The organism is Lacticaseibacillus styriensis (assembly GCF_030770295.1).
GTDB lineage: Bacteria > Bacillota > Bacilli > Lactobacillales > Lactobacillaceae > Lacticaseibacillus > Lacticaseibacillus casei.
The window spans coordinates 806,523-861,516 of the sequence record NZ_CP132483.1 but is presented as its reverse complement, the minus strand read 5'-3'; the positions used below and the strand labels follow the sequence as shown (position 1 = coordinate 861,516).

Here is a 54,994-nt window from a genome sequence, read left to right as displayed (position 1 = left end):
CGACCATCGCCATGTTGGCAATCGTCCCCAAAACAGTTGACAGCGCAAAGATTTTACTCTTAAACACCCGCAGCTCGACAAAGGGCTCTTTTAAATGCAGCTGCCGATAGCCAAAAATCACGATGAAAATCAGCCCCACGGCAATTGAACCAAGCACCATCGGATCACCCCAGCCATCGTTCCCGACTTCGGAGAATCCGTATAGCAAGGCACCAAAGCCAATGGACGATTCAATCAGTGACGGCACGTCCAGTTTGGGATTCGACAGCGGCAAAACGTTTTTGAAGAAGAACAACGCCGCGATGATGACCAAACCGGCAATCGGGAGAATCATCCCGAACAAGACCCGCCAGCCGAAATTATCAATGATATATCCGGAAAGGGTCGGTCCAATCGCTGGCGCAACCCCGATCGCGATGCCGGCCATCCCCATGGCGGCGCCACGTCGGTTTGGCGGAAAAATCGACATCATAATATTTTGTAATAATGGCATCGTGATCCCAACACCGACAGCCTGAATCAACCGGCCGGCCAATAAAATCGCAAAACTATTGGCAACAAAAGCGACCAGTGTGCCAACAAAGAAAGTTCCCATGGCACTCATATATAACCATTTGGAAGGCACCTTCGCGCTCAAGTATGCCGAAACCGGGATCATAATCCCATTGACCAACATAAAGCCAGTCGACAACCACTGCACCGTTGCGGTCGAAATGTCGAAGGCTTTCATCAACGTCGGAAACGCAGTGGAAAGGATCGTCTGGTTCAGTACTGTAATAAACGTCCCGACAATGAGCGTGATGACCATCATAGGGACGTTAACCTGCTTCCCGTTGATATCTTTAACGTCCATAACTTCGCCTGATTTCTTTATAATGTTTTGTGTTTTCTATATCACACAATGTAATATTGACAAGATAAAATATTACAATTAAACTGATTAGTTGTCAAGGCAAAGGAGGCAGACCAGACCATGGGACTCTTCAATGAACGTTTACGCTCACTCGATATTTCGCTAGGTATCGGCGAAACCAGCCGGGTTACCGGGGCCACCCCGACCCAAATCCGCTATTGGGAAAAAAAGCATCTGATCCACTCACTGCGACACGAAGCAAATGGCAACAAGCGTTATTCGCTTTCTAATATCGCGTTGATCGTCATGATCAAATCCATGCTGGATGAAGGCTACACCTTAGCCAAGGCCAGTGAAGAAATCGAAAAGTCACACCAAAAAGCCGATAAGCTACACGTCCTCATGAGCACCCGTTTGCAAGGCATTCAGTATGACGACGATCAAACTTTTTTAAATTTCGGCCCGCTGGAAAATGACCCTGGTTTTGATGTCGTTGCCGTGGTTCAGGAAAATACTGCTAAGCTGTATAAAAAAGCCATCCAGCCACCTATGCCACCGCATCAAGGCTCGCTTCCCGAAAATAAAGATGCTACAGGTAGGTCAACTTTATAAGTCCGCGATGGCAAAACTAGCATCAGCAACCATTTTCAGGCAAAAACGATCCTCGAGAGCAACGCAAAATTTGCTTGCTATCGAGGATCGTTTTTTTTACCCAGTCATAAAGCGCATTGCCGACTTTTACCATTTCGCAAACTCAGATTCTTTTACCAAGGATTCAAGCTTCCTCATCAGTTTCCTGAGTCGCTTCTTTTGATAAAACTTTTTTTGCTTCGAAGTGGTTTGCTATCAGTGCCAACGCAACGATGACAATCGAAAAGAAATAGATGTTGTGCAGTCCTTCGTAGAGAATCTGACGAAGTGTCGGCAAAACAGCCGCTGGTAAATTCCGAGCCGTGTGCGGATTGATGAGTTCATTAAGCATGTTGCTATTTAATCGGCCATCAGCCGCAACGCCTTGCGTCAGTCGTAAGTTGAGGACAATGCCATAAATCGACACCATCAATGTCTGCCCCAACGTCCGCGATAACGTGTTAAAGCTCGTTGCAACCCCTACCTGATCAGGCGCAACAATGGCCTGGGCAGTCACGGTCGTAATCGTAATCACCAAACCAAAACCCAAGCCTAAACTACCGGCCACCAGCAAAAAAACAAAATAAGGCGTTGACTGCGGTACAAGCGCCAAGACAAGACTACCGCCAAGTAACCAAATCATGGCGCCGGTCAGAATCGGCTTAGGCTGGAAGCGGCCGAGCAGCTTGCCGGCAACAAAGGAACCGACGACCCACATCAACGAACTCGGGGTAACGGCGAATCCACCGAGCGAGGCATCCATCCCGAGAATTCCCTGAATCCACATCGGCATATAGACTTCAAAACCGATCACGAATCCTGAAATCAGTGCTGCAATCAAATTGTGAACGACAAACGTCCGGTTCTCGAACAACTTAAGATCGATGATCGGATCAATCGCATGCTTTTCCGCTTTCCAGAACCGCCAAAAGCCAAAAGCTGCCACAATGGCCATGCCGGCAATTTGCCAAAGTGCGTTTGGTTCTGCAAGGGCTTGAAATCCGTACATCAACGCCAGCAACGCAATTAGTAACCAGGCGGTCCCGCGAACATCCAGCGGCTGCCGCACCTGCCGCCGATCTTCTTGCAAAAAGAACCAAACAATGCCGAACGTCAGCAAGCCCAGTGGTACATTGATGAAGAAAATCCAGTGCCAACTCAACTGGTCAACAATAAACCCGCCAAGCAACGGGGCAATCACCGAGGCAATTCCCCACATTGACCCGTTAAAGCCCAGCATTTTGGCCCGCTTTTCAAATGGATAAATGTCCGCAATGATCGTGAACGTCACTGGCATAATGGCACCGGCACCAATCCCCTGGATCGCCCGGAAGACGATCAACATGATCATTGACTGTGATAAGCCAGATAATAACGAGCCGATGACAAAAATAGTCAGACCAATTAAGAAGACCGGTTTACGGCCGATCTTGTCACTCAATTTACCATAAATCGGCGTCGCCATGGCGTTGGTCAACAGAAAAATCGAAAAAACCCAGTTCATGAGATGCACACCATGCAAGCTGCCGATAATCGTTGGCATTGCGGTCGAGACGATCGTGCCTTCAATGGCGGTCATAAAAGTGCCAATAAAGATGGCGGTGGTGACAAGTGCAACATTTGTTTTTCTTTGCTTCATAACTACCTCTCTAAAGTGGTGATGCGATGTTGATGTTTGGGTAGCAGCGGTGAAGTGTGGTAGGCGTTTACTGGCGTGGAAGTCTGTAGGTTAAAGAATCAACCCCTTACTTCCGCTCTTCATAACGCGTTCGCAGTCGCAGAAATCTACGTGTAAGGACCTCAAGCCTAAATGGCCAAAGCCCAGCCATTTAGGCTTGAGGCCACTTACACTCCGATTTCTAAGCGCTCCTGCTCACGCTCACACAAAAAAAGACGACCCAACCGGTTTTTCCCGGCTGTGGCCGCCTCTTTTCTCGCTAATCTCGATACTTGAGAAGTGCTTGCACCTTGTCGAGGTGTTCCCAAGGAAGATCAACATCTGTACGTCCAAAATGACCATAAGCCGCCGTTTGTTCGTAAATCGGCCGCTTGAGGTCTAGCATTTTAATAATTCCGGCGGGCCGTAAGTCAAAGTTCTCACGGATTGCCTGTTCAATCAGTTGTTCGGAAATAGCATTGGTGCCAAAGGTATTGACTGACACGGAAACCGGTTTGGCAACGCCGATCGCGTAAGCAAGTTGGACTTCCACGCGCTTGGCTAAACCAGCTGCTACAATGTTCTTAGCAATATAGCGGGCGGCATAACTGGCGGAGCGATCAACCTTAGTCGCATCTTTACCGGAAAAGGCGCCGCCGCCATGTCGGGCAAAGCCGCCATAGGTATCGACAATAATCTTGCGCCCGGTCAAACCGGAATCGGCCTGGGGACCGCCTAAGACAAACCGGCCAGTCGGGTTGACATAGATTTTCGTGTCATCATCCATCATGTCAGCCGGAATGATTTTGCGAATAATTTTGGCCTCCACATCACGCCGAATTTCTTCAAGGGTGACGTCAGGGTCATGTTGAACGGACACGACCACCGAATCAACGCGAATCGGTTGTTCGTTGTCATCATATTCGACCGTGACCTGGGCTTTGGCATCCGGGCGCAAATAACTGATTTCGCCATTATGCCGCAATTTATCGGTCCGCCGCATTAACGCATGGGCTAATGAAATTGGTAAAGGCATGTAAGTATCGGTTTCATCAATCGCAAACCCAAACATCATCCCTTGATCACCGGCACCGATCTTGTCTAAAGGATCGGTATCCGATTCACGGGCTTCAAGGCTTTCATCCACACCTTGAGCAATGTCAGGGCTTTGCTCGTCCAATGCCACTAAAACACCGACACTGTCAGGATCAAAACCGGATTCTTTCGTATACCCGATTTTCTTGATTGTGCCACGGACAACGGATTGAATGTCGACATAGGCATTCGTCGAAATCTCGCCAACAACCAAAACTAAGCCAGTCGTCACGGTTGTTTCACACGCAACCCGCGAATCGGGATCTTTTTCTAGCATCGCATCCAGGATGGCATCGCTAATCTGGTCAGCGATTTTGTCCGGATGTCCTTCTGAAACAGATTCAGAAGTAAATAAGTGGCGTTCTTGCATCGTTTGTTTCCCCCTCATGATTTTCGGTTACAAGGCATGTTCGCTAACGGATAACGAACCCCATCGGGAATGTTTTGCAACTATAGTAGCATAACATAATTTTTGTAAAATTTCCGAAAATCTTTGTCTATGTCACGAGGGTTTTGTAAAATGGAATTGTTACGGAAAGGACATTCAAATTGAAAAAGTTCAATCAAAATGCCTATGCAGCAACTTTTATTGGCCAGGTGCTTGCATACCCATTCTTAATTGCCACGGGTTTGCAAATCAGCTGGAACTTCCAGTTGATCGCACTTTTACTTATGACGCTCTGTCTCGCCGGCACAGGGCTTGTGAAACGCTACGACCTGATGCTGCTGTTAGCTGCCATCATGGGGATTCTCGGTGCTATCAACCAGTGGCTGTTGCTACCGCTAATTGCGGTGCAACTCGTGATCACGTTACTTTTACGAACACAGAAAATGCCTTCCCAATGGATAAACACCGTGATCTTCGGCCAGGCACTTTTAGCGCAGGTCATCATCATATATGCCTGCCTACACTTCTTCAATCGAACGATGTTATTGGATTTAGCGCTTCTTTATTTACCTGCGCTCATTGGATTGTGGGCCGACCACCTGCCAAAATGGACTGACTTAATCCTGCTACTGGTCGTCGGGGCTATCGGTTATTTCCAACAGCGCATGAACCTAATTGCAATTGCTGGTATGTTAGTTGTAGCGCTTGCCATCAGCAGTCGTCGGTCCTTTAAGTTACCGGCTTACAGCTATCAATTCAGTCCTCTTATACTGGCGCTACTGCTTTATTTAACGCGGTTGCATGGGTAGTAGCACTGCGGTTGTCCATCTCTAAATATGTCAACTTATTCAAGCCCGCGACGGTGGTTGTTGCGGGCTTTTGTGTCGAAATTCAGCCTAAATTTACGCTTCCCCAGTTAAAATACTGGGCATCAATTTGTTTTTCTATAGTACGCTCCCAGTCGCAGAAAAAGCGTCAGCTCCTTTTTCGGGAGGCTGACGCTTAACTTAATTGAATGCTGCAGGCATTTTTTAGATTAACAACTGATATTGATTCAGCAAATCCTTGTTGGCATTAGCCCATAGCTTTTGATTAGTTCAGGCCGTATGCCAGCGTCCATGTCAGACTTGCTTCATAAATACCGTTTTGAACAACCGCGGTCTTAGGTAGCACCAGCTTGATATTTTTCTTGTCCCAAGCAAAGACGTTCGCGCCTTCACCTTGTTCAGGTGCAGCATAGGCAACTTGATGACTTGTATCGTTGGTACCCAGATTCAACGTTGTGGTCTTGGCAATGTCAGCCACCGGTGTCAGCGGGCCTACAGGGGTGAAGCCGTCATCCTGCACTTCGTTGGTCAAAGCATAGACGCTGCCGGTTTGGCCATAAGCCGTGTTGGTGAAGGTCAAAGTTGCATCATCAATGGTTTTACCGGTGTCCCCACCGTTATCGTTTTTCAGTGTCAACGGAGAATCAGCTTTGACATTAAGCGTCCAGGAACCGGCCTTGCTGTCAGTTTTACCACTTGCATCCAGCTTATTTTCTGCATCGGTCCGCGTGGTTTGCTTGTCAACAACGGTGGTCCAAACTTTTCCTTTAACGGCAGACAGAGCCTTATCATCGGTGTTTAAAATCGCGGTGAGGTTTGTGTCGCCACTCTTGTAGTTAGGATATCGGTTGTTCGTTGCATTTCCGGCGTTGATCCCGTCGGCAGTGAAGACCGGATATTCAGAAACAAATGACTCGTGATTCCCGAAGTCAAGAATCTTTGGCACCATCTGTAGTCGCAGATAACCCGTGTTCCCAGATGGTGCCGTTTGCCCAAAGGAAATCCCTGCAGTTGTTTTACCTTCCTGCGGTAACGCCTGGCCACCGTTAACATTCGCGTTACCGTCAACCGTTGCTGCTTGAACCGCAGCCGGTGTTGCAATCGCCAGTCCCGAAAGAAGCAGCGCCCCAGTAGCAAGTGCACTGGTCATTTTTGTCACTTTAAACATGAAAACCCTCCTTAGTTATTCAATCCCATCATCGTTGCGAACGCCTCAGTGAATGCGTGATGATGAGATAAAATCATCCAAAACCTGTGTCCCCCAGTTAAATCAGTTAAAATAGATTAACTGTTTTCCACGTATTGAAATCGTTGTAAGTCTTAATCGTTAAACTCAGACAAATCACAAAAACAATCAATAAGACAATCGTCAAGCCGATTAAGAACCATTTGACGCGACGATACGAAAAACGCGTGATCAATGCCTGCACCTGCATCACCTCCTTTGTTGCCCGTTGAAATTAGATTTCAGCCGATTTTTTGGCTTTACGGTGTTGACGCCAGCGGAAAATGACAAAACCGATGATACCCAACACCACAATGCCGATCGCAACCTTCAGCAAATTCCATTTTTGTTGCGCCAGGCGAAATGCGGTGCGCGAACTGACGATTAGTTTGCCATCACCGGTAATGCGCACATACTGGATGATGGTCTTTAAATGGCGTCCCTGTTTAATTTCCGCAACCAGTCGATATTGACCGGATACAGGTTTTTGCCCTTGAATATCGTGCGTCATCACAAACTGAGTCTGAGGCGCGATCCGTGACAACGGCTGCTGCATTTTAAGTGAGAAAAAGCGGCTGGAGGCATTGGTCAGTTGCACGGATGCCGTTGCGTCTTTTAAAAAATGGCGCTCTGGATTCAGAAACTGGTAACGCAACTGAAATCCGGATGATCTTTTGACTAAACTCGTTTGCTTTAGACGCAACGCCTTCAGACTTTGGGAATCACGTCCTTGATGCAAAACCAGCCCGATGGTGTACGCAATGCGCTGACGAACGTTGGCCGTGTCGGTAGGTGTCAGTGCGATTAGATGAATAGCAGACAGGTAAGTGCCTTTTGGCCGAGCCTTACTCGCTTTTAGGACAACCGGTACATCCTTTGTCTCACCCGGCGCAAGTGTGATCTGCGGTGGCGTTTTGACTAGGTCACTGCCGGCAATGGTTAAATACTGCCGATTCACTTGTTTGGGTTTGACATACTGCACAACCCCGTTAGTTCCGGTTTGGGCGTCGAGAATCGATACCCCGACAGTTAAAGCTTTTGCACTGGCGTTATAGGCTTGTACGGTAATCGTTCGATCTTCGGTTTGCGGCAATTGAAGCTCATAGTATCCTGCCGCTTTTTTAACCTGATTATCGTTGGGAATAACAGGCGCCACCATAAGCGTCTGTTGCGGGTTATTGACAGCAGCAACCGCTGTTTTTATCTGATAACCGCTAAATAACAAACACGCAAGTAACATCGCAATGAATGCCAATTGCTGGCAGCGTAATCGCCTTTTCATGATTTTGGCCTCAGTTTAAGCACCCATAACAGCGCCCCTGAACTCGCTAGCAACAGTACGCCGCTGCCGATGGTGGCATAGAGCCAGTGATTAACCGGCTTTTTTATTGCCCGTTCATTAACGGTTTTGGCCTGCGAAGTCGTCACCTTCATGGTTTTCTTAAATGTCCAATTCACTGGAAAACGATTGTAAGTACTCAGGCCCTTTACCGTTGCTTTAATGTGATAAGTCCCCGGCTTCATCTCGTCGTAACTCCAAGAGACAGGGAAAACCATTTTTGAATTTGGCGCAATCATGACGTTGCTGGCCTGGTAAGTGCGAACCTCGCCTTGATCGGCACCGATACTAACGTTGACTTTTGCCTGTGAGATCGCCATCGGTTCAACATTGCGCAGGGTCACCCCTAACGCCGGATGCTTTTGAAACAAGATCGGTTTGGTTTCGTCGTATTTAACATCCGGGAAAACTTCATAGTTCTGTCCGCGCAAGACGACACCGACTGAATAAGCATAGTTCGAGCCGATCGCCGTGCTGCCTGATTTGCCTTTATCCACCCGCTCAATGAAATGCCAATCACCGTAAATCATCCCGTCATAATTGGTCTTAGGCATGGTAATCGTGGCAGTGATAACCTTCATCTGCTTAGGCGCCAGTTTAATCGTGGCACTGCCGCGGTCTAACGTTGCCACCGTTGTAAATGGATGTTTCAAGCTCGGATCCAAATCACTGGTCTTAGGCGTAAATTCAATCCCGCCACCATCTTGCGTATAGGCATTGCGCAAGTCGCTGGCCACCGTAATATTTTTATCTGAAAAATTCTGAACCCGCATTTGAATGGTATGGGTGGAATCTTTTGGATAAACCAAGTCAAAATAATTTAACTGGGTATTGGTTTGGGCATCGGGCAAAACCGGTTGCACTTCAAAATCAGTCTTTTCACTTTCGTTTTCTGCTAACACGCGTTGTGGTACGGTTCCAAAAAACACAAGCCCCAAAATAAGCAGCATGCCGTACCACGACTTTTTCCATTTCAAACCTCATTCCCCCTCGCTTGCCGCCTTAACCAAATGCGGCAGGTTGGCCAACTTGATCCTCACGGCAACATCGACAGATTCCAGGTCAACGTTGTTTTGTAGTGTGCCTGGTAACGCTTGGTGCTTGCTGGTACATGCAGACCGACACTTGTTGGGGCACTGTCAGCATCCCCGAAATTCAATCGCCACGTGCTTGCCCCGCTATTGTCATACTGGGTGCCGGTTGCTTCGGCTTGTTCAGCATCGTCCTTGAGATAATGACCTCGCTTATCAATTGCAGCCAAGACAGTGGATTTTGTAGCTGTTGGATCCAAAGCAAAGTCATCAGGTGCTTTATAAATCAAGTTGTCTTGTTGTGCCCAGGCCGGTCCGGAAACCATCGTGTGTTGCAACCGCGGATTCAGAAAATGCAATGTAGCATTATCTAATGTATGCGACACGTGCAAATCAGGATTTTGGCTGTCAGGTTTTACCTCCGAAGTGAATTGTCCATTTTGCTGAACACTAAGTTGCCATTGGGAAACCCCGTAATAATCTTCAATCGTGACCCCAAACGGCAATTTCTGTTTGGTTTTTGCCTGATTCTCGCCAACGTAATAGGTCCGATCAACACTGTTGGTGTCAAAATCACCAAAATCCAACGACGGGTCAACCGTCAATTTCAGCATCGGTTTCTCATACCGATAAGTGATCACAGTTTCTTCCTTATTGAAAACCGGATCGACAACTGCAGCTTGATCAAACGTTGCCTGGGTAAGGTCGGCGCTGCTGGCCTGATCAATGACGGTCCAGTCCTTAATCGCTTTAGGCCGAATTGCGCTAGCATCAACGTCTGAAACTTTCTGCCCGATTTTGCCCGTGACTGTCACTTCAGGTGCGATCACTTCCGGCTTAGCCATATCGCTAGCCCGATTCACATAGCGGAAAGTAACTTTGCCGGTTGTGGCCGGTAAATGAATCGTGGTCTGGTTCGAGGTGATCTGATCACTCCCGGAACCGCCAACCGACGCTTGATTAAGAATCGTTTCAGCAGTATCTTGGCGGGCAATTTTGGCTGTAAACCGAATCTTAAAACTGTCGCCGTCTTTAATGGTGTAAGGGAACGGAATCGTATGATTGGTTTTAAAATTTTCTTCAGCCGCAGTGTATGGTTTAAACGCGCCACCTGTGTCAGCGTTGGCCATCTGTAAGGAGCCATTTTGGTAAGTGTGGTTGGCGTCAAGTTGGTCTTTAATGCTACCGGTGGTGCCGCCAAGCAAATTGGTGTAAGTCAGCTCATAAGTGACCAGATCACCGTCTTTTGCGTTAGTTGATGTTTTAAAATCCGTTTCCCCAGCCGTATCGTTACGAACCGCCTTTTTCAAGACATAACTCAATGGTGGTCGCCGTGCTTCATACTGATAGGTCACGGTATACGGAACAGTGGCTGAAAACGTTCCGGCATCCTTTTGGTCTGGCGTATTCGCCGTATATTTGCCTGTGTACTGATACCAGTCATCGCCTTTGTGAATCCATTCCGGCCGCCGCTTAGCCGCATCCCATTGGTTCCCCGGATCACCGGGAATCGTGAGTGGATCTTGGATTGCGTTGCCTGCCGTGTCTACAAAGTTAACAGTCACCGGCTGGGCATTTTGCGGCATCTTAAGCAACGCCACTGCTTGGAAAGTCGGATGCGTACCGCTGGAACCGGTATAACCGAAAAGCACCTTGTCTGATTTGAAGTAATCCAATACGTTGTTAATTCTAAAAATGCTTCCTTCTGCCGGATTGCCATCCATATAGTATTGAAGATCGCCACCCAGAATTCGCACCCCATCTTTGTAAGTTACCGATGGGGTCCATTTAACTGTAAACGGGCGAAACTTACCATTCGACAGTTTGGTTGCGTCCGTTAAAGGAATGTATTGAAGATGCCCGATATCTTTAGATACTTTGGTGGTCAACGGGGTTTCGCCCGGCCGAACCACCCCTAGATGACCGGTCATTTTGGTATTGGGATAATTAATGTCATATTGATCGTCAAACTGTTTAGGATCGCCGCTCCAGTAACTATCCATCTCAATAGACAATGCATTTTGAATATAGTGGCTGATCAACTCCTGCTTCGGCGGACCGCTTCTGGACCATGGATACGCGCCTAAGCCCCCGCCCGGCGCACCATAAGCGGCAATACCTTCAGGATCATTTTGCAAAGTAAACGTCATCCCGTCTGCATCATAACCAGGCCGCGAACCAAAGTAATGAGCAGTCTCGTAGGTAAAGGCGCTGTTAAGATCAATCCGCTGTTTACTCCACATACCACCAATTTGCCAATTTTGATAATTCGCTGACCCAGTCACAATCAATGCTTGCGGATAAGTTGTACTAAAAGACGAACGGTTCTGGTTATATTCCGGCTTTGCCGTGCTCTTGAAAAAGTAATCCGGTGCCTTTAATGCAGAATCTGGAATACCCGAATCAGGTGGAATATCATCATCCGCCGCTACGGCCTTTTGAATCGGAAACAATAACATAAAAAGCATCGCAACGAAAATCCCAGCAATTGTCAGTACACGTTTCACCCACATCACCCCCAACTTTTCAGCAATTCTTAAAAGCGTTTTCTTTTATCGAATCTTACCGTACGATAACTATAACAAGGCTGTTAAACATGAGCAACATAATATTATGTATATTTCATGACTTATAAGTTAATATAATACCCGTTTTTATATTTTGGTTTCCTAAATAAACTATTAAGGCCATAAACTTTTATAAGAACATCGTGTTTTTAATTTTTATGTAAATATTACAAGCTCAAGATTGCCTTTTTATTGTTTTTGATTCGTTATGTTCATTTTTTGGGTTTTAGACAAATAGTAACAGTCACCGCACTCGCCTAAATTTTAGTTATTCATAATTACTGGCTGTCAGTTAAGTTTCTTGTGAGTAGTTAATTGCTAAATAAATAAATTTATAAAGATGATCCGTTTGACGCCTTTATCTGGAGGTTAGCGATACATTGTGCGAAATCAATCAAGCAAGCAGATGTCATCATGTTATAATTTATTTAATAGAAATTGACTGGAGGTATTCCCGTGCAAAGTCAAAGTCGTGAAGGCAACCGCGTTTCACGTCGGTTCTTTGTTATCTTGTTTGTTTTTTCGTTGTTGGTTTCGGCTTTGGCATTCACGTCAAGCAAAGCTGCAACCACGAGTGCTGACAAAAGTATTCCGATGATTGGATTGAATAGCAACGATGCGACGATTACCGATATGAATGGCCATGATGTCACCAATGAGCCTAAACTTTCCAAAGACTTCATCTACACCCTTAATTACCATTGGCGCGTGCCTGACCAAACCGTCATTGCGGCTGGTGATATGGCAAAAGTTAACTTACCGGCCACGGTCGTCATTCAAACCGATCTTAGCTTTCCAGTGAAAGATCCCAAAACAGGCGCCGTTATCGGCAAATTTTCCGCTAAAGCAGGCAGCCAAACAGCTCTTTTGACGTTCACCGACTTCTTCAGCCATTCCACTGTGGGGCGAACTGGTACTTTAACCTTTACTGCCCAAGGTACATATGATGACCATGAGCATCATCAAGTCGGCTGGTATATTGCTAAATCAGGATGGGCAGTCCTGCCACCCGCTAATGCTTCAGCAGCTGAAAAAGCTCAGTATGTCGATAGCCTTGGCCGACCTAAGATTCTGCAGTGGGAAATTACCGTCAATCCCCAAATGGTCCAAGTTAACCACCTAGTTCTCAATGACACCCTTGGCAGTGGTCAAACTTTTGACGCCACTCGAAAAATCCAAGTTGAAACTGGTAACTATTCCCAAGGTGCTTTCCACCAAAGCGGCACCATGAACCCGGACTATCAAATTAAAGGAAACCAAATTAAAATTGAACTAGGTAATATCAATCAAACCATTAAGATTGATTTATGGACAAATCCAAGTCCAGCAAGTTTTGCCCAAACGACAACGTGGACAAACCAAGTATCTGCAGAAGCTCAGAATCAAGGCAGTGGCTTGCCGGCAGATGCAAAAGGCAAAATCGTGTGGACAGATAATGGCAGCGGTAACGGTAAGGTTGGTCAAGTCACACTAATCAAACGTGATCAAGATCATCCCAAAAAGGGGTTAACGGGTGCGGTTTTTGCTCTTTACCGCGCCAACCACACCTTGGTTCGCGCAAACCTAACAACCGATGCCCAAGGTCAGCTAACCATTCGTCAATTATTGGCCGGTAGCTATTACTTTGTTGAGACAAAAGCACCTAATGGCTACGAATGCAATCCAACACCGTTACCCTTTACAATTAATACCCAACATCCGCAAGTCACCATTCAAGCAAACGACCGAGCTTCTGCAACCCCGCCACCGGTCAAACCTTCGACATCATCGATGCCTTCTGCGTCTGCAAGCAAGCCGTCTGAATCAGGTTCCAGCCTCCCATCCCCATCATCAAAACCTTCCACATCGGTAAGTACCCCCTCTGACTCAACACCTAAGCGCCCGTCAACACCGTCAAAGCCTTCTACATCAGTAAGTAGTTCCTCTGCTTCAAGACCCAAGGGCCCATCCACTTCGTCAGAACCTTCCACATCTGTAAGTGATTCTTCTAATTCAAGTTCCATGCTGCCATCTACATCGTCAGAGCCCTCCACATCGGTAAGCAGTTCTTCTACCTCAAGACCCAAGCATCCGTCAACATCGTCACAGCCTACTACATCCATAAGTGATTCTTCTAATTCAAGTGCCGAACTGCTATCCAAATCTAACAACCAGCCCGGAGGCATGAATCATTCTCAAAATCAGCGTCATCTGCCGGACACTGGCGAACGCCTGGAAATCGCCGCCGCCATGTTAGGTAGCTTTCTAACATTAATTGGAGTTGTTCTGTTCGTTAAAGTCCGCAAGTAAATTGAACTAAGCAGTAAATTGCCATGATGACATAATGAGGCTGTTATCATGGCTTTTTGTGCGTCTCCCAACCATGGGCATATATGAAGATGGTTTAGATCAGTTGCCAATCAATGCATCACCGCTCAATGAATACCGCCGAATCATGAAACGGTTTTGGTCTCGTTTTTTAAAAGCAGACAAAATCAGAGCAAAAAAGAAACCCGAAATGCTATCGAATCAGCATTTCGGGTTTCTTGTGGAAAGTATGTAGAGACAACAAAACGGAGAGTAAGTGCGAAAACAAACGTATATACAATAGTATTAAACCACATTTTGTGCATATTTTGTGCACAAAAATAAGCCTCCCTGAGCAAGGGAGGCAGAACGACAAGGTATTGCAGGCTGACTAAAATATTTAGTTGCTTACGTATCTTATTTTACAGCATTGTGCCAGTGCTTCAAAGCAACAAAAAAAGCCCTCCACCCGCATTAGCGAGCAGAGGACTTTTTGTTATCGGATATACAGGTTTTCGCCTGGGTAGATCAGGCTGTAGATTGATTTGCCATTGTTAGCTGCCAGTGTGTACATGCTGATGCCATACTTGCTGGCAATGCTCCAGAAGCTGTCACCATATCGGACTGTGTAGTACGTGTGGCTTACCGGCGAGGTATATCCAGACGAACGCGAGCCATAGCTCTCCCCACCATTCACGCCTAAGGCAACATAGTGATACCTGCCTGAGTAGCTGAGATAACGTGCCCAAACATATGTGCCACGGATATACACGTGATCATAAATCACACTTTCACCCGGGGCGTAGCTACCAACGGATGCATAGCCGGTGCCGGCACCAGTGCGGATGTTAACAGTCGCGGACGGCTTGAAAACACCAGTTTGCGCATAGTCAGTATCACTCGCTGCATTTGATTTTGCTGGCTGGCTTGGCACCGGTGTTACAGGCACTGACGGAGTTTCTGGCTGCTTCGAGTATCCATTATCGGTCACACCAAGCAGATCAATGTTACCATCGAGGCCTTGCGACAGCCCAAATGCGCTCGTGTACTGCCAAATAGCTACCCCATCCATACTCGGAAAATAACCGTAGTCTGGTTTGGTAGTTGGTAGATAATCACGGTAAGCAGCAATCCAAAGGCTGTTAGGAAATTCTTTCAGGATACGCTGATAATCGACGTGTGCCAATGTATATGGCTTGTAACTGTAATACATTGGCGTGTAGCCTTCTGAACGAATGCGCCGCATGCCAGCTAAAATTGCATCCGTATTAGCTGCCATATTGCCAGAAGCACCATCTTCGTAATCCAAAGCAACGATGCTTCCCTTTGGTGTCTGCGCTTTGATACGAGGCATATAACGGTCAAGTGCTTCTAACCCCAACTGGCTACTTCCACCAACGCCATACCAGATGTAGCTATGCACATGTTTTCCTGCCGCCTTGGCACTAGCAATTTGGCTATCATACGTCCACTGATCGATGTAAGTACCACCGTAAGTACCGCCAATCTGAGCGATGATGAACTTGTCTTGGTCTGTTCCATATCGTCCACTTGCTCCCTGATACTTTGACCAATCAGGTCCCTGATCTCCCTTGGCCGCATTCACCTGCGATGGCAGGGCAAAAGAAATAGCCGCCAAGAAGGCGACTACCAAGGTGATTAGTTTAGTTTTAAATTTCATGGTGCCCTCCTTATTGCTGTGGAGCAACAGATGTCGGTGCTGACTCCGCCGGTGCTGCAGAAGACGTCTCTGGAACCACTTCACTAGCAGCAGTTACCTGGTCAGCCTCTTTATCCGCTTGCAGTGCCTTAATCTGGTCCTCTAAGGACTTGATCTTATCTGCCTTGGTGGTAATGAGTGCCGGGTAAGCTAACGCCTGTTGGCTGTCGCTGACGCCCTCTGTGGTTGGGTCAACGGCAACCCCCACAATGGTCAACAGTGCAAATACTGCATTGATCACTGCGGTGAGCTCCTTGCCCAAGTTGGCAAAATCCCAGTTGTAACCGAAAACCGCTGCCACTGTTTGTACAACCAACAAAGCTGCCGGCACTAATGCCAGCCAGAATTTGACGCTTAATACTCGTACTTTCCAATTAATCTTCATACTGAACATTCCTTTCAGTTTTTAATCCGAAGTTGCAAAACTTTGTTATATAGCGCTTCGCCCGTTCCGTTACCGCCCAGTGCTTTGTAGCTGCGGAAAAGGTAATTAAGATCGTCCAAGTCGTCCGTGCTGATATACCCCACCTCGATATGATGGTTACACAGCATGTAAACCTCATGATGAAGCAAACCGACAAGGCCTGAATCAATTGCCTTTCCATGCTTTCGATGCATGCGCCATTGGCTTGCAAACCAACCAAACAAAGCTCCACCACCCAACTCCACAAACATATCTATCCAACTCTTGAAATCCACATCTTTATACTTCCTTCCATAAAAATAGCCGCTAGCTTTTGCTGGCGGCATAGTCACTGCCTGTAATTTGTTTGTATTGGTCCTCCGTTATTTGCCGCCCCACGTACTGCTCTATCGGGCACCCCCAAGAATATAGTGTGCCACAAAATTCAAAGTCACTCATTTTTTCCACCATCCTCAAGCTTTGTCACACGGGCATACAGTGCGGCAATCATCTGCTGTTCAGGTGACGGTCCGGGAAGTGGATGATCATTAGCCGGATCGTAACCCTCATCGGCAACGATTTTGCCGTCTACAAGAGATGCGTGACCCTCAAAAAACTGAGACACGTCAGTTGCCTCTATGATTTGTTGACCGTCCTCTGTTGATCCTACTTTGGCATCTTCCGCTTCATAGGCCCAGTTGGTCAGGCGGTTTTGCTCATCTAGCCAAATCTTAATCTTCATCTTAATTCACCACCGCATCATTAATCGGATACGCATCACGAGTAATGAAACTCAAGCTGCCAGCATACCCACCTTGACTACGCCACGGAATGATGTAAATTCCACCCGCTGAAACATACAATTCACAGGCCGCACCCGTATACGACATGCTACCGAGTAACCTTGCTGCATCATCATTATTAAATGGGCTATATCCTGGTCGAATGTTGGCAATTTTGACCCACCCATTACCAGTTTTCATTTCAAAAGCAATCCCAATGGTGACATTCGGACCTTTTCTTGAATATCCAATTTTCAGGCTTTTAACATCATTGGTTTCAAGTCCGCTATCAATGTGCTGATAGAAAACCGAATCAGCCGCCGTAAACGTTGATGCAAGCGTGACATCTTTGCCAGAAGGATTATATAAAGATTTTAGTGTGAGCATGCCTTGGCGTGCATCAACGGAACTAACTTCCTTACCGTCGTACATTGACTTGCTAACCAACCCCAACTGATCAACTTTAGATTGATACGTTTGCTTGCTATTACTATCCAGCGTTACATTCGTGACCATGCTGCCACCACTAATTTTTGTCGTCCCACTGATCGTATTTGGAAAACCATCTGGTTGGATGTGGTTGAAAGATGAGATAAAGGTAGATCCGTTAAAAGTGACCCCATTAAAAGTCATGCCATTAAAGGTTTCGACATTTAATGCTTTGGCTGCAATTGGTTTTGAATCCCAACCACTTGTGGTATCAAATATGGCAAAAGCGGCAAGATTTCCGTCCTCGTCGGTTAACCAGTGCTGGTCCCCAGCCTTTGGTTTAGCAGGGTAACTCGGGCCAACCGTCACAACCGGAACATTGTCACTACCGTCTTTACCATCGCGCCCATCGGCGCCTTTAAATAATGCCCACAAGTAGCGTGTCGGGTCGGTACTGTCAGCTTGCGTTTCGTCAACGTACTGCCCGAAGTAAGATCTACCGCTGGCATCTGTAACTGAAAAATCAGTTTTGCCGTCGATACTATTGGCATATGCAGTATGAAGATAGCTGCTGGTACCGTCGGCACCTTTAGGCCCCGGTTTACCGTTAGCACCATCCGCTCCCTTAATCAGTGCCCATTTACCAGCATAATCGGCCGGATTGTCACTCGGGACTGACGACTTGTTCGACCAAACTGTTGCCATATACTTCTTACCAGCAGGTAACGCTGACATGTTAGTGCCTTTGTCATCATCGGCATAACGAAGCCATGGATAAAACTGAATAGTCTTGGGCATGTTGGCCATCTTATTGGCAAGATCGCTGAGCCGTTGGTCAAAGCTGACTGTTTCATGAGCAAACTCACCCAAAGTCAGTTTGACAGAATGGTTAGCACGGCTGCGCTGAATGCTCAACACTTTGGCAGACAGGAATAGCTGTTGATTCTCATCTGCAATGTGGACGGTTTGATTAAGCGGTACGTATGGCGAATTAACCAAATCAATATCATACGTTTCGTTTGGATGATTGTATTTCTTCAAATCTGCCAAAGCCGCTTGCAAAAGTTCTGCCTGCGATTTTGAATCAAACGTTTTAACCCGATTCCAGTCAGACTGTTTTGGGTTTGGGTTGCTGTTGCTTAACAAACGTGAATATTTCTGCACAGCAATGGTATCGTGCAAGAACCCGTACTGATCAAGCACAAACTGTCCCGTCGGATCAGTCCATTTGTAGCCGATCAAGTTGATTGGATCCTTATTAGTTGATCCATCCGTGCTTTCTGGCACCGCTCCGTAAGCCTTAATCGATGTTTCCATGTCATAGGTATCGAGGTGCGTGACGATGTTGTTGATGTCCTTATTCATTTCAAAAGAGATCAAGCTGTCACCGGCCGTTTCATGCCGAATGTTAATGACACGCTTGACCAAGTTGGTTCCCACAAACTCAAAGCCAAAACTAAGCACTGCATTAAAATCTTTTGCCACGGCAATAATGCGAGCCAACGACGATTCTTCGCCTGTCCACTCAAGCGTTCGGACGTTATCAGGAAATTCGTTGATACCAATCTCCCAGCCAGAATCATTTGTAAACATGAGAATGTATTCAGCAATCGTATATGGTTTGTCGGCCTTGAAGGCGCCAACGGTTTCGTTTATTAAATCATTACCAGCATCGCTGGCAACAATTGAATGGATATGGCCTAGTGAATCATGCTCAACCGATTCAATCACCATTTGGTGAGCATTGCCTTCTTCATCTTGATACATGATGAAGTTGGTTGCTTTAGCCATCTCATTGACTGCTTGTTCCTGATCAGTCGTGAAGTGAATATCAAGAGAAAGCTCGACCGCAGGACGGTTATCAACACTTTGTGTTTCGACATCATTGTCAATTCGCCACTCGCCTTTGCCATCGGTCGAACCAACACCCAAAATGTTTGATTTTCGATCTGCAAAGTAATACTCCATTTATAGCCACGCCTCCCTTATCTCGACTTCACATGCAAATGGCTGTGCCCAGCTCGAGGGCGTGATAGCAATCTTAGTATCACCGGGTGGCAGTTTGAATTGCTCCCATTGATTACCGAGCGTGTGCATGGTTGGGTCAAGAGAACCATTCAAGTACGTCTTAGCATTAGCCACATCAATCTTGAGAACATCACCATTGCTAAAACGATTCTTGATATTCGTATACCAGCTAACGTTCTGCCATTTGACGGTGGACGCAATCAGATACATGGTCGATTCGCCCCACGTCTTGTCACGCATGAACCACGCGGAAAATTGCTTAGTCTCGACACTAGCAGCATCCGCAAAGGTAAACTGGCGGGTAATAGTCGTCTCTCGTCCTTGATTGCCAACCCATGGGGACACTCGGAAAACAACTGAATTACCAAATTTCTGTAATTCCAACTGAATGAACTTGTCATTAGTGAAAATGCTACGATCAAGCTGTTCATTGACGACCAGCTGATCTTTGTAATAGCACATCCACCATATTTGGTCAGACAATGCGCTATTATCCTTCAGTATCATCTGAAAGATTGGCTTACCGTCACCCTCTAACGTTGTTTCGAGCGCGCCTACCTTTGAGACACCAGTTTGAAAACGTGTCATGACGTCCCATGTGAGATTGCTCTTGAAGTTACCGTTATGCGTCTGAGCAAGGTTGTGTTTGATTGAAGGACCGTTCCAATACTTGTGGTCGCCAGTAATGCTGGGCCAATTAGGCTCAACCTTCCAGCCATCATAATCGTCATGAGTCCAAATCGCATTGCCAATCTGTTCATTAGGCATACTAGGATCACCACCCCAATAGGGATTGTTTGTGGCGGCTTGATTATCCATATGTGAGCCTTGCACGGCTGCCAAATCAAGTGCCACTTCGCTTTCTTCGGTGGTGAAACCATCAATTTCTTGCGTACCGAATTGAAGAATACCCGGGCGATCATTGACAATCCCAACCATGCCGTTATCCGCGTGCATAGTTGCCGTAATAACTGGCTCAACAGGATAGGTACCACCGTTGTGTACCGTGACGGTGTTGGTATAGTATTCAGGATCAGCTGGGTTAGGTGACCAAGGAGAAGCAGAAGTGCCTATTTCAACCTTAATCCAGACTTCGATTGTGGCATTCAAGTTGAACATTTCCAAATTAATCTGATTGGTCGTTCCTGTTAACGGATTTTTGACAATTGTTTTAGGCGATGATGTATAAACACCATTTTCAGTAATAGGAATCTGGTTAATTATTCCCGTCCAATTACCGGTGCTTCCGGCATCTTTGATGTCAATGTAGGAATCAATGCCGACCGAACTGTCTATTTTGCCTTGATAATTAGTAACACTAACTTTAACGGTGGTAGTAATTGTTTTCCCTGACAAATCTTCTGATAACTGTACGGTGATGGGATACGCATCAAACTGGTCAGTATTAGAGGCAAAACCGTGTGAAGCTATGGCAAAGTTTACTGGCACGTCCTTGTATGGCATGTTGTCAAACGTCTTCGTGGCTACCGAGTGCGCAATGCCATCGGGGACCAGAAAATTAATAGTACCAGTGCCAAGAAAATAAGCTCGGTCCATGTCGATCTTGCCGTCAACTTTTGCATACCAAAACTCATCAGGACGATCATCAATAATTAGCTTCTGAACATCAGTGCTATAAAGTAGTGGCGCTAACTGCCGTTCAAATTCACGACGAGATAGCGCCACAAAATCATAAGTTACTGGAATGATTCTAGACTTAAGACGACTATTGATAAGCATCTCACCATCGCTAATTCCAACAGAATGGGAAGTGTTTTCAATCTCTGATGTAATTCCCCTAGCAGCACTAAACTGCAGAACGGAACTACCAATCTTATGTCCTCCAAATATCAAGTTCGCCAATTAATAAACACCCCTTCCATGTCTTTCTCTGATTGTGTTTTGCTTATCCAGCTCATTAATTGTTGGGTACAACCATTTGCCAATTTCGCGGTTATTTTCAAGCACTACTTTGCCTTCAGTACGTTGTGTATGATTAATCTGATAAATTGTTAATTCGATCAGTCTTGCAAGCAAATCCTCAACACGACTATTGCTACCACTAGAAATGCTGGTAACAAAGGTTTGCGGATTCAATTGGTTTATTCTATTAGCAGCGCCTCCGAAGTCTGTGGTGCCACCAGCAAAACGTGGAATGTTCATTCGACGAGCCTTATCAGCAGGAATAACCATTGAGTGACGAGCAAGCGGAAAAACCACATTTCTTTCTTTGAACATAAACATGCTGCCATTAGGAGTGATAATAGGCTCTTGATAGTTAGATCCGGGGGCATCGTTCACCATCGCCAGTGAACTCGTTCGGAGATCATTAGTTCCGTGCTGCAAGTGAAGAAGCCTCCGAATACTGTCCGAAATATTAGCCACAAAATTGAAAGTCTTCGTGATGACTTCATTCCCACCAAATGCGCTAACTGCACGTTTGGCGGCACTTGCGGGTCCTGTCGTATTATCATGGCCTTTGAAATATTTATCTCCCGGATTTGTTCCATTAAAACTTCCGATACTGTTTTTACCAGATCCGGCAGCCCCCACAACGCTTGAAGCATTACCCATGAAGTAACGCATTGATGGGTTAGTTCCATTGAAACTGTTGACTTCGCCCTTACCTTTTTCAGCATGTGCCGTCACGTTTGAGGAATCCCCAGTAAAGTAACGTGCCAACGGATTAGTCATGTTAAAGGTATTGACCTCACTCTTACCGTGTTCAGCATGTTGAGTGACATTTGAAGAGTCGCCAGTGAATTGCTTCATCCCCGGCTTGTAAGAATCATAGGAGATTAGATCTCCTTTAGCTTGCGAAGTCTTCGTCAGTAAATCATTGACGTTAGCCGTCAACTCTTTCGGGCTCGGGTGTTTGGCCTCGTATGCATCTACATCAATGCCTGCCTCAACTAGTTTGGCGCGGGCATCAGCATTATTTACCAATAATTCTTTGGTCTTTGACGGTAATTGATTCCACAAACCAAACTTGGCCACAGCGTCAGCAAGCTGTTCCTTGCCTTTGGCCTGAATCAGTGCCGTCTTAGCCTCGACTGACAACCCGTTCCAAGACTGTGCTTCAATCATGCCTTGAATCAAGGTGGCTGTTGCTTTATCTTGCACAATCATCTGCATCTGCTTAGGTGTCAGTTGGTTCCAACCGTTAACTTTATCAATTGCCGAGACTATAGATGAATAATCACCTTTAACTACCGCCTGCATTTGCTTCGGAGTAATCCTGTTCCACAGGTCCAACTGGTCAATCATGTCAGCGAGTTTACCCTCGCCCACGGCTTTTAGCGTTGTGTACTGATCTTTGGGATCGATTGACTGCCACACGCCTAGGTTGAATAAGGCATCCTTGAGTTCGTCTTTACCCTTGGCATTAATCAACGCAGTTTGTTGTTTAAGTGTCAAACCCTGCCACTTGCCAGACTGCGTCAAGATATCAATGAGTGGCAAAGTAGCCTTGTCATGAACGATCGCTTGCTGTTCTTTGAGACTCAATTCATTCCAGTAACCCATTTTAACCAGTGCGTTGACAAGCGGTGTGTAATCTCCACTGACGATGGCTTGTTGTTCTTTTGGTGTGAACTTATTCCATGAAACAAACTCGGTTATGATGTTAGCTAATTCTTTTTTACCGGACGCCCTTACTAGAGCTGTCTTTTCTTGAACAGTCAGCGAATTCCACTTGTCGGTAGAGGCCATCGCCTCGACAATCATTTGCTTAGCATTTGAGCTAATCTTGGCATTCTTTAGGTCAAATTTAAGGCGTTTCCAACCACCTTCCGTGCTTGCTGTATCCTTTAGAACTTGTGGCAGATTGGTAACAACTTTACCAGTTTTAGGATCTAGCACAAGTCTATTCCAATCGTTACCAGCCTTCTGAACACTCTTGCTCATACTTGAATTAACAGCGGCAGCAAATTGCTTACTATCTTTGACACCCTTACTCATTGCCTCTGAATAAGCGTTCATTGCTTTTTTAGCTTGAGACGCCGTAGCACCAAACTCTGTTTGAAGTTGTTCTTGAATCGTCTTGTTGGATAGTCCTTGCGCTTTCATTGCTTGGATTGCACCAGCATAAATCACGCTCATGTTGCTTTGATGATCTTTTTCCAGCTTTTCAAGAGCGTTATTCTTTTGAGCCGTACTCAACTCAGCAGAGTTTTTGATGGCAGCATAATGTTTGCCATAAGTATCAGTCTCGTCAGCAAATGCCTGTTGCATCTGGCTGTACTGTTCCTTAGCCGCTGCTTGACTCATCCGAATCTTTTCGCCATTAATAGCTTTTAAGACATTTGCTTGTTGGGTACCGGAAATTCTAAGTGTCTTAACGGCCTCGGCTGCACTGCTCTTGCGCAAATTATCCAGAATCTGAATTTGATCTCGAGTAAATGCAACATGCTCTTTGCTGGCAGATTCAGTAATTGACCTAGCCTGTTTGGCATTAGCCTCAATTTGCTTGATGCGTGCATCGTCGGCCTTCTTCATTTCTGATGCATCTTTACGAATCTGATCAGCAGTCGATCCACCGACTTGCTTCGCCAACTTGTCGAGTGCAGTTTGGGTATTTTTGGACGATTCTTTAGCGGCCTTCGTAATATCATCAAAACCGTTGGCGATCGTTTTGGCATTTTCTTTGACAGTGTGGTTAGTGTCAGTGAAAGCGCCACTGATCTTTCCAGAAGCGTCTCGCATCTTAGTTGCGGACCTATCTGCTACTTCGCCAATGTCCGTGCCCCATCGTGAAGTTCTGTCGGCAGACTCAAGAGCCTTTTTGCCCCACAATTCCCAGATGGCTACACCGGCACCAACGGCTGCTGTAACACCTAAAGCAACTGGAGCGATTGGCCCCAATGCCGCTAGCAAACCTGTTCCGCTCGCTGCGGCTCCGCCCATGGCCGCTCCCATTCCAGAAGCACCATCTGCTGCCGCAGCCGCTGCAGGTGCAACCTTCAGTGCTTCAAAAGCTGTCTTGCTAAACACAGACTTGAGGACATCCATTGCAGTCCCGCCAATTTTTGCGGCTGCAGATGCTCGCCCCATGACTCCAGCAATTCCAGATATTCCTTTGCTCAAAGCAACAACTGGCTTAAGCGCTCCACCAATAATAGAACTCGCTGGTCCTATAACTGCCGCAAACGCTGCAAATTTGATAATGGTTTGTTGCGTACCACTGTCCATTTTTGCAAAAGCATTGACAACATCGGTTGCTGTTTTGATAAGAGGAGTCAGCGTCGGTAGAAGTTTTTGACCTACTTCAATTCCTAAAACATGAATCGACTCTTGAAATCTCTTCAATTTGGCGGCATCCGTATTGTTTAACTGGTTAGCAATTTTGGCAGTTGTTCCGCTAGCATGCTCAGCTTCACTGGTATATTTGCGTAGCTCACCGCCACCTGCACTAATTAAGGCATTCATGCCGGCTTGCGCTTCAGTGCCAAAAGCCAACGCTACTGCAGAAGCACGTTGCTGGTCCGTCCACCCCTTAGTGTTATTCTTGATTTTGTCAAGAATCTCTGGAAGAGTTAAAGTTCCTTTTTTGAAATCAGCAACAGATATGCCTAATTCATTAAAGCCCTGAATATTTTGCTTAGAAGGCTTCAACAGTCTTGTTAAAGCACCACGTAACGCTGTGCCAGCAACTGATCCTTCAATCCCTTTGTTGCTCATAATACCAATAGCAGCCGCTGTTTCCTCTAGTGAAATACCAGCAGCATGAGCAGAAGGCCCGACATATGTCATTGCCTCGCCCATATCTTGGAACCCTGCTGCAGTAGCGTTAGCAATATAGGTAAGAGTATCTGTAACGCGAGACGTATTTTTAAGCATGCCCGTTGTTGATTCTGTCTTTAGACCAAATTGTTCCAGAACGGATGTAGAAACATGCATAACATCGTTGAAGTCATCGCCAGACGCTTTTGCCGCATTGAGAACTGCAGGCATTGCGCCTAATGTTTGCGCAGCGGTATAGCCACGTTTGATCATTTCTGACATGCCTTCGTTAATTGCAGCCGTGGAGACGCCATATTCAACCGACCACTTTTTAGATGCTGATGCTAGTTGATCAAGTTGCGCACGATACTTGGCAGTAATCGCACCCCCATTTGTTAGCAAAGGTCCCATTGCTTGAATCTGGCTGTTGAAATCAATAGCAGATTTAGCTGCTGCCACAAATCCGATGGCAATTGGAGCAGTTACTGCCTTTGTCATCGTTGATCCGAAACTGGTTAGCTTAGAGCTTGCCTTTTCGGTAACAGATGCAAATTTAGAGGCGCCGTTTGATACTTTAGTCCAGCTATCGCTTTGTAGCGCAATCTCTTTGCGTAAGGCCGCCATTCGATTTTCATTTTGAGCAGCAGCGGCAGCAGTCCGATTATACTGTGATGCAGCATTAGCTTGCAGCTTTGTCGCACGATTAATTTCTTCCTGCGATGCAGTCTCACTTTTATTAAGTTTTTCAACCGCTTCTGATGTTTTTTCATACTGTTCTCGCTCTTTCTGAAGCTGAGCTTGGTAGTTCTTTGACTGGCGGCTCAATGTTTCATAGGTTGAACGCATGTTGTTGATAGACTTTTCAGAGCCCTTAAACGCAGCATCTTGAGCCCGCAACTCAGCGGCAGTTGCTTTAATTGAAGAATTCAAAACTCGCTGGCTTACTTGAAACGGATCAATGTTCAAACTAACAGTAGCCGCAATTTGTCCGAGATTTCCTAACATGTTTTACCTCCCTTCATAGAATTAGAAAAGGAACGGAAAGGCCTTGTCGATCGTGGTCTCCCGTTCCTCGTAAATCTGGTTAAGTTTTTCAATATCGCGGAGCGTCATAGCATCAACGTCAGCTAATCGGTAGCCTTCAGAGAGCCTTGCTTTGTAGAAGTCGTCAAGGTTGCTAATGGCTTCTTTGACGTCCGCTTCGGTGATTTTTTTGCTGTGTCCTTCTTATCCTCTTCACCGTCGCTTAGAGAATCGCCAATGGCATCATTGATTGAATCCAGCGATTTCAAAGAAATAGACGAGCCATCAATAACATCATCGGTAGTAAACTGGTTTTTCCAGAAATCAACCGCAAATTTGGCTAAGTTTTTCTCGTTTTCGTCGTAATCATCGTTTGAAGGGCCATCTTTACGGTTTAGCATGCGCAATTGTTGTTGCTGCACTTTCAAGGCGTTCGTGGTATCACGTAATGTTGGCTCTCCATTTCGTGTGAAAACGCACGTTTCGCCTTTGATATTTAGTTTAATTTGATATGCCATGCTTAATCTCCTTAGGTATAAGCCGCCCGCTGTTCGCGTATTGTGCATTTACAAGGCGACGAGTTTATTGCTAAGCCACAGTTACAGTTGCGGTGGCAGTTTTACCACCATCGTCAGTTGTGACTGTTATGGTTGCAGACCCTGCCTTTACACCAGTCACAGTTCCATCACTGGAAACGGTGGCAATGGTAGGATCTGACGTTTTGAAAGTAACTTGTTTATTTACGGCATCAGCCGGATCAACTTGCACTTTTAGCACTGTAGATGCGCCAACCGCAAGGTTAATCGAACTGTTCTCAAAGCTGACGCCGACTACGCTTTTGGGGCAATAGTCGCGTCTTGAGCAGTCTTAGGGAATACATAGCTGTGGAAGGTATCAAAATTGAATCCATCGTTGTCTTCACGACCAATCAACACAACATTGCCAGTGTCTTGGTCACCACGAGGAATGAATGATCCTTCGATGCTGTCAGCGCTCGGATCTGGCGTGCCGTCAACAGTCTTGGTATCAACGCCCGGAAGTGAGAACATTCCCTTGAGCATACCAACCCAAACGTATTTACCATTTGATAGCTTTGTACGGAACAAAGTTGCGGCGTAATTAGGGCTAAGGTTCTTTGGATATACTTCAACCCCATTAACAACCTTAATGCCAAATAAATCAGCCTTCATCTGTGAATCCACATCGTACATTTCGATTGTTTCGGTTGCTTCTGTGATACCACCAGAAAGAATCAAGTACGGGCCATCATCAGCGGACAGCGTCTTTTGCTCTGTTTTAATATCCAATTTCACACTAGATAAGCCTTGAATCTTGCGTGTGCTTTGTACAAAGTCGTCATCACCGACAACCCCGTATTCAAAGGCCGAAGCCCCAAATTTTGCTAACTTCTTATTAGTTGTAACAGCAGTATCTGCCATATTTAAAATCCTCCTTTAGGAAAATGAAAAGGGCTAGCCAATCGGCAGTCCTTGAAACTGAAAGTATCCTGTTGTCATGCGGAGGGTTGGGGTATCACCATCAACGTAGGAGTTGCGATAATACCTTTCCCAGCCAGCCGCATGTAGTGCTTGATATATCTGTGTTTCAATTTTTTCTTGTTGATCCCAGTCCGTTTTGTCCACCCAAAAATCTACTTGTACTTTCGGATACTCTAGGATCCTAGAATCGTCAGCATAATCAGCAGCATCACCGGGCAAAGAAGTGATCCTCACCCATGGAGCTAGACTTTCAGGAGTTACGCTAGTCCGGTTATTGAAGTCTGGGGTACCTATATATACCTTGTCAGCAATATCCAAATTGGATGACAGGATGTCATAAACACGTTTTTCGGGTGCCATTACATCCCGCCTTCCTTCAAGTGACTTAGGAAAGTAGCAATAACAACTGGCCGCATGACTTCTTGGGTTTCCTCAATGAAATGTTGCGGATCCTGCATTGAAGTGCCCGAGTTTGGAAAGTGAGCACGCCAGCCGGTATCTTTACCATATCCAACGTCTACTTCTGTTAATCCGCTCGTTTCACGGACACTTGAAATCTTGATGTCATCTCTCAGATGTCCGCTCATATCGGTCTCGCCTTCCCACTCAGGCGTATTACTTTTTAGCTTGTCGGCAAACTTTTGTGCGCCATCTCGGACAGCCGCTCGAGCTTCTTTTGCAACCCCAAATTGGAGTTTGTTAAGATTAGCGAGCAGTTCAGCATCACCTGTGACTTTTACGCCCATCAGCTCACCGCCTTTGCCGTAATCGTTGTCAGATCGCGCCTCTCGTAATCAGGATCAAGACCCGTGATTTGATATTCCTTCCCACGCCACTGAATTCGCCAAGTTGGTTGGATTTCCTCTGCGGTCAAAAATCGCACTAAAAAAGTCGGGCTGTCTTTGCGAGTGCCCAACTTCGTCTGTGGATCATTTGCTTCTCTGATTGGTACCTTAGGAACTTCCGCCCAAACCGTCATATGATTAACGAGCACACCATCAACCGGAACTCCGTTAACCTTTTTTGACTCATAGCTGACGAACGCAATTCTCTCAGTCATTCGATTAGTTCGCATCAGAATCACCATCCTCTTCCGGCAATTCTGAGCGAAGCTGATTGATGATATTTGTTGTTGATGTTTGTAAAGGAAAGCGCATGACTTCAGCACCCATACCTCGGTAGTCATAGTCTTCCTTCACTTGCTTCATCAGCGCTGTGAAGAAACGATCCCGAGTTTCTGGATTGCTTAGAAATTGTTCCGGATTTGATCCAAAACTAATAGCCGAACTGATTTCACCACAAGCGTCATGCACCAGTTGCATAATCATTGGGTCTTCGATTGTCTGATCAACTTTCAAGTACATTTTCAGAACCTGAAACTGTTCATCAGTCAGTGGGCTTTTGTCAAGCGTAGTATCTGCCAAGAGTAATCACCTACCCGGCGTTAACAGTAACAGCAAGCGTTGAGCTGATGCCATTAGTGCTAAATGTGATTGTCGCTGTGCCCGCTGCCAGATTGGTAATAGTGTAAACACCATCGGACTTCTTAACAACCGTAGCGACGCTTTCATCGCTCGACACAGCTTCGACTGCTTGAGGAGCGCCATCAGGAGTGACTGTCACCGTGATATCTTTTGTGGCACCGACACCACCTGTGAACGTTTTCTGGCTCAAAGTCACTCCGTCAGGCGTTACGCTTTTGGGGTGTATGTGAGGAAGTAGCCAGCCTTTTCGTCAGCAACAGATACACCAAAGCGCATTCCTGCTTGCAAGAATTGACCGTAAATCTGATCATCAACCCAGCGAACCATGAAGTCTGCGCGGTTAGCAAACAGAATTGCCCGCTTGATGTCACCCAAAAAGGCGTGTGCTTCGCCTGCTGCACCCAAAGTATCATCAGATACAACAACAATCGGCATACCAAGAACGCTCTTGCCAGACGGGGTCAAGATACTGTCTTGCAACAAGTAACGGCCATTACCGTCCTTCACCGTATCCAAGAAGTTGTAAAAGCTCTGGGACGCGATGATGACACGTGAATATGCCGGATCTAAGTCCACATTGTTGATGTGCTTCAAATCATCAACGGAGGTAATGCTCTTTGGAGTGAATCCCTTCAGCAGAGTTGCAACGGCACTGTTAGTCGTGTTGACCTTGATTTGTTGCGCGTTTTGAGCAATCAAGCCGACCAAATCAATCGCAGAATCATCAATTGATTCCTGCGAAATTGGCAACGCTTGCCGGTAGGTGTCTACTGACCAGTTGACAGGCTTGAAATTAGGCTTAGCCATTGCCGGGTTCTTTTCCAGTTCAGCAACGGTTGCCATCTTGGTAGTGGCATTTGCAACCGTTGGATAAGTTCCCTTTTGAGTGGAGGCTTGGAAGACATTAGTGAATGGTTTCAGGTCGACCACTGTCTGCAATTCACGCTGTGGTGTATTGACAATAGTTTCTGGAATGGTCGATGCAGCATCTGCAGACTTAACCCCAGCGTTAACTGCATCACTGGCATCAGTAGGATCAGCACGCAAAACCGCAAAGGTACCAACGTCTGTTTTTTCAAAATCAATGCCTTCTGTGTTACGGCCACGGCTGTGAAGATAGGCATTCATAGCGGTGCGATAATTCTGCTGTTCAGGTTGCCGTTTCTTCTTGTCGCTTGGCTGTTCATTGCCTTTCAACGCAGCCTCGTATAAGTCACGTTTTTCTTCAAGATCTTTGATCTCTTTGCCAGCTTTATCATACTTGGCACGAACGCCTTCTGCCTTCTTCAGGTTTTCCTCGGAATCTTCACCTTCAAGTAAAGAACGAAGTTCTGTCTTCATAGCTGGTAACGCTGAACGCTTTTCATCAAGTTGCTTTTTAACAGCAGCTAATTTTTCATCTAAAGTCATCTAGTGACCCTCCTTATTTTTTGTACAAAAATAGGCACCGATTATTCGATGCCCTTGAGCAATTCCTCTTTATTCAGTTGATAAAGCATCTTGCGCCGCTTAAGTTCCCATTCTGGCGGCTGATTTAGCGCTTTTATCTGTTCCAACGATCGTGCTCCGACCTTTACCTCAGTGTCTGGATAAGCAGGTGTTGTCACCGGCGAAACATCAAACAGATGATCAATGTTGTTGATTGTGCGCTCGTATTTAACCCCTCGTTCGCTTGACTTTTGCCACTTTTGCGCGTCTTTGTCTGGCGCAATCGTAAATGCAAAGCTTGACTGACTGATAATCCCTTGCCGGACGTTTTCTAGTAAGTCACGACCGAGTTGTGTATCTGGTGGCGTCAGAGTGTACTTAAGTCCAGTGTCGTCAATGGTCAGTTCCAAATTAACGCCAGTGCGGCCTAATACTTGGTTTTGATCATGGTTAAATAGCGCCACGACATTGCTCATATCAGCATTGTCGAGCGCATGGCGGTCAATGTGCTCACGAAAACTAAATTCACCGCCGCCCATGATTTCAGATTTCCGGTCAAATTTAAGCGCATAACCTTCGATGACAGTTGGATGTTTCTCATCCCCATCACGAATTTGCATGGGTGTCGCTGTCATTCGCAGCTCCTTTGTCATTAGCATCACCTCCCTTCAATTGCGATGCGTGTTCAGCTTGATATGCTTCCTTTTGATCAAGGAACACTGTGTTAAGTGTCGACTGAATACGATCCATGTTCGGGTCTTTTAACGGTTTCTTTCCAAGCTCCGCACGTCCCTCGTTTCCAGTCCACAGTCCGCCATTAACTGCTGTATTGACGTCAGCAATCGGCAATCCGTTTACTGATTTTGTGTCAAAGCCAATGCGATACTGATGGCGCTGGTTGTCATCAAGCAACTTTAGTTCAAACTCGCTTGTAATCGGTTCAAAGTAAAATGGAAGATCATTGCGAATATAGTCATCAGCAAGCTGCTTAACTGACTGATTGGGACTATTTTGGGCTAATCGATACGCTGGCACCCGTAAAGCCTTCGCAATCTGCGCTGTTGAATAGTTATTGCTGTTAATCAGATTAAGAACGTTGGTATCAACTTCCAACGGCTGATAATCCATCGTCGCGTCAACTATAATTGGCGATCCAGCATCAGCACCTGCCTGTGCCCTTTCAAAATCTTCACGAATCTTCTGGCGTGCTTCGGCAGATAGGCGGCTCTCTTTTGCTTTGATAATTGAGCCTTTCAATCCGCTCTTGAAGAACTTTTGAAGCGTGGAAACACCGGATTCTTGAAGTCCAATCTCATCACCTAAGGAAAGTAGCGGCGAGCGGCCCATGATGGTGTCATATGAAAAGAACTTCCAATGAATAACATCCTCAAAACTGCAAACTTTTTGAACACTTGCGTTGTATGGTGTGAATCGATAGACAAGATTCTCGGGATCGCTTGTGTCCACCTGCGTCTGTGATGGGGCATAGAACTCAAACATAGCTGGTTCGTTGGTTATCGGATCGCGCACAATCCGCGAATAAGCATTGCCAGTCAAAATTGCATTGACCATCATGGAAAATTTCCACTGATATGCTGATAAACGTTTGTTAACCTTTGTGTTCATCAGATAATCAATGTCAGACAAGTCTATCACTTCATCGGTTGAGCTGTCAGTAATCACTAACGGGAACCGGCTGACGTCACCAGCGACAATTGATACTGCTGTTAGCACATCAGAGTTGCGTAACGCTGAAATCCCAAGATAAGCCCCACGAAATGACGGAATCACCCCTGAATCAAGCAAATTATCAGCCCAATGGGGATCTGCTTCTGTTGCAAGTCCTCGAAATAGCTTCATTCAATCACCTCCCTTCGTTATCAGGAAGCAACAGAATAAAGGCGAGAACAAACAACAATCCGCCGCAAACCATGAATCCAGTAGGCCTATTGATCAAAAAAGCCCCATATCCAGCTAAAATGAAGCCTAAAACAGTGGCAATTCCAGCCATATTTGCGCCAAGAATTCTAAAAAAGTTAGCTAGTTTTCCATTCACGTTCTCACCTCCTAGAAGCCAAAATCATCGCTGAAGACACGCTCATCGTCCAAGTAGTTGTCCAAGTCTTCCTTGAACGCGATGGCATAAGCATCAAGCGTGGCATCAATCATGTCTATTTTGTTAGCATACTTATTCTTATTAATACGGACGCCGTTGTTGTCAGACATTAGAACCGCGTTCATTGCGGCGGCCTGCATAATGCGATTATCTGAATGCTTTATGCGACCGCCTATAACATCATCGCGGAACTGCTTAGTTGGCATTGACAGTGTCAGCGTTCCTTGTCGCACCTGTACCATCGGCCACTCAGGATGATTCTTCTCAATTGCCGTTAGCATTGGTCCAAATTGATAAGGGTCGTACATGATACCTTGAACATCTAAGTCATTACGTTCAATGAAGTCTTCGAGCCATTCATATACCCGATCGTTGTCGATGATACCTGACTCTAAGCTGCTGATCTCTCCTTCGCCGTGTTGTTCAGCAGCCAAGTAGTCAATCCGATCCGTCTTGATTTTGTTATCAATTCCGCCTTTAGAAGCGACAAATGCATAACCATCGAGCCACCACCAGCCTTCTTGCGGGATTAACCAAGTAATGGCAAAAAGGTCGCTTGTACGACCAACATCAATACCAATCCAAGCTCTTTTGCCGCGAATATCAGGCTTTTCACTCAATTCAGCATCCTTCCAAGCATCGAAGTCTAAATAACTATCTTCAGTCGCTTGCCGCCAAATGTTGAAATTCTTGACCAGTTTTGCATTTAAACTGCCATCAGCACGTGCTTGAGATAGCTTTGTGGTCAAATAGTCGGTGATCTGATCATGCACAATATCAACGTCAAGTAGCGGATTCGATTTAATCCAAGAATTGGGGTCATCAACCTCTTGTACGTTGTCTTGTTCAGCAATGAATGCAAAATAGCGTTCTGCCGTTTCTTCACCGGACAACACCTTTTTTGCATATGGATAATTTTGTTGAAACATCGGCACGTTCATGTCGAATCCAGCCGTTGAAATGATGAACGTCAGATAACTAGGCAGTAACACCTGCCCTGAGGCAAGGGTTTCAATCATATCTGTTGTTTTAGCGTTGGCATATTCGTCAACCACCGCAACATGGGGTTCATAGCCATCGACAAGTCCTGTATCACGAGAGAACGAACGAATTGTTGATCCGTCGTCTAAATTGACAAGTTCATCTCGCGTAATCTTAACCATCCGTTTGATGCCTGGGTCTTTCCGCATGAGCGCACGTAATCGGTCTTTTACCATTCCGAATACAATGCCGGCCTGCTTGCGATCATTAGCAGCGGTATATAATTGCCGTTTGTTGGCTGGATTCTTTCCGAACAGAAACTCATACAGAATGACGCCAGAAATCAAAAGTGACTTACCGTTTTTTCGTGCCATCGAAATGAACACATCGGTAAATCGCCTTATATTTGGATCATCTTTGTCAACCCAGCCATATATACTGCCAATAATGAATTTTTGAAACGGTGCTAATGGTTGTGGTTTCCCACTTTTTGGTTCTGGCAGAATCTCCATAAATTTAACAGCTTTTCCCGCTAGATTTGGATCATATCGCCATCGCCAATCTGTTCGTTTCAAGTCTTCTTGATGCCGTTTCACCGCGAGATTAACTGCCTTAGAAGTAATAAGACGACCGTCTAGCACACGTTTTATGAAATTAGGCATTGGATCCTTAAATTTTGACAATCAGCATCACCTCCATCACAGTCAGCCAAAAGTATCAATGATTGAATCGTTCTTCTGTGCTTCAGTCTTAGGCATATTCATTTGCATCCGACTGTTAACATTCAACCCTAGATCACTCGCGAGGCTCTTAATGCTTGCGGTGGCCTTATTCAAGGTGCTAATGTACGCATAATATTCATCTTGATCTCCATTCTTTAAAGCCAATTTCATGTTGACCGATGTGTTTTTGTAAACCGAATACCATGTACAATAGTTTTCCAACTCGGCGCGATCGAGATTTCTAAGTGGTAAGGTCCCCAAAGATTCGATAATTCGCTTGTATTCTTGTTTTGCGACTGGGTCAAGATGATTAGGCGGTGTTACCTGAAGTTTTGGAATGCCATCTTTGGCCATTAATTCCGCATGTAGCTTGGCTTCTTGCCGTTCTTTGGTCAAATCACCCTTAGACATTTGCAACACTTTGTATTTTCCAGCCATTTCCCACTTCACCTCCTAATATCTATATAAAATGGGCTGAGTTTACCCCTGCCGCCTTAAAAATCGTTACAATTTGGGGTGCAAAAAAGAGGCCGACCGTTCTTCCGCTTCGAGAAATGTAACCCCCGATAAAAATGGAGGGGGGTCTGGAGGATTTCAGCCCGTTTGTTCGCCCGATAAATTTCTTTCAAAAATTCAATTTTTGTAATTTTTATTTTTTATTTTCTTGAATTTTGCAAATTTGTTTTCTGATTTCATTTCGTCAAGTTTGTTCATCACTTTGATGAGTTGACTCACATCTCGACCTTGCTTAGACAGTCTCTGGATGCATGTGTCTCGGTCAGTGTCGATGAGTATGTGTTCGACATCTCGACTAGCAAGCAATGTGTCTAGCTTCTCATCTGGATATGTCATGACTAACCACACATGGTCGAAGGTCTGCTCTGCTTTAAGCTTCCGCAGTATCAGCTCATAGATTAGCTGCACATAATCATTGGCGTCTATATTGCCCTGATGTAATGGCAGGCCTGTTAACGCCGCCATAAGATGGTCGTAATCATAGACGAGGTCATGCTGTCCTTGATGTCGCTTGACGTACGTTGACTTACCACTTGCTGGATAGCCAACGATTACTGTAATCTTCATGGCTCGATGCTGTCCCTTCTTACGCTTGGTTGTCTCACGTCTCGTCTTCCAATAGTGGCAGTCCCTGCATAAAGCCTGCAGATTATCCGCTTTCGTGCGGTCTTCCCAGTCATCTTCGCTTGGAACAATATGATCAACCAATGAGGCTTGCAGGCCACAGCGTTGGCATAAACTGTTGTCTCTAATCAATATCTGCTCACGCAGCTGCTTCCATTCATTACTGTGATAGAACCTAAGGTAGTCCGACTGCTGCTCATTCCGCACACGGTTGTACTGCCTATCCGCCTCCGATCTAACACGAGCATTTGCATCAACCAATTGTGGTCTGCCATTTATAAAGGCAAGCTTCTTACTTGGCATGAATATCTCCCGTATACGATGTGTTAGCCATGCCCATCACTCCACGTATAATCTAATGACAATTGCCAATCCAATAAACAACACCGGCACAGAAATAATCACTATTAGCGGCATGAATACTAGCAGCCAACTCCATGCAATCAAGCCGAATAGCTTGGCCAGCACGAATATTAGTGTGAGCAGTAATAAGAAATTGCACATGCTAAATCGCCTCTCGATTAAGACAATATGATTGTCGAATAGGAACCGTTACCGTCAGTATTTAGACTAGTAACATCCCATCCTGATTTATTTAGCAAACTGATTACTTCATTAACGACTGCTGGATTGTACTTGGAAACGCTAATTGAGATTGGGGATGTAGTATTAATTCCTTGATTAATGGCATCGTTAACTTCGGCAATCAGACTGTCTTTGTATTTCTTAGTTGCATTGGCACGAGTTGGCAGTGATCCTTCCATTTTTGGTAGCACTGGTGCTGGTGGAGGCAACTGACGGTGAGACAATTGCCTACTTTGGCCTTTAGCATTATCGAATAGCATGTCATTCCTCCGTGTATTGTTTGATCTTGTCAACTCGCAAGTCGCACCATTCATCTATGATGTCGTAGTGGTCAAAGATAAATACGACTGGCATAGAGCGTATGCCCATCCGTTTAAAGTATTCAATCGCTGTCTCGTCTGCTGGATAATGATTTACCGTCATTGAGTTGGACAGTTGTCTAATTGTTTGCCGACACTTACTGCAATAAGGCTTCGTAAATACAATTGCATAGTGTCCATTAGCTTCATCAAGTTTTCCAGTAAATGGTGGTACCTCAAGCTTTTCTTTATGGTGCATATGTTTTTCTTCTCTCGATAATTTCTCAATGATTGATTGCTCTGTTCGGCTTACATATCCGTAACCGACTCGCTTCATCGCATTAGTTGAGTTCATAAGTACACCTCAATCGCGTGTCGTCATAAACGAACGCATACAGCAGATGTTTGCCCGTGGTGAAGCCATTCTTAATCTCATAGGGATCATTTGGCTTTGCTGTTCCAAGCTGGCGCCACATAATGCCACGATCATCTTTAAACCGCTCGCTATGATAGTGGCCTGAGTGAAGCTCATATGTTTTTGCCATATTGAATATCTTTTTGTACTCAAATGGAAAAAGTCCTGTCAGCTTGTCCTTGGCTACATCTCCGTGTGCGAGCATAATGCCAACATGCCCTAGCAAGTATGCACAGCGCCAGTCGGTTGCCGGATTACTGTCATTGAGATCAACCTGTACTTGTGGATAGCGATCTATCAGCGCATAAAGAAAAGCGTATTCGAGATCTCCTGAATGGTTGCCGAACACGCTCTTGATTGATACGCGATTGCTATATTCAATTGCCAGCGGAATAATCTGATCAAACAACTTCACTGCATCATGGAATGCCTGACGCATGTTTGCGTGATCTAATTGTGTTCCTCTAACCGTTTGTGTTGCATGAATCTGATCACTATGGAACAGATCTCCCAATTGCTCGATCACAATCTCGTTGTAGCCGTCCATGATGATCTCTCTAAGTTGGCTCACCATGTCTTTTAGATCGGCGAATGTTGTCCAGCCAAAATGCAGGTCAGGCAATGGGATGACTAGGTTACGATCGCCCGATTTCTTCATCCCGTAATTGACCGGAATGATTTTGTCGTTGAACGCTTCAGCCATTTCACTTATCGATAAGCCTTGTTTCGGCTTTACGCGAATATGAATGCTGTACTGCGGAACTGTGCCGTCTTCGGTACTATGCTGCTCATACACTTTGTAGTCGCCTAAGACCATCTCGAACTTATCAGGATCGTATCCACACAACTCCATCAAAGTTCGTGGGTCTTTATTTGGCTCATGCTTGAGTCTCATTAAGGCAGTGACTGTTTGGCTACCATCAGCATTAAGAGCTACTTTTCTATCAACGGGTTGGCTCTTTCTATCTGTTTTCGCTGAATCGTATTCATTCTTGACTGGTTTTTGGAACTCGATACCAAGCCGTTTTGCTTTTCCCTGCAACGCATCGTAGCTAATTCCGAGTTTATCGGCTGTCTCGCGTCTGGTAAATCCTTCAGAGGCGAGCTTCCTAATGTCACTGATTTGTTCATCTGTCCACTGCATCTACTCGCCTCCGAAAATATAATGTCCGTGAGCAGTTTGATGACGCTGCTCACATTCTCATGAAGAACTTCCCGAGTTCTTAAGCCCTCGGATTAGGCCCCGAAAGCTTTTTTGTTGCTTAAAAAATTTCGATGAGTTAGAATTAAATTGTTCCCAACAGATACTCATTTTCACTCCTTTGTAATACCCTTTCTTTAGGCTCTCGGCCCCCAACCGAGGGCTATTTTAGTATCTTCTATAAGGAATGTGCTAATATATATATATGTGAGCAGTGGCCTTTCTCCTCCAAGTCAACCGCTGCTGCTCACACAAGTATTCCGTTTTTTCATTCTTTTGGCCCTTGGACTGGTCTCTGAGGGCTTTTTTAATCCGATTTATTGCTACATGTGTTATACTCTTTTTCGGTACCGTCGTTTCACCTCAGTAAACACCGGTAGCTAGGCCCTCAGTTAATCGCTCAGAGGGCCTTTTTGTTGCACAAAAATAGCACCTCACCGTTTGGCGGAGTGCTTGGGTAAATAAAAAGATGCCAAAGCGTCAATGCCAAATAATATCAACTTTCCCACCCGAAATCTGTGGGCATTGATCCCCGGCCGAGTCTAAAAACTCGGGTAGTTCAATTACCAGAGGACCATTCTTTAAATCTTCCGTTGATTCCGTCTATCCTCGCCCCCATCTTATGTGTATTAACTGATTTTCCCGAATCGATTCCTGCCACATAATCTTGCAATTTGCTTTGAGCTATAACTATGTCACTATATGTGCTAATCTCGATTTTGTTGGTAATCGATATGAACTCCTTAGTGACGGCATCTGGATTCACACCTGGAGGAGTCATAGTAAAGAACTTTGGCTCATTTTCCTCAGGCAAGTACTCACGTTGAATATAACCTGCGTCAGTTTGTCCAAATGCCAAAGCCATGATTTTGTTACCATTCACTCCGCAAATAACAACAATTTGATTTACACAATTTCCATCTATGTCTTTTGCTCCCTTTAACGTTTCCTTAACAAACTGTTGGATCACATTTACGTAAAGTTGCCAGTTTAACTGAGCTCCGTTGCTTTGAACATGTAATCGCTTTATGAAGTCCTTTATTATGTCAGCAACTTGAGCGTTTCCTGTAGTTGCGATCAAAATGTTTGATTCGGCTAACATAAATTTTTTATAGTTTTCCCCAACCGTTTTTGTTCCTTGAGACATTCTTCCATCTGCCACAATTGAGCAAAAGTCTTTAGTCAAAAATCCAGAAATAAAGCTCATTCCTAATCACCTCAAAAAAATAGTACTCCAGCGTGAACTGGAATACTACATTGAGGTGATATCTAATGTTTTTGGAGTGACAGGCTCCAAAGCGAGCGGACGGAGTTGCACCTTCCTGTTTCAGCATTGAGTAACCGGTATCAATGCCTTCCCTTGTCTGCTGATCGCATAATTGATGGCCGAGACCTAAAATAGCGCCATCATGAGCACGTCTGCTGCTTTCCCCATATCCCGTATCCATATGGAGCATTTCTGCAGCGGAGGTTTTCGCCGCAGTTGAGTCAACTTTGTATGCAACCGGCGGGATTTGAACCCGCGACACCGACGCACGCGCGAACTTTAGTCGGTGAGCCTATCTCAATCGGTTGCTGCTCGCTCTCCCAGTGTCAGATGGGGTCGTCGCAAGCTTTGTCCGGTCGCTAAACTGGACAATGTGGCATGCGGGAATCGAACCCGCCTGACTATCTCAGCCAGTCCATTTGCCACGCCTTGCCACAGCTTTATCATCACCATGGCTCGGAGGAAAAATGCGGTGTCTCAGGATCGCTCCTTTGGCACAATACCATCATAAGGCGGAAAAGCGTGTTTTTTGTTGCATCATTGTTGCACGGATGTTGCAACTAGTTTCACTAGCGGACATATTTCAGCAAAAGCATAGAGAGCTTCTCGTGTTTGTCGCCAAAGGGTCGTTCGGTCAACATGCAAGTGGTCGGCTAACTGAAGGCTGGATTTACGTGTCGTCTTTGGAGTCAGATAGCTCTCAACTAAAATGATCCGGTAGTTTTCATTCTCTAGAGATTCAATGGCACCTTCACAGCACGCTATATAGTACAGCTCGTCAGCGTGCGATACGAGCTTGTCCTCGGCTTTGTTGCCATAGCTTGGTGACTTGGGCATGCCGTCCATCACGGGGCTTCTTAGCGCTATTTTGGTGCGTTGAGCGAGCCGCTTGTGATGCCAGTAGTTCCCCAAGACCTCTTTGGCGTTTTCAATTGTTTTGTCATGATCAATTGGGCTAAAATATCTCGTTGCTCGCACCACTGCGTCCACTCCTTATGGTATAATTAATTTTGTAAAAGTTTGGGGGATAAGCGTGCCTTCGTGGTGCGCTTTTTTATTTGCTTTCAGAAGGCCGAATGAGCTCCCATGGATCAATCCCAGCTCCATATGCGATTTTGTCTAAGGTGTTAAGTGAAACACTGCCATTCCCAGAGATTACATATTCAAGCGTGGTGATGGGTATTCCGATCTCTTTTGCATATTTGGCTTGTGTCATGCCCAGATCGTATATATTCTTCCTAAGGTTTTTGGCCAATGCTTGTTTGCTGTCCAAATTATTCGCCTCCGTCCTCATTTTCGGTGTACCAGTCGTCATTGCTTAATAGCCAATAGCTTATCTCCCTGGCTTGCTTGTAAATTGGGTCGACACGTGCAGTCATCGCGTCAGTCGTCCATTTAGACCAAGCAATGTCGTGTAGTAGCTTAGTTGCAAGTTCTGCCTTTGCGCATAGCTCGCCTTGAAGATATGCGTCAACGTCCTTGCTTTTACTCATGTTCTTCCTCCCTGATTACATCCGCGATGTCCCAAAGCGCAAATAGAATTGCTGATAATGTCAGAAAAACAAACGTTTTGTAATATCCAAATGCCAAATATTTCTCAGGCATAAATGAAGCCACAATACATGAAATGAAACCAAGCCATGACATGAAACGGTAAGGCCTTATTTTCATTGCTTTTCCTCCAGTAGCTGTTTGTCTTCAAATATGTTGCCGATGACCTCTAGAGTTTTTCCAGATCCAATCGTTCCAAAATAATAATCACCAACACCAAAAGCAGCAGATCTCGGATCGTATTGAATATCCATCGCTTTCCCATATTCATTTTTTACAATGTCGCCTTCGTAGATTTCTCGACCGTTCTTGTCGTGTAGGCCGGTGTACTGCATCAAATGGGCTTCGTCATCAATCAGCTCTATGCCATTTTTGCCGTCATCAGCAGTTACCCACATACGTCCATCTGCGTCCCATTCTATATCGCTGACTGGATACATTTTGTTGTGCAGGTAATCCCACGCTCTGAACTTAATCTCTCGTTTCATCTCGCACCTCCCGAAGCACGACAACCTTACCGCCCCAATCATGTGCGGTTTTGTATGGGTCGGTCTCTCCCTTTTCTCCGTACCACTTGATGGCCTTCGAAAGCTTCGGCGTCTGATCCACTCCATCCCATGCGGCATTGCAAATGTATTTGCCGCTCGGCATACGGATAACCTTTATTTCTATTAGTTTCATTTTTCCGCCTCCTATAAGATGTCTCCGTCTACCAGAAGCATTGTAGGTGCCTTAGCGTCCAAGTCTTCTTTAACCTCCTCGTAGGTGAGATTATCTCCGTCTTCCGTTTTTGCAGAAGCAATACGATACAGTGCTTCTTCACGGCTTAACTCAGTAAACTTTTCTGGATCATCATTATCCCCATACATTTCACGGTATAAATTAAGAGCTTCCTTATTATTATTAGCAGCAATTAAGCTATAAAAGGGTTCCTTTGTCTCAAAGTATTTCATTTTTCGTCCTCCATTATTCCCGGCAACAACTTTCCCTCCATAAGCAAGTATGAAGGCTGATCTTGCGACATATAATCTTGAATATCCTGTTCCGCTATGCTATTACCATCGTAATATGTTGCATTTTTAATTTCATTGATTGCCTCTTCACGGCTGACCTCTGAAACACGGACTAGATTTCCGCCACTATAAACTTTACGGAAAATTTTCTCAACTTCCTTACGACTATAGGCAACAATTAGATAACGCCCATAAAAAGGATCATCAATTTTATAGTATTTCATTTCTCCGCCTCCAATTTCACGATTTCGCCGGTTTCGCCGGCTTTTGCAAACACGTAGCCGTGCGTGGTTTTAAGTCGACCTTTTAGAACACTGTTGATGCTCTGGTTGACTATCCCGAGAGCTCTCCCTGCTTCTCTTTGAGATTTAAACTTATAAATTTTCAACGTATCTAAATTTACTGCATAGACTGGACAACCTGATACTTCTGCGGATGACTTCCCGTATTTTTCACGATATTCGATATTGTATTCAGGAGTACACCATTCTAGATTTGATACGCTATTGTTTTGTGGATTACAGTCCTTATGATTTACTTGTGGTAAATTATCAGGATTAGGTATAAATGTCTGCGCGACAAGGCGGTGAACCGGTTTGTTGATGAGTTTGCTGTCTTTTCTGAACGCCACGCGCAGATAACCTCTTTTATTGGGCCATTGCTTCAAAATCATACCTTTCTCCACACGTGTACCTTTACCGTTCGATACCACTCTATCCAACGTTCTTACTCTACCAAGTGTACTAACTTCGATAAAATCAAATTCTTGGTATAATCTCCAAATTTCATTCGTTTCACTATATTTCATTTTTATTCCTCCACTAGCACCAACACAGTATCGAAAACGTCCCGCTTTGTTTCATAGTTTAACTACCTCCCCGGTTTCCGCTACTTTCCAGACACCTAGCACCCATGCACGGGCAAAAGTGTTGCTTGAGCTGATAATCCAGCTTTCCACATCATCCGTTAGTTTTTTTAACCCTTGACTGTGAATGAATTTGAAGCTGTACATCATGTAGAGCTGAATATCGTATGACTTGCCCCACTGAATATATTCGCCCACCGCTTGCGGAATCACCGGCAGGTCATCTGGCAACGCGGCGTCATAACGCTTCTTGTATTCGTCTATTGCCTCTCTAGGCCAACCATTGAAGAACACCTGATAGCCAGCAAGACGATTCCAAACCGCCTCGAACACGTCCCGCTTCGTCTCATTGCTCATCGTCAGTCACCTCTTCGCCAGTTTCTAAATCAATAACGAATCCTCCCCAGTCGTTGAGTTCGTTGTCTCTTAGTGCTTCCTCAGCCGTATCACACCGCTCAATTTCGAGGTCACCCGAATTGTTGTATACCGCATAACGTCCGTTCATTCTTTTGCCTCCACACACTCACAATTTTGCAAACCATAATGCTCGATCTCTGATTCGGCGAACTGAGCAAATGACCTGTTGATGACTTCATTAGTAAGAATCCATCTTACGGTTCCGGGATAAACCGAAGATCGGTACGCTTGAGCAAACTGCTCATGCTTTTGCTTACCGCCAAGCTCCTTATATACCAGATATTTCTTATCGCTTTTCACGGTGTAGCCGTTGACGAACGCCTCCATCAGTAGCTTTTCTAAGCCATCATAATCATCAGTATTCATAGAAATATAGGATGCTGGAAATTTATACTTATTTGCATCTTCAACGATTTGGGCCCGTTCCTCGCTTAGCACTACCTTTTTAGGCTCCTCAACAAGCGCGACAACGTGGCCGCCATGATGTTTTGCATCTTCTTCACGCTTGGCTTTGTATGGTGTTGCCCATGCACCGGTACCAAAAGTGTAGTGTGAATCTGCCCACTCGCCATAATCGTTCTTTATCGCGTACAGTTTTTCTTCGCTCATTTTTCGTCCTCTCTCCCGTAAATATTCTTAACAAGTGCCACAGCTTTCAGATTGGCATATTCGTTTACGTTACCGTCCACATAATCGCCCATAGAAAGCAGCTTTTCTGCACGTTTTAGTGCTTCTTCGTAATTCATCTTTTTTTGCTTTGGTTCTACGGGCACTAGCTTGTAGTCCACATCTTCATACATGACGCCTACAACCTTGCCAGTCTCTTTGCTGATGTAGATGTCATCGAACGTGTCGTCTCCTGTTTTCATCGGTCGGCCTCCTCACAGCCAAATAGCAGCCCCTATGACTCATTTCGCACTGACTGACTTCACAGCCTGATCTGAATAGTCCTTGATGCTCTGTGCGTCTTTGATTGCCTGTGATAAGTCATTGTTTGCCTGTTTGGCGGCTTCTAACTGTGATGTAAGGTCATTGATGGTCTGCTGTTTAGCATTGACCTCGGCCTGTTTCTGGGCGACTGCTTGCTGGCCTTCAACGATCTTTTGCTGAATCTGGGCATCTTTGCTTGCCATGTCGTTGTCGTATTGCTGTTTTAGGGCCGCATACTGTGCCTGTGCGTCAGACAACTGATGTTGCAAATCGGACAAGCTAGACTGTGAAGCGTTGATCTTAGCTGTCAACTTGTCGATGTTGTTTTTGGTTTCCACGATGTTCTGGTGACCTTGCCAAACGTTGTCGGCAATGGCGGTTGCACCAGCGCCAAACGTAAGTCCTGCTAAAACAGTTACTGTAAATGTCAATTTTTTATTCATGATTTTTCTCCTTAGTTTGTTATAACCATGGCGTATCAAAGTTGTATGTCACAATTGCGCTTGGGAATGGTGCTGAATCTCCGGCGCTCCCATTGTGTTCGAATTTCAATCTCCCACGTAAAAAATCAATATGCGCTTTGTAGAAAATGTATTCATGCCAATAGCTAGTGTCTGTTCTCGCCGGTATGAGCAAGACTATGGGGTCTTTGCATTTGATTGAGGATATATAAGCTTTCTTCACCCACAGTCCTAGCTGTCGTCCATAAGGCGGGTTTAGCCATTTTGGGCCATTCACTTTCGACCAGTCTTTGCTCAAAGCATCGTCTTCGTCTGTGTAATAGTTTTTGCACTTTGCATTTTTTGAGGTCGCTGCTAAATCAATGACGAAGTGGTATCTGTCATTAAGCTTCTCAAATAGCTTCTGTGGTGTTTCCCAGTCATCCTTGTCACTTGAGAAAAGCCCTTTATTAAGCATGTTTTTTCTCCTTTTTCTTCAAAGTTGCTCTTCCGTGAATAGCCCTGTGTGATAGTCATATCTAGCAATCGTGATCGGTATTTTGTACCTGATCATGAACAGCAACATTCGCAGTCTGGCATCGGTGGTCAAAGTCGCGTTTCCGCCTTTGACGTCAACAACCTTTGCAAGCTTTTCACCGTCATAGAAGCAGAAATCAGGTTTGTATTTTCTTGCCGAGTATCGTTTGCCATTGATCTTGAAGGCAGACAGAATCTCAAACGATTCTTGAATCGTTACCTTCTGGGGCTTGTTGCGTATCAGCATGTAATAGGCGCCCTCTGCTTTGCTTGCGAATCTAATGCCATCAATCACAACTGGCTGCGCATTGTACTTGCCTCTGCGTCTCTTGCGGATAACCATGGCTAACGACTCGCAATCTCTTCATGCCCGTTGTTGCGGCGGGGCAACTTGATTTCAAACTCGCTTGCCACTCGCTTCACGAACGTTGTTGACTTACCAATCCGTTTTGCAACGTCAATCAGTGTGTCGCATTGTGAGGCCGCTTCTGCAATCCCACGTGCGTATTTGGCACGGGCTTCTTTTCGCTTTTTTGAAATCTTTTTAAGACCATTGTTGACTGAAGTCTTCAAAATGTCGCTGTCATCAACACCGGAAACTGACCGTTTTTCTGCAATGGCGTGTTTGGATACAACAATCCGGTTGTTTAACTCTTGCTTCTCGATTTTTGAGAATACTTCGCTTTTTGAGATGTCTAGCATTGCTGAATTTTCGTAGCGCTTAAGCAATTCAGCCTTGAAGTCGCACCACACTTTGTCTCCCTGTTTGTATAAACGTACTGTTACTTGTGTCATGCTTTTTCCTCCTGACGCGACTCGATGTATTCTTGCTCGCTAATTGGCTGTTTTAGTTTTTCCAGCGATATCCCCATGGCTTTGGCTATTTTTGTAAGTGTGATCCTCATTACCTCTTTGCCACTAAGAAAACTAGCAACTGTGATCCGACTTACGCCAGCAATCAAAGCAAAACGGTATATTGGCAAGCTGGGATGATCATCAAGAAAGCTGCGAAGTCGTTCACGTGCCCAATCTTGGCCTGCATTGTTAGTTTCGCTCGTATGCTCAATCATGCTTTTGCCTCCTGCTTAATTAATGGCGTTTCTGAAAAGTCCAGTGTTGCGAAGTGATTGGCAAGCTCAAGCAGTTTAAGCAAGCTACCCGAAACTTCGCCATCAGCATATATGCTATCTGACGCTTCATGAATCATGCGTGTATTTGCCTGAGCAATGTTCTCAACAAGCACGGCGATGTCTTGCCACTGTGCTTCGGTAACGTCTAGGTAGCCTTGATCATAATCGCTTTCAATGTCAGCTATCGTTTGATTCAAGGCCGTTTCGTATGCCATCAGCCGCTTGTCCAAGTGTTGCAAATATCTATTCGTCATTTCTTCGGCTGTCACGATCTTTTCCCCCTTACGTCTGTTAGCTTTTCAAAATTTAAGGTGCAATCTTTTGATTTTGGAATAATTCGGCTGATGAGTTTGCTATTGTACATGCGTTCAAGCTCATCCATCTCGTTGTTGGTTGTGATGATCGTTGATAGACGAGGCGTGTTGCTTTCAAAATCAAGACGAGCATTCGCAATGCGGTACATCAGCTCTTGCATGTCACGTCTAACCGGCTTGATGTCGAGCTTCATTCCGCCCTCTGTCCCTAAGTCGTCCAGCAGCAGCACGTCAGCTTCTTTCATTGCCCGCTCAATGCCCGCTAAACGCTTACGAACGTCTGGTGCATCATATTGCAAGCCCATTAGGTTGCTCAGCTCTGCTGTTGAGATAAACAGCCCTGACTGGCCTTCATCGCGCAAGCTGGTTAGCATTGCTAAAGCAAGTGATGTCTTGCCTGTTCCACGAGGGCCAAATAAAATCACGTTTTCAGGCGCTTTTTGCATTCGTTTTGCCAACTTGTATGCCCTATTTCCCAGATCTCTTGATTTCTGAAAATCCGTCTGCATTTCAGGCTGCCATTTTTCGAACGTAAACTTAGCCGGAACGTTTCCGGGAAAGACTGAGTAGCGATAAATGGCACGTGCCTTTTTACGGTTCAATGCGGCCATAGAGCGTTCGTAGAAGCGCCGTTCAATCTCGGCCTGAGTTGGCAGCTTGCTAACGTCCATTCCTCGCTTTTCGATAATTTTTTGCACGTCCGCATGTGTGAATAGGCCTTTAGTCGACTCCATATCCCCAGTTCTCCTTTGTTTCCGTGTGTTCTACCCGTCTTCCAGATGAAAACTTGCGATTTGCCTGTGCTGCCATGGTGTCGTACTTCGATCTCAGCTTTGACGCACTTAGAATGTTGGTTTGCCAAAACGCGTCAAGCTGACACCAGTCAATCATCTTGTGGATCTTCTCAAATGGTCGATGATCTAACTCGTGCATCTTACGAACGTCATCAGCCCAAGACTGTAAGTTTGGCTTTCTGTGCTCAGGGTTGTTGCCTTTGATCTTTTCCCAAAGATAAACCGCCTCAATCATTTCAGGAGAGTCGTCAGCATATTCACGCTTGCGTGATTGCTGACTATCTTCTTTCTTTGCATTCTTTGCATTCTTTGCATTCTTGATTGTGGACAAGTGATGGACACTTGATGGACGGTCGATGGACACTTGATGGTCACCGTCTTGATAAGTTGACCACTCAATCACTGTAATGACGCTGTATTGTGGGGTTGATTTGATGGACAACATTTGCTCTTTTTCAAATTGCTTTATCCATCTCCATAACGTTCTTGCAACAATCCGATGGTCACGCTTAACACCTTCGTTGAACTCAAATGCCAGTGCGTCGCGCCCCGTGACGAATTGTCCGCTGGACACGTCAACCTGCTGACCATTGAACAAAAACCGGTTACCCTCATGAGATGCTTTCATCAAAATAAGCAACCAAAGCTTTAGCTGATTCGCGTCAGTCCATACGAAGGACTGGCGTATTTTTCGGTATACTTTTATCCAGCCTCCGTCTGCCATGTGATCACCTCAAATCAGAATGGAATCGTAAATAGCTCATAGCCGTCTACCTCAGTGTCACCATGTTCAAGCGCGTCACCGATATATTCGGGGCATCTGCCAAGGAAACGACACGCTTCCGATCGGCTGTAAAAATATCGAATCTGACCAGTCGGCGGATCTCGCAATACGACAGGAACTGCTGCCTTGTTAAGCTTATGCTCATATGCATGCATCAAGTTCCCACGTGGAGTGATCCATTCCAGATTATCGGCATTATTATTTGACGGGTTTCCATCGATGTGGTTGACATCTGGCAAATTATCAGGGTTGGGATGAAAAGCCAAGCAGACAAGCCGATGAACTAAAAACTGCTTACAAGCACGAGATTTCCATAATGTTACGCGCTTATATCCACCTTTATCCGTTTTCTGTTTAAGCGTTCTGCCTTGCCATTTGCGTTCGTAAGTGGTGCCATTTCGAACTGTCACAGTTGTTTTACCAGGGACGGTTCGAATCTGTCCACGATCAGAAACTTGATAAAGATGCTCATATGAAGGAATGTCTTTCCAATTTTCCATTTTTAATTACCTCTTTTAAGTCAGAATGGAAGATCGTCACTTACGTCTATTGGCTGACCGCTGTTGGCAAATGGATCGGCTGTAGTGGTTTGGCTTGCTTGCGCCGGTGTGCCGAAAGACGGATTAGAATTTGAAGAAGATTCATCTTTGCTGTCTTTCCAACGATGCTGAATCTGCGGGAAAGCCGTTGGCTCCCACTTTTTGATATGCGGATAGGTCTTACCGTTGTATTCTTCGTTTTTGACGGTAACTTTAACGGCATGACCCGTGAAATCTGCAAGCATCGCCGCAAGATCAGCCCACGCCTTATGGTCTGGAATGCCAGCATTTTTGCCAATCATGAACAGGTATCCCATTGCATACTCTCCGGTGTCTTTCTTTGGATATTGGTTGTCGAAGATATGCTTGTTTTGATATTTCTGTGGAACGTCATTGCGTACGATTAGGTCGAACTTGATAAACTCGCGATCTTTGTAGTTGTCAAATCCAAATCGGTTAATAACGCATTCATATACACCATCTTGAATGTCGCAATTTCCTTCTGCTGCTTGTGAGTAGTCCATCGTAATAGCCATGTTTTAGTCCTCCTGTTTGACTGATTTTTCCTGATTTCCAAACTTGAATAGCTCGTTAATTGGTACTAACTTTCGATTGTCTAATCTGTTTTTAGCAAAGATTGCATCGGTTCCCTCGAGAATGACGCCACGGCCATCAGTCTTGGGATTAACTACCACGCGTCCTACAACGTCTGTCAGGCCTAATAACCCGTCACGTACGCTGTCGCGAATTGCTGGTGCATACTGGCTGAACGATTGTCCAGTTTCGCTTGTAACGTCTCGTGTGTTCTCCCAAGCAGTTACTAGCACGTTAACTGGTGCGTCCATGAATATCATGGTCATGATACGGGCAAAGTAATTTGTCCATCTTGAGTAATCCTGAAGCTCGTTGCCAATACCGTTTTTACTGTGCCTGCCCATCTCGACAAACCAGTCTTTTTCGAACGCTGATACGTTGTCGATCACCAGATTGTCATACCCAGAAACACGCTCAGCCAGATTTTTCAGGAACTCTTTCCATTCCTCGCTTGGCTTGCTTCGGTCAAATGGTTGCACATCGATGTTCGGTGCACCGGATAGCACTTTTGAACTGTCATCCAGATCTAGCACGAGTGTTTTGCCATTAAGATTGCGGATGGCTGACGTCTTACCGACACCAGGCTTCCCATAAATCAAAACTCGCCAGTTCTTTGTTCGATCAATTGCAGATGCATGTTTGATTGGCTGCATCTACCGCACCCCCAGTCCAATGTTCTCAACCAGTCGCGCATTTGGTACCTCACGTCCAGCTTGTAACGCTTTTTTCAAGTCGGCTTTGTTGACCATCAACGTGGTCTTAATGAACTCTGGTGGCAACTTATTCGGGTCTTCTGGTGCTTCCACACTCACTGTTCTGCGTGTGTAAATGCTGAACAGTGGTGTATGAATGTGTTCACGACCAGTTTCAACCATCGCTTGCACCAATCGTGATTTAATCGTCGCAGCGTTTTTCTTGGCACTTGTCTTGCGTTCTTGCAAACGCCTGATTTCAGCGTCGATTTCTTTGATGTCTGCTTCGACTGATTTATAGACTTTGACATAGCCAACAGCCTTATCGTCAAAGTCACCCTCAATCATTTCCATCGTGTCAGCAATCGCTTCTGGATCAGCGTTGCCACTTTCTGCCAGTCGTTGCAAACTGGTCAATTTGTCTGTTAAGTCGTATAATACTGACATATAATATTTTCCTTTCTATCAGTCGTTGGCCTGCATACCAGCGGCTTTTTTCATGGCTTGTTTGATAATGAATAGGATTGCTTGTGCGCCATCTTCTTGACCCATCGCATACGTTTGATGAGGGTCTGTGTTGTTCGGGCCATAGTCAGTGGCAACCTTGTGATATGCCGCGATCTGGCGGTTCGCCTCGGCTATAATTCGTTCGTATTCCTCATTAGTCATCACGTCATCCCCTTAGTTTCGCTAGTCGTGCACGTAGCTTCTCGTTCTCGGCAAGCAGCATCTTTGCAATTGGTGTGTGGTTGCCACGCATAATGTCTAACGTCAATTCGTTATGCTCTTTCAGCAAATCACCAATGGTACGTTCTGCTTCATTCAATCCACTGTCTCCAATTTCCGCTGTGGCCTAAGCAGTGACCAACGATCACGCCGAAGCCACCAGCAATTAGTAAATAACCAATCATTATTTGTCCTTCTCTCTAAGTGACCTTGAAATCTCTGGGAACCATTTGTCTAAGAAGTCGAGCCATGGTTTCGGATGAAACAGATACCCCTTTTTGCCAGGCGGTGGATATGAAACCACGGTATCTTGTAAGAACTTGTGGAAGCGTGGAACGTTCAAGATATTGTTAACTACCCACGTGTTGTTATGCCCTTCGACATATCTTGTTGCGGTGGTGAGCGTCCACATGCCTCGTGCTGCTAGCTTGCGTTTTAACTCTTGGTTCTCCTCAATCATCTTTGCCAGTTCTTCTTCATCGACCGCTAAATACTTTTTGCTTGAAATCTGATCATCTTCAACAACCTGCAACAACGGCATGGCATTTCCTCCTTTCCTGTGATCGCCTCCTGACGGATAATGAAACCGGAAAGGAGGTGATTGATATGGATCTAACTGTTCATTTCCGCGATGGCAACACGGAAGAAATCCCAGACTTTGAATCAGTGGTTTGCCTAGGAATGGATAAAAATGTTGTTAAAGCTGAAGACTTTTCCAATATTTACTTGGAAAATCAAATTACCTATTCATTTGTTGGCCATGCTGATTCGCTCCAAGCTAATGGCGCCGATATACTGTATTTAGTTCTTGCTAAGTGATTCGATGAGCTCCGCGATGGCTGCCACCATCTCGGGGCTTTTTTCTTTGTTCTTCAGTTGAGCAACAACAAATTCTGTAACGGCATTTTCTAGTTTTTCCTGTGTGCGTCCGTTCATTTAGACAGCCTCCTTTTGTAGAAACTTGTTGATAAAATACTGCTGGCCTTTGCCGGTCACCTTTGGGGTCTTCTGAACTGTTACGTGGCCGTCCGAGTGACTGATCGCCGTTTCCTTTACCTCGAACAAGCCTAGCTCCATCGCGCGTTGTGTCGGCGAGTTATAGTCGGCACCAATCCGTTTGATCAGATAACCTTGATCACGCAGCCATGCGAACAACCGCTTGGCACCAATGTCAACGCCGTTCTGCTTGAGCACTTTTGCAAGATCACCAACCAAGATGGTTGTGTGACTTGTGGCTACCGCGTCTGCAAACAATGCTTTAGGCTTCATTGTTTCGTTATCAGCCGTAAGTGCCGCTGTTTTGGCTTGTTCGTCCTTTAGCTGCGTTGCCAGATTGATAATGAAGTCTGGATCATAGATGACCTTCTCAATCGTTTCAGGCGTCATGTAGGCACCATGCTTGCGGATTGATGGGAGAACTTCATGCGTTACCCAACGGTTAAAACGTTTGGCCGCTGGTTTTCGACTAGCACCAATCAGTTTGTATAGCCCCGGTTCGCTGATGAAATTGGTCTCGCCTGATAAGCCCCCTAAGTTAAACTTAGTCACCTCATCGCCGTCTAATGATTTCAACGCTACCGTTGTGTTTGTTAGTTTCAGCGCATTCGTAACATCCGGTGCTGAAAACCAGATAATGCCGTTGGAGCTGACAGTCCGAATTTGGTTATCTTCGAACTGAAATAGTTGTAGTTCGTTCATATCTATACCGCCTCCTTTACTGGGTACTTCGGTTTTTCCGAAGTTGGTGACAAAAAAATATCCCCAACCGAAATCCCTAAAGCCTTTGCAATAGCCTCTAAGTTCTTATAACTGGCTCCGCGAAGACGATCAATATCACGCTCATAGTTATTAATCGTTTTCACTGTTAAGCCAGACTCAGTCGCCAGCTCATTGACTCGCATGTCTCGAATTCCGCGCCATTGACGAAGCGTGAATTTCTCAGATTTTTCGTTCATTACTGTTTCCTCCTTCCGTTCTTTATGTCTATATAATACGGTTCGGTTTTTCCGAAGTCAACAATAAAATTCTGTTTTTCCGAAATTAAATTCGGAAATATATTTCCGTTTTTCCGAAGTGGTGGTATACTGTTCCTATAGAAATGAGGAGGAACTTGACATGTTTGCAAAAAATCTAAAGTATCTGCGCGCAAAACGCGGCTATGATCAGCAGACATTCGCTGAAATGATCCACCGAAGCGTTTCTACCGTCAGTGAATGGGAGTCTGGCAAGTATACTCCAAAAGCGGGAATCCTTGCTGATATTGCCAATATGTTCGGTGTAAAGTTAGACGACATGATGAATAAAGACTTGTCGAAGAGTGCTGACAACACCGTGATTGAGAAAACTACAAATACAATGCGGAAACTCCGCCCCGAACGTCAGCAGAAAGTTTACACGTACGCGGAAAAACAACTTAATGAACAGCAAAACCCAGACAACGTAGTCAGCCTAGATGAAGCGCGTGTAGAACGTAATCTCGATGAACCAGCGTTTAATGTTGATGTTGATGGTATTGTGGCCGCTGGATATGGTGCCTTTAATGATGATCGTAATGAACCAATGGACACAGTTAAGATTCCAGATAGTGCCATTCCGTCTCACTACGATTACTGCTTTAAAGTTGTCGGTGACAGTATGTCTCCCTACTACGAGGATGGCGAATTTGTCTTTGTTCAGAAAACACAAGATGTTACTAACGGCATGATCGCGGTAGTTGACGTTGATGACAAGACATTTATCAAGAAACTGATTTTTGAAGAGAACCGTCTCTGCCTTCGCTCATTGAACGATGATGTGAACGAAAAAACGGGCGAACGTATCTACCCAGACTTCTACGCCGATGAAACCGACAATATTGATGTGATCGGCAAAGTTGTTGGGTCATATGCATTCAAATAATCTTACGTCCAAATCCTGATTGACGTTAAAAGCTGGATTTTTTGGAGGGGAATAATGGAACTACTTATCTTAATTGCCTTTTTGGGATCGCTCCTATTGGCTGCAATATTTGGCACATTGTCTATAATTCAAAGAAAGGATCCGAGAAAACTAAAGCGGAACCTTATTATTACCGCATTGTCGGCGGTAGCATTTATTGCAATCTTTTTTTGGATTGGCACCTACTCGGGAGAAAGCAACAGGTCAGCTGCGTCTAGTTCGTCTTCAAAAGCTGAATCGTCAAAGGCAAAATCGTCGCAAGAAGATGATGACAGTTACGAAGACACTGATAGCGATGACTCTGATGATGAAGAATCATCAAGCACAGAAACATTCAATGCTGCTGATTACAATACTGGCGTTACATATGACCAGCTTGCGCGAACCCCGGACGATTACAAATACAAAAAGGTTTCCTTCACTGGAAAAGTAATTCAAGTTATTGACGGCGATGATGAAACCGATCTACGTGTTGCGGTTGATGGCAATTATGACAACGTCATCTTTATTGGTTACGATCCAGATATCATGAATGGTTCTCGCGTACTAGAAGATGACAAAATAACTTTCTATGGAGAGAGCAAGGGAACTACCTCGTACAAATCTACAGGCAGTGGCAATATCACCATACCTGCGGTAGCCGTAGTCAAAATAGAAGATGCAGGCAAAGCACCCGACGACTATGGTGATTAGTCCCTTCCCCCACGCGAGCGGCGTCCCCGTGCAAGCCGGAGAGTGGGGCTTGTGCCACATACCAAGCAAAGGATGTGAGTCATTATGCTAAAAAAGATAGTTGCCATCTTACTCATTGTTTTGTTGGCTGGTGCAACAACCGCTTGCGCTAGTGACCAAGACGATGATCAAAATGTCGAGCAGTTTAACTGAGATTCGTCAAACAAAAAGCACACTATGTTGTGCCTTTAAAAATTGCTATACATCATGTAGCAAATAAGTGAAATTACATTGACACTTACAAGCTTAGATTATAAAATATAATCATAGATCAAGTTCAGAGGGCCCTAGGAGTAGGTGCTGGACTAACGAACCGCGGTGTCTATGTTGAAAAACATAGCATCGTGGTTTTTGTTTTCAGGAGGAAAATGAATTGAATTCAAAACCATTTAAAACTCTCAATCAACAGCTGACAATTCTCAGAAATCGTGGGTTGGATGTACCAACCAAGTCGAAAAGATCCTTGGAGCAAATTGGGTATTACGCTCTTATAAACGGATACAAATGGTCTTTTTTACAGCGAGATTCGAGTGGACACGTCATTCATTCTGAGCATTACATATCAGGGGCTACCTTCGCTGAGATTCGATCATTATATGACTTTGATGCAGAACTACGAGCGATCTTATATCGTTCGCTTCTGAAATATGAAGCTTCTCTTGGTGCGGAACTCTCATATAAATTTTCGGAGGCTCATCCAGAAGAACATTCCTATTTAGCTATTGACAACTTTCAACGAAACCCGGACTGGACAGGATCTGTTGTCGGTACTATTAGTGCTCTCTCCCGTGAAATTCAAAACAAATTGAAGGGTGATGATGATAACGCTGTCAAGCATTATGTAAACAAACATGGTCA

Annotated in this window: 73 protein-coding genes, 1 tRNA gene and 1 riboswitch (2 of these 75 only partly in view); of the genes, 7 read left to right on the top strand and 67 right to left on the bottom strand. The window is 45.3% G+C overall.

Annotated elements, in window-relative coordinates:
* A protein-coding gene (locus LACSTY_RS04195) for an MDR family MFS transporter (protein WP_087911809.1) crosses the window boundary here: on the bottom strand, nt 1-853 show its 5' portion. The gene continues 626 nt to the left of window position 1, outside the view; the window shows 853 of its 1,479 coding nt (coding positions 1-853); the start codon lies at nt 851-853; its stop codon lies beyond the left edge, outside the window.
* A 120-nt stretch (nt 854-973) separates the two neighbouring features.
* Between LACSTY_RS04195 and LACSTY_RS04190 the strand changes: the two genes are divergently transcribed.
* Nucleotides 974-1,465: a MerR family transcriptional regulator gene (locus LACSTY_RS04190; RefSeq protein ID WP_049169105.1), complete on the top strand. Its 492-nt coding sequence runs from the start codon at nt 974-976 to the stop codon at nt 1,463-1,465.
* 163 nt (nt 1,466-1,628) lie between these two features.
* Here the strand turns inward: LACSTY_RS04190 and LACSTY_RS04185 are convergent, their stop codons facing one another.
* Both LACSTY_RS04185 and metK read right to left on the bottom strand, forming a co-directional pair.
* Entirely contained in the window at nt 1,629-3,122 is a 1,494-nt protein-coding gene (locus LACSTY_RS04185; protein WP_087911808.1) for an MDR family MFS transporter, read from the bottom strand.
* 298 nt (nt 3,123-3,420) lie between these two features.
* On the bottom strand, nt 3,421-4,605 hold the full coding sequence (gene metK, locus LACSTY_RS04180; protein ID WP_010489553.1) for a methionine adenosyltransferase: 1,185 nt from the start codon (nt 4,603-4,605) through the stop codon (nt 3,421-3,423).
* Nucleotides 4,603-4,690, bottom strand: a riboswitch (SMK box riboswitch). (Overlaps the previous gene by 3 nt.)
* A gap of 94 nt (nt 4,691-4,784) precedes the next feature.
* Here metK and LACSTY_RS04175 point away from each other — a divergent pair.
* Nucleotides 4,785-5,432 (top strand): hypothetical protein, encoded by a 648-nt coding sequence (locus LACSTY_RS04175; protein WP_087911807.1) that lies wholly within the window; start codon nt 4,785-4,787, stop codon nt 5,430-5,432.
* A gap of 283 nt (nt 5,433-5,715) precedes the next feature.
* Here LACSTY_RS04175 and LACSTY_RS04170 read toward each other — a convergent pair whose 3' ends face one another.
* The 5 genes from LACSTY_RS04170 to LACSTY_RS04150 form a co-directional block, all read right to left on the bottom strand.
* Entirely contained in the window at nt 5,716-6,618 is a 903-nt protein-coding gene (locus LACSTY_RS04170; protein WP_025012484.1) for a WxL domain-containing protein, read from the bottom strand.
* Nucleotides 6,619-6,724: 106 nt separating this feature from the next.
* Nucleotides 6,725-6,880: a hypothetical protein gene (locus LACSTY_RS04165; protein ID WP_087911806.1), complete on the bottom strand. Its 156-nt coding sequence runs from the start codon at nt 6,878-6,880 to the stop codon at nt 6,725-6,727.
* A 30-nt stretch (nt 6,881-6,910) separates the two neighbouring features.
* The gene (locus LACSTY_RS04160; RefSeq protein ID WP_087911805.1) at nt 6,911-7,957 is read right to left on the bottom strand and encodes a DUF916 domain-containing protein; all 1,047 of its coding nucleotides are present in this window, start codon (nt 7,955-7,957) and stop codon (nt 6,911-6,913) included.
* A complete protein-coding gene (locus LACSTY_RS04155) occupies nt 7,954-8,964 on the bottom strand; it encodes a WxLIP family cell surface protein (RefSeq protein ID WP_225362720.1) in 1,011 nt (336 codons plus the stop codon). Before LACSTY_RS04155 ends, LACSTY_RS04160 begins: the two co-directional genes overlap by 4 nt.
* 86 nt (nt 8,965-9,050) lie before the next feature.
* Nucleotides 9,051-11,513, bottom strand: a complete 2,463-nt coding sequence (locus tag LACSTY_RS04150; RefSeq protein WP_306391018.1) for a lectin-like domain-containing protein — start codon at nt 11,511-11,513, stop codon at nt 9,051-9,053.
* A gap of 555 nt (nt 11,514-12,068) precedes the next feature.
* Here LACSTY_RS04150 and LACSTY_RS04145 point away from each other — a divergent pair.
* Nucleotides 12,069-13,901, top strand: a complete 1,833-nt coding sequence (locus LACSTY_RS04145; protein WP_087911802.1) for an LPXTG cell wall anchor domain-containing protein — start codon at nt 12,069-12,071, stop codon at nt 13,899-13,901.
* A 493-nt stretch (nt 13,902-14,394) separates the two neighbouring features.
* Here the strand turns inward: LACSTY_RS04145 and LACSTY_RS04140 are convergent, their stop codons facing one another.
* The 56 genes from LACSTY_RS04140 to LACSTY_RS03860 form a co-directional block, all read right to left on the bottom strand.
* A complete protein-coding gene (locus LACSTY_RS04140; protein ID WP_087911800.1) occupies nt 14,395-15,579 on the bottom strand; it encodes a GH25 family lysozyme in 1,185 nt (394 codons plus the stop codon).
* A gap of 10 nt (nt 15,580-15,589) precedes the next feature.
* Nucleotides 15,590-16,003 (bottom strand): phage holin, encoded by a 414-nt coding sequence (locus LACSTY_RS04135; protein WP_087911799.1) that lies wholly within the window; start codon nt 16,001-16,003, stop codon nt 15,590-15,592.
* 14 nt (nt 16,004-16,017) lie between these two features.
* Nucleotides 16,018-16,368: a hypothetical protein gene (locus LACSTY_RS04130; protein WP_016386759.1), complete on the bottom strand. Its 351-nt coding sequence runs from the start codon at nt 16,366-16,368 to the stop codon at nt 16,018-16,020.
* Nucleotides 16,369-16,472: 104 nt separating this feature from the next.
* Entirely contained in the window at nt 16,473-16,763 is a 291-nt protein-coding gene (locus tag LACSTY_RS04120) for a hypothetical protein (protein WP_003582527.1), read from the bottom strand.
* A gap of 1 nt (nt 16,764) precedes the next feature.
* Nucleotides 16,765-19,200, bottom strand: a complete 2,436-nt coding sequence (locus LACSTY_RS04115) for a phage tail family protein (protein WP_087911798.1) — start codon at nt 19,198-19,200, stop codon at nt 16,765-16,767.
* Entirely contained in the window at nt 19,201-21,123 is a 1,923-nt protein-coding gene (locus tag LACSTY_RS04110) for a distal tail protein Dit (protein WP_087911797.1), read from the bottom strand.
* Entirely contained in the window at nt 21,124-25,986 is a 4,863-nt protein-coding gene (locus tag LACSTY_RS04105; protein WP_087911796.1) for a phage tail tape measure protein, read from the bottom strand.
* A 122-nt stretch (nt 25,987-26,108) separates the two neighbouring features.
* The gene (gpG, locus tag LACSTY_RS04100; RefSeq protein WP_003661382.1) at nt 26,109-26,522 is read right to left on the bottom strand and encodes a phage tail assembly chaperone G; all 414 of its coding nucleotides are present in this window, start codon (nt 26,520-26,522) and stop codon (nt 26,109-26,111) included.
* A 70-nt stretch (nt 26,523-26,592) separates the two neighbouring features.
* Entirely contained in the window at nt 26,593-26,781 is a 189-nt protein-coding gene (locus tag LACSTY_RS04095; RefSeq protein WP_236944229.1) for an Ig-like domain-containing protein, read from the bottom strand.
* Nucleotides 26,782-26,834: 53 nt separating this feature from the next.
* Nucleotides 26,835-27,443 (bottom strand): major tail protein, encoded by a 609-nt coding sequence (locus LACSTY_RS04090; protein WP_087911794.1) that lies wholly within the window; start codon nt 27,441-27,443, stop codon nt 26,835-26,837.
* A gap of 33 nt (nt 27,444-27,476) precedes the next feature.
* Entirely contained in the window at nt 27,477-27,863 is a 387-nt protein-coding gene (locus LACSTY_RS04085) for a phage tail protein (protein ID WP_087911793.1), read from the bottom strand.
* Nucleotides 27,863-28,249 (bottom strand): HK97-gp10 family putative phage morphogenesis protein, encoded by a 387-nt coding sequence (locus LACSTY_RS04080; RefSeq protein WP_087911792.1) that lies wholly within the window; start codon nt 28,247-28,249, stop codon nt 27,863-27,865. The genes LACSTY_RS04085 and LACSTY_RS04080 overlap by 1 nt, the downstream gene beginning before the upstream one ends.
* Nucleotides 28,249-28,578, bottom strand: a complete 330-nt coding sequence (locus tag LACSTY_RS04075; RefSeq protein ID WP_087911791.1) for a head-tail adaptor protein — start codon at nt 28,576-28,578, stop codon at nt 28,249-28,251. Before LACSTY_RS04075 ends, LACSTY_RS04080 begins: the two co-directional genes overlap by 1 nt.
* On the bottom strand, nt 28,568-28,927 hold the full coding sequence (locus LACSTY_RS04070; RefSeq protein ID WP_003564855.1) for a head-tail connector protein: 360 nt from the start codon (nt 28,925-28,927) through the stop codon (nt 28,568-28,570). The genes LACSTY_RS04075 and LACSTY_RS04070 overlap by 11 nt, the downstream gene beginning before the upstream one ends.
* A gap of 10 nt (nt 28,928-28,937) precedes the next feature.
* On the bottom strand, nt 28,938-29,177 hold the full coding sequence (locus LACSTY_RS04065) for an Ig-like domain-containing protein (RefSeq protein ID WP_005712764.1): 240 nt from the start codon (nt 29,175-29,177) through the stop codon (nt 28,938-28,940).
* A 17-nt stretch (nt 29,178-29,194) separates the two neighbouring features.
* Complete coding sequence (locus LACSTY_RS04060; protein WP_087911790.1) at nt 29,195-30,397, bottom strand: phage major capsid protein; 1,203 nt, start codon at nt 30,395-30,397, stop codon at nt 29,195-29,197.
* 41 nt (nt 30,398-30,438) lie between these two features.
* Nucleotides 30,439-31,068 (bottom strand): HK97 family phage prohead protease, encoded by a 630-nt coding sequence (locus LACSTY_RS04055; RefSeq protein ID WP_087911789.1) that lies wholly within the window; start codon nt 31,066-31,068, stop codon nt 30,439-30,441.
* A complete protein-coding gene (locus LACSTY_RS04050; protein WP_020752179.1) occupies nt 31,022-32,275 on the bottom strand; it encodes a phage portal protein in 1,254 nt (417 codons plus the stop codon). Before LACSTY_RS04050 ends, LACSTY_RS04055 begins: the two co-directional genes overlap by 47 nt.
* 4 nt (nt 32,276-32,279) lie before the next feature.
* The gene (locus LACSTY_RS04045; protein WP_003661399.1) at nt 32,280-32,471 is read right to left on the bottom strand and encodes a hypothetical protein; all 192 of its coding nucleotides are present in this window, start codon (nt 32,469-32,471) and stop codon (nt 32,280-32,282) included.
* An 11-nt stretch (nt 32,472-32,482) separates the two neighbouring features.
* The gene (locus LACSTY_RS04040; protein ID WP_033573339.1) at nt 32,483-34,195 is read right to left on the bottom strand and encodes a terminase large subunit; all 1,713 of its coding nucleotides are present in this window, start codon (nt 34,193-34,195) and stop codon (nt 32,483-32,485) included.
* Nucleotides 34,196-34,216: 21 nt separating this feature from the next.
* Entirely contained in the window at nt 34,217-34,672 is a 456-nt protein-coding gene (locus tag LACSTY_RS04035; RefSeq protein WP_005686963.1) for a P27 family phage terminase small subunit, read from the bottom strand.
* 195 nt (nt 34,673-34,867) lie between these two features.
* On the bottom strand, nt 34,868-35,677 hold the full coding sequence (locus LACSTY_RS04030) for an HNH endonuclease (protein ID WP_005688561.1): 810 nt from the start codon (nt 35,675-35,677) through the stop codon (nt 34,868-34,870).
* A gap of 218 nt (nt 35,678-35,895) precedes the next feature.
* Entirely contained in the window at nt 35,896-36,219 is a 324-nt protein-coding gene (locus LACSTY_RS04025) for a hypothetical protein (RefSeq protein WP_042745761.1), read from the bottom strand.
* A 1-nt stretch (nt 36,220) separates the two neighbouring features.
* The gene (locus tag LACSTY_RS04020; protein WP_087911788.1) at nt 36,221-36,613 is read right to left on the bottom strand and encodes a thioredoxin domain-containing protein; all 393 of its coding nucleotides are present in this window, start codon (nt 36,611-36,613) and stop codon (nt 36,221-36,223) included.
* Nucleotides 36,600-37,817 (bottom strand): GcrA family cell cycle regulator, encoded by a 1,218-nt coding sequence (locus tag LACSTY_RS04015; protein ID WP_087911787.1) that lies wholly within the window; start codon nt 37,815-37,817, stop codon nt 36,600-36,602. The genes LACSTY_RS04020 and LACSTY_RS04015 overlap by 14 nt, the downstream gene beginning before the upstream one ends.
* Before the next feature lie 616 nt (nt 37,818-38,433).
* Nucleotides 38,434-39,081 (bottom strand): Ntn hydrolase family protein, encoded by a 648-nt coding sequence (locus tag LACSTY_RS04010; RefSeq protein WP_021354321.1) that lies wholly within the window; start codon nt 39,079-39,081, stop codon nt 38,434-38,436.
* Nucleotides 39,053-39,322 (bottom strand): hypothetical protein, encoded by a 270-nt coding sequence (locus LACSTY_RS04005; RefSeq protein WP_087911786.1) that lies wholly within the window; start codon nt 39,320-39,322, stop codon nt 39,053-39,055. Before LACSTY_RS04005 ends, LACSTY_RS04010 begins: the two co-directional genes overlap by 29 nt.
* A gap of 51 nt (nt 39,323-39,373) precedes the next feature.
* Nucleotides 39,374-39,450: transfer RNA gene (locus LACSTY_RS04000), tRNA-OTHER, on the bottom strand.
* Between the two features lie 228 nt (nt 39,451-39,678).
* The gene (locus tag LACSTY_RS03995) at nt 39,679-40,122 is read right to left on the bottom strand and encodes an ArpU family phage packaging/lysis transcriptional regulator (protein WP_087911784.1); all 444 of its coding nucleotides are present in this window, start codon (nt 40,120-40,122) and stop codon (nt 39,679-39,681) included.
* A 73-nt stretch (nt 40,123-40,195) separates the two neighbouring features.
* Complete coding sequence (locus LACSTY_RS03990) at nt 40,196-40,414, bottom strand: helix-turn-helix domain-containing protein (protein ID WP_003575624.1); 219 nt, start codon at nt 40,412-40,414, stop codon at nt 40,196-40,198.
* A 1-nt stretch (nt 40,415) separates the two neighbouring features.
* Nucleotides 40,416-40,634, bottom strand: a complete 219-nt coding sequence (locus LACSTY_RS03985) for a hypothetical protein (protein WP_087911783.1) — start codon at nt 40,632-40,634, stop codon at nt 40,416-40,418.
* Complete coding sequence (locus LACSTY_RS03980) at nt 40,627-40,812, bottom strand: hypothetical protein (protein WP_087911782.1); 186 nt, start codon at nt 40,810-40,812, stop codon at nt 40,627-40,629. Before LACSTY_RS03980 ends, LACSTY_RS03985 begins: the two co-directional genes overlap by 8 nt.
* Complete coding sequence (locus LACSTY_RS03975) at nt 40,809-41,180, bottom strand: YopX family protein (RefSeq protein ID WP_087911781.1); 372 nt, start codon at nt 41,178-41,180, stop codon at nt 40,809-40,811. Before LACSTY_RS03975 ends, LACSTY_RS03980 begins: the two co-directional genes overlap by 4 nt.
* The gene (locus LACSTY_RS03970; protein WP_087911780.1) at nt 41,164-41,373 is read right to left on the bottom strand and encodes a hypothetical protein; all 210 of its coding nucleotides are present in this window, start codon (nt 41,371-41,373) and stop codon (nt 41,164-41,166) included. The genes LACSTY_RS03975 and LACSTY_RS03970 overlap by 17 nt, the downstream gene beginning before the upstream one ends.
* Nucleotides 41,374-41,384: 11 nt before the next feature.
* Nucleotides 41,385-41,645 carry a YosH family protein gene (locus LACSTY_RS03965; protein ID WP_087911779.1) on the bottom strand — a complete coding sequence of 87 codons (261 nt, stop codon included), beginning with the start codon at nt 41,643-41,645 and terminating at the stop codon, nt 41,385-41,387.
* Entirely contained in the window at nt 41,642-41,929 is a 288-nt protein-coding gene (locus LACSTY_RS03960; protein WP_087911778.1) for a YosH family protein, read from the bottom strand. The genes LACSTY_RS03965 and LACSTY_RS03960 overlap by 4 nt, the downstream gene beginning before the upstream one ends.
* On the bottom strand, nt 41,926-42,513 hold the full coding sequence (locus LACSTY_RS03955) for an NUMOD4 domain-containing protein (protein WP_087911777.1): 588 nt from the start codon (nt 42,511-42,513) through the stop codon (nt 41,926-41,928). Before LACSTY_RS03955 ends, LACSTY_RS03960 begins: the two co-directional genes overlap by 4 nt.
* 51 nt (nt 42,514-42,564) lie before the next feature.
* Complete coding sequence (locus LACSTY_RS03950; RefSeq protein WP_087911776.1) at nt 42,565-42,927, bottom strand: hypothetical protein; 363 nt, start codon at nt 42,925-42,927, stop codon at nt 42,565-42,567.
* Entirely contained in the window at nt 42,917-43,075 is a 159-nt protein-coding gene (locus LACSTY_RS03945) for a hypothetical protein (RefSeq protein WP_160162859.1), read from the bottom strand. Before LACSTY_RS03945 ends, LACSTY_RS03950 begins: the two co-directional genes overlap by 11 nt.
* Nucleotides 43,072-43,596, bottom strand: a complete 525-nt coding sequence (locus LACSTY_RS03940) for a DUF1642 domain-containing protein (protein ID WP_016386783.1) — start codon at nt 43,594-43,596, stop codon at nt 43,072-43,074. The genes LACSTY_RS03945 and LACSTY_RS03940 overlap by 4 nt, the downstream gene beginning before the upstream one ends.
* Nucleotides 43,593-43,856, bottom strand: a complete 264-nt coding sequence (locus LACSTY_RS03935) for a hypothetical protein (protein ID WP_016386784.1) — start codon at nt 43,854-43,856, stop codon at nt 43,593-43,595. The genes LACSTY_RS03940 and LACSTY_RS03935 overlap by 4 nt, the downstream gene beginning before the upstream one ends.
* Nucleotides 43,857-43,895: 39 nt before the next feature.
* Nucleotides 43,896-44,360 carry an endonuclease gene (locus LACSTY_RS03930; protein WP_087911775.1) on the bottom strand — a complete coding sequence of 155 codons (465 nt, stop codon included), beginning with the start codon at nt 44,358-44,360 and terminating at the stop codon, nt 43,896-43,898.
* 19 nt (nt 44,361-44,379) lie between these two features.
* On the bottom strand, nt 44,380-44,835 hold the full coding sequence (locus tag LACSTY_RS03925; RefSeq protein ID WP_087911774.1) for a phage N-6-adenine-methyltransferase: 456 nt from the start codon (nt 44,833-44,835) through the stop codon (nt 44,380-44,382).
* A gap of 18 nt (nt 44,836-44,853) precedes the next feature.
* Nucleotides 44,854-45,237 carry a DUF1064 domain-containing protein gene (locus LACSTY_RS03920; protein WP_087911773.1) on the bottom strand — a complete coding sequence of 128 codons (384 nt, stop codon included), beginning with the start codon at nt 45,235-45,237 and terminating at the stop codon, nt 44,854-44,856.
* A gap of 2 nt (nt 45,238-45,239) precedes the next feature.
* Entirely contained in the window at nt 45,240-45,689 is a 450-nt protein-coding gene (locus LACSTY_RS03915) for a hypothetical protein (RefSeq protein WP_306390968.1), read from the bottom strand.
* Complete coding sequence (locus LACSTY_RS03910) at nt 45,686-45,964, bottom strand: XRE family transcriptional regulator (protein ID WP_306390967.1); 279 nt, start codon at nt 45,962-45,964, stop codon at nt 45,686-45,688. The genes LACSTY_RS03915 and LACSTY_RS03910 overlap by 4 nt, the downstream gene beginning before the upstream one ends.
* Entirely contained in the window at nt 45,961-46,293 is a 333-nt protein-coding gene (locus LACSTY_RS03905; protein ID WP_306390966.1) for a hypothetical protein, read from the bottom strand. The genes LACSTY_RS03910 and LACSTY_RS03905 overlap by 4 nt, the downstream gene beginning before the upstream one ends.
* On the bottom strand, nt 46,290-47,072 hold the full coding sequence (locus tag LACSTY_RS03900) for an ATP-binding protein (RefSeq protein WP_306390965.1): 783 nt from the start codon (nt 47,070-47,072) through the stop codon (nt 46,290-46,292). The genes LACSTY_RS03905 and LACSTY_RS03900 overlap by 4 nt, the downstream gene beginning before the upstream one ends.
* A complete protein-coding gene (locus LACSTY_RS03895; protein WP_306390964.1) occupies nt 47,059-47,856 on the bottom strand; it encodes a phage replication protein O in 798 nt (265 codons plus the stop codon). Before LACSTY_RS03895 ends, LACSTY_RS03900 begins: the two co-directional genes overlap by 14 nt.
* Nucleotides 47,857-47,870: 14 nt before the next feature.
* The gene (locus tag LACSTY_RS03890) at nt 47,871-48,416 is read right to left on the bottom strand and encodes an NUMOD4 motif-containing HNH endonuclease (RefSeq protein ID WP_306390963.1); all 546 of its coding nucleotides are present in this window, start codon (nt 48,414-48,416) and stop codon (nt 47,871-47,873) included.
* A 20-nt stretch (nt 48,417-48,436) separates the two neighbouring features.
* Nucleotides 48,437-48,991 carry a DUF669 domain-containing protein gene (locus LACSTY_RS03885; protein ID WP_306390962.1) on the bottom strand — a complete coding sequence of 185 codons (555 nt, stop codon included), beginning with the start codon at nt 48,989-48,991 and terminating at the stop codon, nt 48,437-48,439.
* A gap of 3 nt (nt 48,992-48,994) precedes the next feature.
* Complete coding sequence (locus LACSTY_RS03880) at nt 48,995-49,702, bottom strand: AAA family ATPase (protein ID WP_306390961.1); 708 nt, start codon at nt 49,700-49,702, stop codon at nt 48,995-48,997.
* Nucleotides 49,703-50,188 carry a siphovirus Gp157 family protein gene (locus tag LACSTY_RS03875; protein ID WP_216684579.1) on the bottom strand — a complete coding sequence of 162 codons (486 nt, stop codon included), beginning with the start codon at nt 50,186-50,188 and terminating at the stop codon, nt 49,703-49,705.
* Nucleotides 50,189-50,206: 18 nt separating this feature from the next.
* Nucleotides 50,207-50,410, bottom strand: coding sequence for a hypothetical protein (locus tag LACSTY_RS03870; RefSeq protein WP_306390960.1), 204 nt, complete (start codon nt 50,408-50,410; stop codon nt 50,207-50,209).
* A gap of 4 nt (nt 50,411-50,414) precedes the next feature.
* On the bottom strand, nt 50,415-50,567 hold the full coding sequence (locus tag LACSTY_RS03865; RefSeq protein WP_016388314.1) for a hypothetical protein: 153 nt from the start codon (nt 50,565-50,567) through the stop codon (nt 50,415-50,417).
* A gap of 84 nt (nt 50,568-50,651) precedes the next feature.
* Nucleotides 50,652-51,008 carry a DUF771 domain-containing protein gene (locus LACSTY_RS03860; RefSeq protein ID WP_306390959.1) on the bottom strand — a complete coding sequence of 119 codons (357 nt, stop codon included), beginning with the start codon at nt 51,006-51,008 and terminating at the stop codon, nt 50,652-50,654.
* Between the two features lie 65 nt (nt 51,009-51,073).
* Between LACSTY_RS03860 and LACSTY_RS03855 the strand changes: the two genes are divergently transcribed.
* On the top strand, nt 51,074-51,286 hold the full coding sequence (locus tag LACSTY_RS03855) for a hypothetical protein (RefSeq protein WP_096772518.1): 213 nt from the start codon (nt 51,074-51,076) through the stop codon (nt 51,284-51,286).
* Here the strand turns inward: LACSTY_RS03855 and LACSTY_RS03850 are convergent.
* The 3 genes from LACSTY_RS03850 to LACSTY_RS03840 are packed head-to-tail and all read right to left on the bottom strand — an operon-like array spanning nt 51,269 to nt 52,422.
* The gene (locus LACSTY_RS03850) at nt 51,269-51,403 is read right to left on the bottom strand and encodes a hypothetical protein (RefSeq protein WP_263851214.1); all 135 of its coding nucleotides are present in this window, start codon (nt 51,401-51,403) and stop codon (nt 51,269-51,271) included. The two genes, LACSTY_RS03855 and LACSTY_RS03850, sit on opposite strands and share 18 nt — an antisense overlap.
* Entirely contained in the window at nt 51,404-52,165 is a 762-nt protein-coding gene (locus LACSTY_RS03845; RefSeq protein ID WP_306390958.1) for a phage antirepressor, read from the bottom strand. It abuts the gene before it with no gap.
* 2 nt (nt 52,166-52,167) lie between these two features.
* Nucleotides 52,168-52,422, bottom strand: a complete 255-nt coding sequence (locus LACSTY_RS03840; RefSeq protein WP_005688508.1) for a helix-turn-helix domain-containing protein — start codon at nt 52,420-52,422, stop codon at nt 52,168-52,170.
* A gap of 160 nt (nt 52,423-52,582) precedes the next feature.
* On the opposite strand from LACSTY_RS03840, the gene LACSTY_RS03835 reads away from it, so the two are divergent.
* From LACSTY_RS03835 to LACSTY_RS03825, 3 genes are all read left to right on the top strand, one after another.
* Nucleotides 52,583-53,365, top strand: coding sequence for a S24 family peptidase (locus tag LACSTY_RS03835; protein ID WP_306390957.1), 783 nt, complete (start codon nt 52,583-52,585; stop codon nt 53,363-53,365).
* Between the two features lie 54 nt (nt 53,366-53,419).
* Nucleotides 53,420-54,097, top strand: coding sequence for a transcriptional regulator (locus tag LACSTY_RS03830; RefSeq protein ID WP_306390956.1), 678 nt, complete (start codon nt 53,420-53,422; stop codon nt 54,095-54,097).
* A gap of 412 nt (nt 54,098-54,509) precedes the next feature.
* Nucleotides 54,510-54,994, top strand: the beginning of a protein-coding gene (locus LACSTY_RS03825) for an Abi family protein (RefSeq protein WP_306390955.1). The gene runs 490 nt beyond the window's last position; 485 of the gene's 975 nt are visible here — the first part of the coding sequence; its start codon is at nt 54,510-54,512; its stop codon lies beyond the right edge, outside the window.

Excerpts from the sequence above, each read along its gene's own strand:
- LACSTY_RS04190 (WP_049169105.1), top strand. The coding sequence starts at position 974 with ATGGGACTCTTCAATGAACGTTTACGCTCACTCGATATTTCGCTAGGT.
- LACSTY_RS04185 (WP_087911808.1), bottom strand. The coding sequence starts at position 3,122 with ATGAAGCAAAGAAAAACAAATGTTGCACTTGTCACCACCGCCATCTTT.
- metK (WP_010489553.1), bottom strand. The coding sequence starts at position 4,605 with ATGCAAGAACGCCACTTATTTACTTCTGAATCTGTTTCAGAAGGACAT.
- LACSTY_RS04170 (WP_025012484.1), bottom strand. The coding sequence starts at position 6,618 with ATGTTTAAAGTGACAAAAATGACCAGTGCACTTGCTACTGGGGCGCTG.
- LACSTY_RS04160 (WP_087911805.1), bottom strand. The coding sequence starts at position 7,957 with ATGAAAAGGCGATTACGCTGCCAGCAATTGGCATTCATTGCGATGTTA.
- LACSTY_RS04155 (WP_225362720.1), bottom strand. The coding sequence starts at position 8,964 with ATGCTGCTTATTTTGGGGCTTGTGTTTTTTGGAACCGTACCACAACGC.
- LACSTY_RS04150 (WP_306391018.1), bottom strand. The coding sequence starts at position 11,513 with ATGCTTTTTATGTTATTGTTTCCGATTCAAAAGGCCGTAGCGGCGGAT.
- LACSTY_RS04140 (WP_087911800.1), bottom strand. The coding sequence starts at position 15,579 with ATGAAATTTAAAACTAAACTAATCACCTTGGTAGTCGCCTTCTTGGCG.
- LACSTY_RS04135 (WP_087911799.1), bottom strand. The coding sequence starts at position 16,003 with ATGAAGATTAATTGGAAAGTACGAGTATTAAGCGTCAAATTCTGGCTG.
- LACSTY_RS04130 (WP_016386759.1), bottom strand. The coding sequence starts at position 16,368 with ATGCCGCCAGCAAAAGCTAGCGGCTATTTTTATGGAAGGAAGTATAAA.
- LACSTY_RS04120 (WP_003582527.1), bottom strand. The coding sequence starts at position 16,763 with ATGAAGATTAAGATTTGGCTAGATGAGCAAAACCGCCTGACCAACTGG.
- LACSTY_RS04115 (WP_087911798.1), bottom strand. The coding sequence starts at position 19,200 with ATGGAGTATTACTTTGCAGATCGAAAATCAAACATTTTGGGTGTTGGT.
- LACSTY_RS04105 (WP_087911796.1), bottom strand. The coding sequence starts at position 25,986 with ATGTTAGGAAATCTCGGACAAATTGCGGCTACTGTTAGTTTGAACATT.
- gpG (WP_003661382.1), bottom strand. The coding sequence starts at position 26,522 with ATGGCATATCAAATTAAACTAAATATCAAAGGCGAAACGTGCGTTTTC.
- LACSTY_RS04090 (WP_087911794.1), bottom strand. The coding sequence starts at position 27,443 with ATGGCAGATACTGCTGTTACAACTAATAAGAAGTTAGCAAAATTTGGG.
- LACSTY_RS04085 (WP_087911793.1), bottom strand. The coding sequence starts at position 27,863 with ATGGCACCCGAAAAACGTGTTTATGACATCCTGTCATCCAATTTGGAT.
- LACSTY_RS04080 (WP_087911792.1), bottom strand. The coding sequence starts at position 28,249 with ATGGGCGTAAAAGTCACAGGTGATGCTGAACTGCTCGCTAATCTTAAC.
- LACSTY_RS04075 (WP_087911791.1), bottom strand. The coding sequence starts at position 28,578 with ATGCGAACTAATCGAATGACTGAGAGAATTGCGTTCGTCAGCTATGAG.
- LACSTY_RS04060 (WP_087911790.1), bottom strand. The coding sequence starts at position 30,397 with ATGACTTTAGATGAAAAATTAGCTGCTGTTAAAAAGCAACTTGATGAA.
- LACSTY_RS04055 (WP_087911789.1), bottom strand. The coding sequence starts at position 31,068 with ATGACAAAGGAGCTGCGAATGACAGCGACACCCATGCAAATTCGTGAT.
- LACSTY_RS04050 (WP_020752179.1), bottom strand. The coding sequence starts at position 32,275 with ATGAAGCTATTTCGAGGACTTGCAACAGAAGCAGATCCCCATTGGGCT.
- LACSTY_RS04035 (WP_005686963.1), bottom strand. The coding sequence starts at position 34,672 with ATGGCTGGAAAATACAAAGTGTTGCAAATGTCTAAGGGTGATTTGACC.
- LACSTY_RS04030 (WP_005688561.1), bottom strand. The coding sequence starts at position 35,677 with ATGCCAAGTAAGAAGCTTGCCTTTATAAATGGCAGACCACAATTGGTT.
- LACSTY_RS04025 (WP_042745761.1), bottom strand. The coding sequence starts at position 36,219 with ATGCTATTCGATAATGCTAAAGGCCAAAGTAGGCAATTGTCTCACCGT.
- LACSTY_RS04020 (WP_087911788.1), bottom strand. The coding sequence starts at position 36,613 with ATGAACTCAACTAATGCGATGAAGCGAGTCGGTTACGGATATGTAAGC.
- LACSTY_RS04015 (WP_087911787.1), bottom strand. The coding sequence starts at position 37,817 with ATGCAGTGGACAGATGAACAAATCAGTGACATTAGGAAGCTCGCCTCT.
- LACSTY_RS04010 (WP_021354321.1), bottom strand. The coding sequence starts at position 39,081 with ATGAGCTTTATTTCTGGATTTTTGACTAAAGACTTTTGCTCAATTGTG.
- LACSTY_RS04005 (WP_087911786.1), bottom strand. The coding sequence starts at position 39,322 with ATGGATACGGGATATGGGGAAAGCAGCAGACGTGCTCATGATGGCGCT.
- LACSTY_RS03985 (WP_087911783.1), bottom strand. The coding sequence starts at position 40,634 with ATGAGTAAAAGCAAGGACGTTGACGCATATCTTCAAGGCGAGCTATGC.
- LACSTY_RS03980 (WP_087911782.1), bottom strand. The coding sequence starts at position 40,812 with ATGAAAATAAGGCCTTACCGTTTCATGTCATGGCTTGGTTTCATTTCA.
- LACSTY_RS03975 (WP_087911781.1), bottom strand. The coding sequence starts at position 41,180 with ATGAAACGAGAGATTAAGTTCAGAGCGTGGGATTACCTGCACAACAAA.
- LACSTY_RS03970 (WP_087911780.1), bottom strand. The coding sequence starts at position 41,373 with ATGAAACTAATAGAAATAAAGGTTATCCGTATGCCGAGCGGCAAATAC.
- LACSTY_RS03965 (WP_087911779.1), bottom strand. The coding sequence starts at position 41,645 with ATGAAATACTTTGAGACAAAGGAACCCTTTTATAGCTTAATTGCTGCT.
- LACSTY_RS03960 (WP_087911778.1), bottom strand. The coding sequence starts at position 41,929 with ATGAAATACTATAAAATTGATGATCCTTTTTATGGGCGTTATCTAATT.
- LACSTY_RS03955 (WP_087911777.1), bottom strand. The coding sequence starts at position 42,513 with ATGAAATATAGTGAAACGAATGAAATTTGGAGATTATACCAAGAATTT.
- LACSTY_RS03950 (WP_087911776.1), bottom strand. The coding sequence starts at position 42,927 with ATGAGCAATGAGACGAAGCGGGACGTGTTCGAGGCGGTTTGGAATCGT.
- LACSTY_RS03945 (WP_160162859.1), bottom strand. The coding sequence starts at position 43,075 with ATGAACGGACGTTATGCGGTATACAACAATTCGGGTGACCTCGAAATT.
- LACSTY_RS03940 (WP_016386783.1), bottom strand. The coding sequence starts at position 43,596 with ATGAGCGAAGAAAAACTGTACGCGATAAAGAACGATTATGGCGAGTGG.
- LACSTY_RS03935 (WP_016386784.1), bottom strand. The coding sequence starts at position 43,856 with ATGAAAACAGGAGACGACACGTTCGATGACATCTACATCAGCAAAGAG.
- LACSTY_RS03930 (WP_087911775.1), bottom strand. The coding sequence starts at position 44,360 with ATGAATAAAAAATTGACATTTACAGTAACTGTTTTAGCAGGACTTACG.
- LACSTY_RS03925 (WP_087911774.1), bottom strand. The coding sequence starts at position 44,835 with ATGCTTAATAAAGGGCTTTTCTCAAGTGACAAGGATGACTGGGAAACA.
- LACSTY_RS03920 (WP_087911773.1), bottom strand. The coding sequence starts at position 45,237 with ATGGTTATCCGCAAGAGACGCAGAGGCAAGTACAATGCGCAGCCAGTT.
- LACSTY_RS03915 (WP_306390968.1), bottom strand. The coding sequence starts at position 45,689 with ATGACACAAGTAACAGTACGTTTATACAAACAGGGAGACAAAGTGTGG.
- LACSTY_RS03910 (WP_306390967.1), bottom strand. The coding sequence starts at position 45,964 with ATGATTGAGCATACGAGCGAAACTAACAATGCAGGCCAAGATTGGGCA.
- LACSTY_RS03900 (WP_306390965.1), bottom strand. The coding sequence starts at position 47,072 with ATGGAGTCGACTAAAGGCCTATTCACACATGCGGACGTGCAAAAAATT.
- LACSTY_RS03895 (WP_306390964.1), bottom strand. The coding sequence starts at position 47,856 with ATGGCAGACGGAGGCTGGATAAAAGTATACCGAAAAATACGCCAGTCC.
- LACSTY_RS03890 (WP_306390963.1), bottom strand. The coding sequence starts at position 48,416 with ATGGAAAATTGGAAAGACATTCCTTCATATGAGCATCTTTATCAAGTT.
- LACSTY_RS03885 (WP_306390962.1), bottom strand. The coding sequence starts at position 48,991 with ATGGCTATTACGATGGACTACTCACAAGCAGCAGAAGGAAATTGCGAC.
- LACSTY_RS03880 (WP_306390961.1), bottom strand. The coding sequence starts at position 49,702 with ATGCAGCCAATCAAACATGCATCTGCAATTGATCGAACAAAGAACTGG.
- LACSTY_RS03875 (WP_216684579.1), bottom strand. The coding sequence starts at position 50,188 with ATGTCAGTATTATACGACTTAACAGACAAATTGACCAGTTTGCAACGA.
- LACSTY_RS03870 (WP_306390960.1), bottom strand. The coding sequence starts at position 50,410 with ATGACTAATGAGGAATACGAACGAATTATAGCCGAGGCGAACCGCCAG.
- LACSTY_RS03860 (WP_306390959.1), bottom strand. The coding sequence starts at position 51,008 with ATGCCGTTGTTGCAGGTTGTTGAAGATGATCAGATTTCAAGCAAAAAG.
- LACSTY_RS03855 (WP_096772518.1), top strand. The coding sequence starts at position 51,074 with ATGGATCTAACTGTTCATTTCCGCGATGGCAACACGGAAGAAATCCCA.
- LACSTY_RS03850 (WP_263851214.1), bottom strand. The coding sequence starts at position 51,403 with ATGAACGGACGCACACAGGAAAAACTAGAAAATGCCGTTACAGAATTT.
- LACSTY_RS03845 (WP_306390958.1), bottom strand. The coding sequence starts at position 52,165 with ATGAACGAACTACAACTATTTCAGTTCGAAGATAACCAAATTCGGACT.
- LACSTY_RS03840 (WP_005688508.1), bottom strand. The coding sequence starts at position 52,422 with ATGAACGAAAAATCTGAGAAATTCACGCTTCGTCAATGGCGCGGAATT.
- LACSTY_RS03835 (WP_306390957.1), top strand. The coding sequence starts at position 52,583 with ATGTTTGCAAAAAATCTAAAGTATCTGCGCGCAAAACGCGGCTATGAT.
- LACSTY_RS03830 (WP_306390956.1), top strand. The coding sequence starts at position 53,420 with ATGGAACTACTTATCTTAATTGCCTTTTTGGGATCGCTCCTATTGGCT.